Below are 57,671 nucleotides of genomic sequence, written 5' to 3' on the forward strand. Positions count from 1 at the left end.
CGGCGCCGAGGGGGTGCGCCGCCGAGCACGGGTCGTGCCGGAAGCCGGGCAGGGTCAGCTCCTCGGTGCGGGCCCCGCCGCCCGGCGCCTCGCGGGCCTCGAACACCTCCACCGCGAGGCCGCGACGGGCCAGCTCAACGGCGGCGGTCAGGCCGTTCGGCCCGGCCCCCACCACCACCGCGTCGAGCATCGACGGCACATCGGCCTCCTCGCCTGTGAGGTCGCCCGCGGTGGTGGCTACGGCGCGCGCGGCTCGTGCGCTGACCTAGCCGACCGCGGTCAGCAGGCTCAGGATATGCGCCGCGGTCTCCGCGTCCCGCGCCGCGGTGAAGGGCAGCGCGTTGCCGCCCGCGAGGCGGAAGGGCTCGCCGGCCACGGTGCCGGAGGCGCCGCCCGCCTCGGCCACCAGGAGCAGCCCGGCGGCGTGGTCCCAGGGGTTCTCCCAGGAGAAGGCCACGGCGTCCAGCAGGCCACGGGCCACGTCCAGGTACTCCAGGCCGGCCGAACCGCAGGGCCGCGGGGCGACGCCCTCGGTCATGAGCCCGGACAGGGCCGCCTTCTCCACGTCGGTGGTGAAGTCGTAGTGCGAGATGGCCACGTCGATGACCTTGCCGGCCGGGCGCGGGCCGCAGCGCAGCGGCCGGCCGCCCAGCTCGGCGCCGCCGCCCCTGCGGGCCACGGCCATCAGGTCGAGGGCGGGCGCGTACGTCCAGGAGGCGAGCAGTTCGCCGCGGTGCGCCAGCGCGACCAGGGTGGCGAAGCCGGGGTCGCCGTGGACGAACTGGCGGGTGCCGTCCACCGGGTCCACGATCCACACCGGCACCTCGCCCTCAAGGGCGGCCAGGACGCCGGCGTCGGCGTGCACGGCCTCCTCGCCGACCACCACGGAGTCGGGCAGCAGCGCGGTCAGCGCGGTGGTGAGCTGTTCCTCGGCGAGCCGGTCGGCGACCGTGACGAGGTCGTGTGGGCCGTTCTTCTGCACGATCTCGTGCTGGGCCAGTTGCCGGAACCGCGGCATGATCTCCGTGGCCGCCGCCTTGCGGACGGCCTCGTCCACCGCCGCCTCAAGGCGTGCCCATTCCCCCGGGTCCATTGCTTCGATCATGTGTCCATCGAACCACGCCCCACCAGCAGGATTGACATCGCGTGGCTGGCCGCAGGGTGAACTCCGGGAAAACCGACACGGCGGCCGGGCTCAGCGGCCGACCGCGTACCCCTGGGCCCCGCGCGGATTGGCCGCCGCCGACAGCACGCCGGTCTCCGGGTCCCGGGCGACCGCGCTCAGCCTGCCCTCCGACCAGGGCCCGCCGACGCTCACGTCGTGGCCCCTGCGGCGCAGCTCCGCGATCAGCTCCGGGTCGAACCGCTCCTCGACGGTGACGCCGCCGGGGCGCATGCCGCGCGGGTAGAACGACTCGGGGAAGCCCTCCTGGTGCCAGTTGGGTGCGTCGATGGCGCCCTGCAGGTCGAGCCCGCCGCGCACGGGCGGGCGCAGCGCCACCGCGAGGAAGAAGTGCGTCTGCCACTGGTCCTGCTGGTCGCCGCCGGGGGTGCCGAAGGCGAGGACGGGCTCGCCGTCGCGCAGCGCGAGGGAGGGCGAGAGCGTGGTGCGCGGGCGGCGCCCCGGGGTGAGCGTGTTCGGCAGGTCCGGGTCGAGCCAGGCCATCTGGAGCCGGGTGCCGAGGGGGAAGCCGAGTTCGGGGACGACGGGGCTGGACTGGAGCCAGCCGCCGCTGGGCGTCGCCGAGACCATGTTGCCCCAGCGGTCCACGACGTCCAGGTGGCAGGTGTCGCCCCGGGTGCCGCCGTCGGCCGTCACGGTCGGCTCGCCGACCCCCGCCGCTGCGCTGGTCAGCACGCCGGTCGCGGCCCGCTCGCCACGGGCCACGGCGTGGGTGTGCGCGGCCAGGCGCGGCACCCGGCCCTCGGGGTGCCCCGGGCGCAGCTCGTACGAGGCGCCTGGGCCGATCAGCGCGCGGCGGGCGGCGTTGTAGTCCGCGTCGAGGAGGGCGGCCAGCGGCACGGTGCCCGGCCCGCGCGCGTCGCCGTACCACGCCTCCCGGTCGGCGAAGGCGAGCTTGCCGCCCTCGACGAGGGTGTGCACGTACGCGGCCGTGCCGTGGTCGGCGGCGGTCAGGCCGTCCGGGAGCAGGGCGAGTTGTTGGAGCAGGACCGGGCCCTGCGACCAGGGGCCCGGCTTGCACACGGTCCAGCCCTGCCAGTCGTAGCGGGCCGGCTCCTCGTACGTGGCCTCGAAGGCGGCCAGGTCGTCGCCGCTGAGCGGGCCCGCGTGCCGCTCACCCGAGGTGTCGAGCGCCGGGCGGGCGGCGGAGGCGACCAGTGCCTCGGCTATGAAGCCGGTCCGCCACACCCGGCGCGCGGCGTCGATGCGCGCCTCGCGGTCGCCGCCGGCCGCGTCCGCCTCGGCCAGCAGGCGCCGCCAGGTGGCGGCCAGCGGCCGGTTGGTGAACAGGGTGCCGGGGGCGGGCGCCTTCCCGCCGGGCAGGTAGACCTCAGCCGAGGTGGTCCACTCGCTCTCGAACAGGGCCCGCACCCGCTCCACGGTCTCCGTCAGCCGCTCGACGGGCGGGTGGCCCGCCTCCGCGTAGCCGATGGCGTACCGGAGCACGGACGCGAGCGACTTGGTGCCGTGGTCGCGCAGGAGAAGCAGCCACGCGTCGAAGGCGCCGGGGACGGCGGCGGCCAGCGGCCCGGTGCCGGGGACCAGCTCCAGGCCGAGGTCGCGGTAGGCGGCGGCGCTGGCGCCGGCCGGCGCGGGGCCCTGCCCGCACAGCACGCGCACCGCGCCGCCGGCCGGGGCGATGATGATCGGGACCTCGCCGGCCGGGCCGTTCAGGTGCGGCTCGACCACGTGCAGCACGAACGCGGCGGCCACGGCCGCGTCGTAGGCGTTCCCGCCGTCCTCCAGGACCGCCATCGCCGACTGGGAGGCGAGCCAGTGCGTCGACGAGGCCATGCCGAAGGTGCCGTGCAGGGTGGGCCGGGTGGTGAACACGAGAGCGGGCTCCTCGGGCCGGGGGCGGGTGCGCTGGCGCGAGCGTACGCAGCGCGCGCACGGTCGCGGCAGTACGCCCGCCCCCGGCCTCGGGGCGAGGAGTGGGTGACCGGCTCAGACGACCGTGACCGGGAGGCGGACCACCGCGTCGAAGAAGTAGCCCTGGGTGTTGGGCGGGGTGTGGTCGGGCTGGGTGTTGCCCGCCGCGTCGGTGGCCCGGGCCAGCAGCGTGGTCGGGCCGGTGGCGTGTGGGTGCCAAGGCACGGACCAGCGGACCCAGCCGTACCGGCGCGGCGGGTCCTGGAGCTGGGCCCGGCGCCAGTGCGCCCCGCCGTCGGTGCTCACCCGCACCTCGACCACGGGCGCGTGCCCGGACCAGGAGCGGCCGGTCAGCCGGTGGGTGTGGCGGGCGTCGAGGGTGGCGCCGTGGTCCAGTTCGAAGGTGGATCTGACGGGCTGTCGGGTCAGCGGCGCGCTGCCCTGCGGCGGGTGGCCTGGCCCGAACAGCCGGTAGTAGTCGGTGTCCCAGGGCGAGTGCAGGGCCTCGGCGCTGACCTCGATGTCGCCGAGCCACTTGATGGAGGCGATGCCGACCCAGGACGGCACCACCACGCGGAGCGGGAAGCCGTGGTCGGGCGGCAGCGGCGCGCCGTTCATCTCGTACGCGAGGAGCACGTCGGCCAGCGCCTTGGCGACCGGCAGCGGGCGGCGCACCCGGCCCTGGTTCACGCCGGCCGTGACGTACTCCGCGTCGAGCCCGCGCGGCATGACGGCCACGGCGTGGTCGCCGATCCCCGCCCGGTGCAGCACGTCGGCCAGGCGCACCCCGCGCCAGCGGGCCACGCCGACGGCGCCGAGCGTCCAGGGCGTGCCGGTGACGGTGTCGTGCTGCTGGGAGGCGAAGTAGCCGCGCGCGTTGCCGGCGCACTCGATGGCCACATCGCGGCTGACGGCGGGCAGGGCGCGCAGGTCGGCCAGGGTGAACCGGACGGGCCCGCCGCGCAGCCCGCTGCCCCACACGGTCAGCCGCCAGGTGTCCGCGTCGAGGGCGGGGGTCGCGGTGTGGTTGCGGACGAAGAAGCGGTCGTTGGGCGTGTGGAAGCCGGTGCCACGCAGGGCCGACGGGCGGGTTTCGGCGTTGGTGCCGTGGCGGGTGAACACGTCGGCCGGCAGCGGTTTGACGATGCCGCCGGGCGCCTCGGCCGCCACGGCGGGCGTAGCGGCGCGGGCGGCCTGGGCGGCGACGGGGACGGTGGCGAGCAGCTTGAGGACGGTACGTCGGGCAGAAGTCATCGCGGAACACCTCGGGAGGAGAGCGCTGGCGGGCGCGGACGCCCGGGAGCGCGGGAGGGGCGAGGGAGCGGGCGCGCGGGGCGCGCGGGGGCGAGGCAGGCGTCAGCGACAACAACGACAGGGGCGCGGCACAGAGCGCGCGGTGACAGCCATGCGGGCATCTTAGACACGCGCCCGGGCCGGGTCAGCGCCTCCCGCACGACGGCTGCGGCGCACCGCTCGAACGGCGGCCGGCCACCCGGCGGTACGGGGCGGGGCGTGCCCAACACGGCTCAACGCGGCCCAACACGGCCCGGGCGACGGGGCGGCGGGGCGACGGGGCGACGGGGCGACGGGGCGGCGGGGCGACGGGGCGGGGATGACGGCGGGCGGTGGCGGGGGCCGGCCGGGTAGCGGCGGGGCGGGGCCGGCCGGTGGTGCGGCCGGTCCCGCGCTGCCGGGCTACAGGGCCTCGAAGCCCGGGATGACCTCCTGGCCGTAGCCGTCGATGACGTGCTCGCGCGCGTCGTGCATCGCGTACACGGCGAACTGGTCGACGCCCAGGTCGCGCAGGGCGGCCAGGCGGGCGATGTGGGCACGCGGCGGGCCGATGAGGCAGAAGCGGTCGACGATCTCGTCGGGGACGAACTCGGTGTCGGGGTTGTCGGCGCGGCCGTGGTGGGCGTAGTCGTAACCCGTGCGCCGCTCGATGTAGCCGGTGAGTTCGGCGGGGACCAGGTCGGAGTCCTGGCCGTAGCGGCTGACGAGGTCGGCGACGTGGTTGCCGACCATGCCGCCGAACCACCGGCACTGCTGCCTGGCGTGCGCCAGCGCCTCGGGCGTGTCGTCGCACAGGTAGGCGGGCGCGGCGACACAGATCCTCACCTCGCGCGGGTCGCGGCCGGCGTCGGCCGCCGCGTCGCGCACCGCCGTGACCATCCACTCCGTCAGCAACGGGTCGGCCAGTTGCAGGATGAACCCGTCGGCCTTCTGCCCGGCCAGCGCCAGCGCCTTGGGCCCGTACGCCGCCATCCACACCGGCAGCCGGCCCCCGCGCACCCACGGCAGCCGCACCGTGGCGCCGTCCACCACCGCCTCGCGCCCCTCGGCGAGGTCGCGCAGGGCGTCGATGCAGGTGCCGAGGGTGGCCAGGCTGCACGGGCGGCGGCCGGCGACGCGTAGCGCCGAGTCGCCGCGGCCGATGCCGCACACGGTGCGGTTGCCGTACATCTCGTTGAGCGTGGCGAAGGTGGAGGCCGTCACCTCCCAGGTGCGGGTGCCCGGGTTGGTGACCATGGGGCCGACGATGAGGCGCTCGGTGTGTTCGAGCACCCGGCTGTGGATGACGAACGGCTCCTGCCACAGCACGGCGGAGTCGAACGTCCAGCCGTAGCGGAAGCCGTTGCGTTCGGCGCGCCGCATCAGGCCGACGGTCTGCGCGGCGGGTGGGTCGAGCTGCAAGACGAGGCCGAAGTCCACGGTGGCCCTCCTGACGTGACGGGGTGGGGGTGGCCCGGCGGCCGGGGCCCGGAGGTGGCCGGGGCAGCCGGGCTAGTGCAGGTACGCGCAGGTGTCGCGCGGCACGTACCGGCCGTGGCCCGCGCGGCCGGTGAAGGTGCGCCGGTCGATGACGACCTCGCCGCGCGAGAGCACCGTCTCGCACCGGCCGGTGACCTCGCGGCCCTCGTACGCCGAGTAGTCCACGCTCATGTGGTGGGTGCGCGCGGAGATCACCTGGCTGGCCCGCGGGTCGTAGATGACCAGGTCGGCGTCGGAGCCGGGGGCGATGGTGCCCTTGCGCGGGTAGAGGCCGAACATCCGGGCCGGGGCCGCGCAGGCGATGTCGATCCAGCGGCGCCGCGAGATGTGGCCGTCGACCACCCCCTGGTGCAGCAGGTCCATCCGGTGCTCCACGCCGGGCAGCCCGTTGGGGATCTTCGAGAAGTCGCCGCGGCCCAGCTCCTTCTGGCCCGCGAAGCAGAACGGGCAGTGGTCGGTCGAGACCACCTGGAGGTCGTCGGTACGCAGGCCGCGCCAGAGCGCGGCCTGGTGCTCGCGGGGCCGCAGCGGCGTGCTGCACACGTACTTGGCGCCCTCGAAGTCCGGCTCGGCCAGGTTGTCGACGGACAGGAACAGGTACTGCGGGCAGGTCTCGCCGAAGACCGGCAGCCCCGCGTCCCTGGCCCGCGCCAGCTCCGCGAGCGCCTCGGCGGCGGAGACGTGCACCACGTACAGCGGGCAGTCGGCGACCCGGGCCAGCGCGATGGCCCGGTGCGTGGCCTCCGCCTCCAACAGGGTCCTGCGGACCTCGCCGTGGTGGCGCGGGTCGGTGCGGCCCTCGGCGACGGCCTGCTCGACCAGGACGTCGATGGCCGGGCCGTTCTCGGCGTGCATCATGACCAGCCCGCCGTTGCGGGCGCCGTGCTGCATGGCGCGCAGTATCTGACCGTCGTCGCTGTAGAACACGCCGGGATAGGCCATGAACAGCTTGAACGAGGTGACGCCCTCGGCGACGAGCAGGTCCATCTCGCGCAGGGAGCGCTCGTTGACGTCGGAGACGATCATGTGGAAGGCGTAGTCGATGGCGCAGTTGCCCTGCGCCTTGGCGTGCCAGCCGTCCAGGCCGTCGCGCAGCGTGTAGCCCCGGGACTGCACGGCGAAGTCGACGAGGGTGGTGGTGCCGCCCCAGGCGGCGGCGGTGGTGCCCGAGGCGAAGGTGTCGCTGGAGAACGTGCCGCCGAACGGGAACTCCAGGTGGGTGTGGGCGTCCACACCGCCCGGGATGACGTACCTGCCGCGCGCGTCGATCTGCCGCGCCGCGCTCCACCCGGCCGCGAACTCGGTCTCCGGCGCGGCCACGGCCACCACCCGGCCGTCCTCGATCAGCACGTCGGCGTGGACCTCGTCGGCCGCCGTGACGACGAGCCCGCCACGGACGACGGTACGGCTGGCTTCGCTCATGAGGCGTGGTTCCCTTCCGCGTCGGTCCGGATGGACGGGTCGGCGGCCGTGGCCCGCAGCGCGGCCTCAAGGATGGCCGCGCCCTCGTCGGCCTCGGCGACGGTGAGGGTCAGCGGCGGGGCGACGCGCAGCACGCTGCCGTGGTGGCCGCCGCCCTTACCGATCAGCAGCCCGCCCTCGCGCGCCGCTTCGAGGACCGCCGACGCGGCCCGTGGGTGCGGCTCCTGGCTGCCGGGCCGCACCAGTTCGACGCCGATCATCAGGCCGCGCCCGCGCACCTCGCGCACCAGGTCGAGCCCGGCCGTGGCCGCCCGCAGCCGCTCGATGAGCAGCCCACCGACCCGGCGGGCGTTGCGCTGCAGGTCGTGGTCGATGAGGTAGCCGAGGTTGGCGAGCGCCGCGGCCATGGTGACCGGGCTGCCGCCGAAGGTGGAGATGGAGTTCGCGTTTAGGCAGTCCATGATCTCGGCGCGGCCCACCACGCCGCCGACGGACATGCCGTTGCCGATGCCCTTGGCGAAGGTCAACAGGTCGGGCGGGCCGCTGCCGGCGTGCGCCTGCCAGCCCCAGAAGTGGTCCCCGGTGCGGCCCCAGCCGGTCTGCACCTCGTCGCTGATCCACAGGATGCCGTGCCGGTCGAGGACCTCGCGGAAGGCCGCGTACAGCCCGTCCGGCGGCGAGGTGAAGCCGCCCACGCCCTGGATCGGCTCGGCGATCAGCGCCGCGACCCGGCCGTGCGCCTGCCCGAGCAGGTCCGTGAGGTCGGCCACGCACGCCTCGACGAACCGCTCGTCGGTGAGGCGGGCGAACGGGCCACGGGAGCGCACCCCGCCGTGCGCGAACAGCGTGTGCAGCGGGGAGGCGCCGGTGGGCGACCAGTCGCGGTTGCCGGTGACGCCGACGGTGGAGAACGACCGGCCGTGGTAGCTGTTGCGCATCGCCAGCACCTGCTGGGAGCCGCGGGCCGCGGTGGCGAGCAGCAGGGCGGAGTCGTTGGCCTCGGTGCCCGACGTGGTGAAGAAGACCCGGGCGTCGGGGATGCCGGAGAGCTGCGCGATCCGCTCGGCCAGCTCCACCATGGGCCGGCTCAGGTAGAGCGTCGAGGTGTGCGCGATGCGTCCGACCTGTTCGCTGACGGCCCGGGTGACCTCGGGCAGCGCGTGCGCGGTCATGGTCGTGAGGATGCCGCCGAAGAAGTCCAGGTAGCGCCGCCCCTCGGCGTCCCAGACGTGCCGGCCCCGGCCGTGCGTCAGCTCGATGGGCTGGTCGTAGTTGAGGGCGAGCCACGCGGGCAGCACGGCCCGGTGCCGCCGCAGCAGGTCCGCGTGGGCGCCGGGTGGCCGGGGCGGTGGGTCTTCGGGGCGCGCGGTCACGGCCGCACCAGCCCGGTGTACGCGTCCGGGCGGCGGTCGCGGTAGAACGCCCACTGCTGGCGCACCTCGTCGATGAGGCCGAAGTCCAGGTCCCGTACGAGCAGTTCCTCGGCCGTGTCGCTGGCGGGCGCGCCGACCAACTGGCCGCGCGGGTCCGCGAAGTAGGAGGTGCCGTAGAAGTCGTTGTCGCCGTACCTCTCCATGCCGACGCGGTTGATGGCGGCGACGAAGTACGCGTTGGCGACGGCCGCGGCGGGCTGTTCCAGGCGCCACAGGTGCGCGGAGAGGCCGCGGGCGGTGGCGGAGGGGTTGTAGACGAGTTGCGCGCCGCCGAGCCCGAGTTCCCGCCAGCCCTCGGGGAAGTGCCGGTCGTAGCAGATGGTGACGCCGACCTTGCCGACGGCGGTGTCGAAGACGGGCCAGCCCAGGTTGCCCGGCCGGAAGTAGAACTTCTCCCAGAACCCCCTGAGCTGCGGGATGTGGTGCTTGCGGTACTTGCCGAGGAAGCTGCCGTCGGCGTCGATGACGGCGGCGGTGTTGTAGTACACGCCGGGCTGCTCGATCTCGAAGACGGGGGCGACGATCACCATGCCGGTCTCGCGGGCGAGTTCCCGCATTCGGGTGACGGTCGGCCCGTCCGGTACGGGCTCCGCCCAGCGGTAGTGCTCGGGCTCCTGCACCTGGCAGAAGTACGGGGCGTTGAAGACCTCCTGGAAGCCGATCACCTGGGCGCCCCGCTCGGCGGCCCGGCGGGCGTGCTCCTCGTGCCCCGCGATCATCGTCTCCGTGTCGCCCGTCCAACTCGCCTGCACCAGCGCGGCACGCACAACAGTGGCCATGAGCTGCTCCTTCGTCGGGCCGTCAGCCAGAGGTGGACCAGTGCTCCACACGCGTAGATCACGTGAGGATGCGACCGTAAGGCCCGTCACGGACGGTGGCAAGACCATCGGCGGTGAGCGACGAAGTCGATCACATTCCGGGCCTGTCAGGTGATATCGGGGAGGCCGTGCGCGCCCGTCATGCGCAGGGCGTGCACCGTGTCGCGGTAGTGGCGCGCCGAGACCGTGCCGGCGGCTTCGAGCAGCGGGGCCAGCAGCGCGGCGCGCCCGTCAGCCACCACCCGGGCCGCCTCCGCGCCGCCACGCGTCCGGACCAGCGCGGCGAGCAGCGCGACCACCAGTGGCCGGCACCCGGACGCGCCGAGCGCGCCGGCCACCTGTGCCACCTCGGCGACGGGCCGCGCGGCGCCCTGACGCAGCAGCAGCCGGCAGTCCCGCTCGCGGCCGGCCGCGTCGAGCGCGGCGAGGGCGGCGGCCAGGCGGGGCGGCGGCAGGAAGGCGACCTCCCACAGCAGCGTCGCCACGTCGGCGTCGAGCCCCTCCGCCGCCAACGCCCACGCCAGCAACGGAAGTCGCGTCGCGGGCCACCCGGCGCTCTCGCACAGCACGGCGTGCGCCTCGCCGCTGCTGCCGGCCCTCCGAAGCCGCGCCACGCGCGCCGCGACCCCGGCCACCACGCGCCGCTCGGCGAGCGAGCCGACCACGGACGGATCGGCGGCGGGTGACTGCGTGGCGGGTGACTGCGTGGCGGGTGACTGCGTGGCGGGTGACTGCGTGGCGGGTGACTGCGTGGCGGGTGACTGCGTGGCGGGTGACTGCGTGGCGGGCGGGCCGGCGGCGGACGGATCGGCGGCGGGGTCGGCGGCGCGGGCGTCGTCCGCGAGGCCGGGGACGTCCCCCACGGGGGCGTTCGGGCCCCCGGGCGCGCGTCCCGCGTCCGGTGGCGGTGCGCCGGCCGGGCCAGTCGCGGGAGCCTCGGCCAGGCTCGGGGTCAGAGTCGGAGCCGGGGCCAGAGTCGGGCCGAACGCGGGCTCGGGGGCCGGAGACGAGGCCGGGGCCGGTCTCTGGGCGGGGATCGGGGCCGGGGCGGGGGTCTGGCCCCGGCTCTGGGCGGGGTCCGCCGCGCTCGGGGCCGGGCCCTCTGCCGCGTCCGAGGCGGGGGTCTGGCCCCGGCTCTGGGCGGGGTCCGCCGTGCTCGGGGCCGGGCCCTCTTCCGGGCCCGGGGCGGGGGCGAGACGGGCCCGGAGTTCGGCGCAGCGCGCGCTCGCGCGGTGCCAGTCGTCCCAGGCCCAGGCGATGTCCGCGGCGTACCGCTCGGCCGCCTCGTCGCCTCGCTGGCGCCGCGCGGCGTGCGCGGCGGCGACCAGTTGGCGCTGGCGGCGGCGCGCGCGGTCGCCCTCGGCCGCCATGGCGGCGAACCGCTCGCGCAGTACGGCCCGGCTGCCGGGCCTGGCGTCGAAGGCGGCGGTCGCGGCCCGGTACAGCCACCGGGCCCGCTCGGTGGCGCTGTGCGCGGTGGCCGGGCCGCGCAGTGCGGCCAGGTCGTGCAGGAGCGCCTCGACCACGTCCCAGGGCGGGATTTCCCGACCGTCGAGACAGTCGGCCAGCCCCCGCGGGTCGCGCTCGGCGAAGACCTCGTACCAGCCGGCGTGCGCGTCGAGGACCCGGGTCAGCGCGCGCAGGAACCGTGCCAGGGCGGCCACTTCGGTCAGCCCCGCCGGATCGACGGGCCCGGCCGGATCGGCCGCGGCGGCCGGTTCGCGGTCGTTGGGGCGCCTCATCCCTCCCCCTCCGTCGTGCCACCGGCGCGCCGTGGGGCACGGGCCGCGGCACGAGGCCGCGAGGGCGACGGTGGCAGGAACAGCGAGCGCGCGCCGGGTCGCGCCGGGCGGGGTGCCCCCCACTCCCCCGTCCGGCGTGGCCCGACACGCCGTGGCCCCTGGCGCGGGGCGACTACCGGCCCCGGTGCGGGGCGGCTACGTCGTACGGCGGTCGCGGGGCGGTGCCGGGGCGGCCGGCCGGCGCCCGGCGCGTACGGAGCACGCGCGCGGGGCCGGGCCGGTCGGGCGTCACGGGCGGACGGCGCCGGCCGGGGGTCGTCGGCCGGCGCCGCCGCCGGTGGCGTCAGCGCCCGGTGGGCGCCGTCCCGTGCGGGAAGACCACCTGGGCCGAGCCGCCGCCGCGCCGGTTCGTCTCGGCCGCGGCCAACCAGCGCCCGTCGGGCAGGCGTTGGACGGCGGTGGCGGCGCCGATCTCCCGGTTCTTGGTGAACCGGTGCCCGAGCGCTTCGAGTTCGGCCCGCAGCGGGCTGTTCCACAGGCCGGGTTCCAGCTCCGTGGTGGCGGTGTTGCGCTGGCTGGCGCGCGGCGCGGCGATGGCGTCCACCAGCGGCAGGCCACGGTCGAAGTGGTTCAGCAGGGTCTGCAGCACCGTGGTGATGATGGTGGCCCCGCCGGGCGAGCCGAGCGCGACCACCGGGCGCCCGTCCTCGAACACGATCGTCGGCGACATCGACGAGCGGGGCCGCTTGCCGGGCCCGGGCAGGTTCGGGTCGTGCACGCCCGGCGTGATGGGCGCGAAGGAGAAGTCGGTCAGCTCGTTGTTGAGCAGGAAGCCGCGCCCGGGCACCGTGATGCCGCTGCCGCCGGTCTGCTCGATCGTCAGGGTGTAGGCGACGACGTTGCCCCACTTGTCGGCGACCGTCAGGTGCGTGGTGTCCCGGCCCTCGTACGGGGTGGGGCTCGCGGTGCCGGACGCGTCGCAGCGCTTCGGGTGGCGCGGGTCGCCGGCCGGAAGCGGGCTGGTCAGCGCCTTGTCGTCGCTGATCAGGCAGGCCCGCGCGTCGGCGAACCGCTGCCCGAGCAACTGCCGGGTCGGCACGTCCTCGAACGCCGGGTCGCCCACCCAGCGGCCCCGGTCGGCGAAGGCGATCCGGCTGGCCTCGATGTAGCGGTGCAGGAACCGCTTCTCGCTCAGCCGCGCGTCGCCGCCGCTCCGCGCGGTCCCGTGGTCGCCGTCGGTGGCCGCGCTCCTGTCGGCGTGCGCGCCCTTGCCCGCCCGGCCGAGTTCGGCGCTCTCCAGGATGTTCAGCGCCTCGCCGACCGTGGTGCCGCCCGAGGAGGACGGGGCCATGCCGTACAGGTCCAGGCCCTTGTAGTGGGAGCGGCTCGGGGCCTGCGAGCGGGGGGCGTACGCACCCAGGTCGGCGCGCGTCAGGTCGCCGGGCCGCACCGTGCGGTCGGCGTCCTTCGCGACCGGGGGCGTGCGCACCGTACGGACGATGTCGCGGCCGATCTCGCCACGGTAGAGGGCGTCGACGCCCTGCCGGGCCAGCAGGTCGTAGGTGCGGGCCAGGTCCGGGTTGGTCAGCGTGCTGCCGACCACGGGCAGCTTGCCGCCGGGCAGGAACAGCTTCGCGCTGGCCGGGAAGTCGGCGAAGCGCTCCTGGTTGTCGGCGGTCTGCGAGCGGAACGTCTCGTCCACCGTGAAGCCGTCGCGGGCCAGCCGCTGCGCGGGGCGCAGCACCTGGCCGAGGGACTTGGTGCCCCAGCGGTCGAGCGCGGAGTCCCAGGTGGCCGGGGTGCCGGGGGTGCCGACGCCGAGCCCGCTGGTGACGGCCTGGTCGAACGGGATCGGCTTGCCGTTCTCCAGGAACAGGTCGCTGCCGGCGCTGCGCGGCGCGGTCTCGCGGCCGTCGATGGTGGAGACCCGCTTGCGCTTGGCGTCGTAGTACACGAAGTACCCGCCGCCGCCGACACCCGCCGAGTACGGCTCGGTGACGCCCAGCGCCGCCGCGGTGGCGACCGCGGCGTCCACGGCGTTGCCGCCGCGCCGCAGCACCTCGATGCCGGCGGCGGAGGCGTCCTGGTCGACGCTGGAGACCGCGCCGCCGTAGCCGACGGCCACCGGCGTCTTCTCGGGCGTGCCCGGCGGGGTGTGGGCGGGGCTCGCGGGCCGCGCGCCGTCCGCCGCCCGGTCCGGCGTCGCCGGGCCCTCGGCGACGGCCGGCACGGAGCCGAGCGTGGTCAGCAGCGCCGCGGTCGCGGCCACCGCCGCCCAGCGGCGGGCGCGGGTGCCGCCGCTCCGGGACCGGCCGGCGGCGGGCGGTGGGAGTCCCGGCGCGGTGGCGGTCGAGCGAAGCGACACAGCAGGGCGGACCATCCTGACCTCCAAGCAGAAAGCGGGCGGCAGCGGCCGGAGCCTACTCGCGCGCGGGAGCGGACGACAGTACGTGCGGGGTACGCGTGTCCCCACGAGCGCCGGCGTACGCCACTCGTACGGGGACGTTTGAGCACCCCCGAACCCACGGAACCCCGCCCGACGGCGACCACCTGACGCGTGATCAGCGTGGCCCCACCACCGGGCACGAACCGCCCGCCGGCCACGGCCCGGCACAAGCCGCCCACCGACACACACCCTCGGCTCCGCTCGGCCCGCGCCCACCGCAGGGCTCGAACACGTACCCGAACGGCGGCTACCATGCGCGGCCATGACTGACACCCCACTGGCATGGCAGTCCGTCGGCCTGGCCCTCGGCCCCGGCGGCGCGGAGTCCGATCTCATCGCCTCGGGCGCCGCCCTGGTCGTGGGCCTGACGCTGGGTTGGCTGGCGCACGCGGCGGCCGGCCGGCGCCGACTCGGCCGCGAGCGCGCCTTCTACGGGCTGCCCGAGGGGTCGGAGTGCGTGCTCGTCACGCACCGGGACACCACGGCCGCCAGCCAGTGGAGCATCCCCCGGCACGACGCGCTCGCGCTGCTCGGGCTGTCGTCCGTGCTGGAGAACTGCGGGGCGCACGCGGAGATCGCGCCGCACGACACCGGGCTGCAGGGGTTCGGCGCGCGCACCGAGTTCTGCGTGGGCGACCCGATCGCGCACCGCCGGCTGGCCGCCCACCTGGCCAACCTGCTCCCCGGGGTCACGGTGCGGATGGGCGACGAGAACGGCGTGGACCGGGGGACGTTCGTCATCGGCGGCACGGCCTACCGGATGGAGCCGGGGGCGGTGGAGTACGTGCTGCTCGCCCGGCTCACGGCGGGCGGCGGCGACCGGCCGGTGTTCCTCGCGGCGGGCCAGCGCCCGGTGACGCACCGGGCCGCCGTGCGGCACCTGGTGCGCGACCGCGCCCGGCTCGCGCGCGGGCGCGGGCGGGACGGCTCGTTCTGCGTGCTGCTCAAGGTGGTCAACTCGCAGGCGTACGGGCCTGACGTGGTGGAGTTCGTGGCCGACGTGACGAAGGCGGCCGTCGCGCCCGGCGAGGCGAAGGGGCACCGCGCGGCCAAGAGCGCCGAGTAGGCGCCGCCGGCCGCCCCTCTCCCCGGCTCCCCCGTCCCCCGTGTCCCCTGTCCCTCCGGCGCTCAGGGCCGACCGGCCCCCGGGCCGCCGCCTCCTGGCCGGGGGCCGCCGGGCCGAGGACTCCCCGGCCCCGGGCTCCCGGGCCGGGACCCGCCAGGTCGGGAGCCGCCGCTGGCGCCGCCGGGGCCGCCGGGGGCCGGGCCGCCGCCCACGCCCGGCAACAGCGTGCCCGGCTGTGCCTCGGCGACCTCCGCCGCGCCCACCTTCGGGTTGCGGCGCTGGCGCTTGGCCACCCAGTTGGCGAACCAGGACAGCAGCATGCACATGCCGATGTAGATCGGCGAGATGATCAACACCACCGGGATGAACGGCAGGTCGTAGTCGAGGTTGCCGGCGATGAGCTTGCCCGCGTGCAGGAACTCCTCGTAGGTGATGAGGAAGCCGAGCGAGGTGTCCTTGAGCGCCACCACGAGCTGACTGATGATCGCCGGCAGCATGGCCCGCACGCCCTGCGGCACCAGGACGTAGCTCATGACGTGCGTCTTGCGCATGCCCAGCGAGTACGCGGCCTCGCGCTGGCCTCGGTCCACCGAGTTCACGCCGGTGCGGAAGACCTCGGCGAGCACCGAGCCGTTGTACAGCGTCAGCCCGGTGACCAGCGCGGGCAGCGGCTGCACCTTGAGCGCCACGAAGACGAAGAAGATCATCACCAGGACGGGCATGGCCCGGAAGAACTCCACCAGGAGCGTGGCGAGCCAGCGCACCGGGCGGTGGTCGGACAGCCGCCCGGCGGCGAGCAGCGCGCCGAGCGCGAGCGCGAGGACGGCGGCGTACGCGAACGCCTTGAGCGTGTTGCCGAGCCCGCGCAGCAGCAGTTCCTGGATGCCCTCGTACTGGAACGGGCGCCACTTCTGGGCCTCGAACTGGCCGGTGTCGTAGAGGAGGTAGCCGAACCAGGCAAGGAGCGCCAGGATCACGAGGGTGGAGACCACCCCGTAGAGCCGGTGCCGGCGGCGGGTCCGTGGGCCCGGGATGTCGTAGAGGGCGGTGTGGGTCATCGCGGCACTCCCCAGCGTGCTTCCAGCACGTTGAAGACCGCGCTGATGGTCAGGGTCACGATCAGGTAGCCGACGGCGATCCAGACGAAGGTCCAGACGATGCTGTAGCCGAGTTCGTTCAGGGTCTTGTAGGTGCCGAGCAGTTCGGTGACGCTGAACGACCCGGCGATGGCCGAGTTCTTGGCGAGTGCGATCAGCGTGGAGCCGATCGGCGGGATCACCGAGCGGAACGCCTGCGGCATCACCACCGAGCCCAGCGTCTGGTCGAAGGTCAGGCCCAGGCTCCGCGCCGCCTCGCCCTGGCCGACCGGCACGGTGTTGATGCCCGAGCGCACCGCCTCGCAGATGAAGGCCGAGGTGTAGCAGCCGAGCGCGAGCACGGCGAAGGTGGTGAACGGCAGCACCAGGCCGAAGCGCGGCAGGCCGAGCAGCACGGCGAAGAACAGCAGGGTGAGCGGGGTGTTGCGGAGCACCGTCACCCACACGGTGCCGAAGACCCGCAGCGAGCCGACCGGCGCGACCCGGAAGGCGGCCATCACGATGCCGAGGCCCAGGGCGAGCAGCGAGGCGTATCCGGTCAGCTCGACCGTGCCGAGCAGGCCCTTGCCGTACAGCGAGAAGTTCTCGGTCAACACGTCCATGGCGCTGCCTTCCTCAACCCGCCGCGTAGCGGTCGACGGCGGGCGGCTTCGGGGCGGGCACGCCGGAGCGGCCGAGCGTCGCGTCGTACGCCTTCTTCCAGTCGCCGTTCTTCTGGTGTGCCTCGATGGCGTCGTCGAGCGCGAGGCGCAGCGCGTTGTCGCTCCTGGGTACGCCGATGCCGTACGGCTCCTTGGAGAACGGCCGCCCCGCCAGCTTGAGTTCGTCGGGCACCTTGGCGGCGTAGCCCATCAGGATCGTGTCGTCGGTGGTCACCGCGTCCACCTGGTAGGTGAGGAGATTGTCGACACAGATCGAGTACGCGTCGTAGGAGACCGGGTCGGCCTTGGGGTAGTCGGCCTCGATGCGCTGGAGCGGCGTCGAGCCGGCGGCCGAGCACACCTTCCTGCCCGCCAGGTCGTCCGGCCCGTGGATGTCGTCCTCCTCGTCGCGCACCAGCAGCGACTGTCCGGCCTCGTAGTACGGGCCGGCGAAGCCGACCTGGCGCTTGCGCAGGTCGTTGATGGTGTAGGTGCCGACGTAGTAGTCGATCTGGCCGTTCTGCAACGCCGTCTCGCGGTTGGCGGAGGCGACGGTGCGGAAGCTGACACGCCGCGGGTCGAAGCCGAGCGAGGCGGCCATCATCTTGGCGATCTCGATGTCGAACCCGCTGTAGCGGCCGGTCGCCGGGTCCTTCTCGCCCACGTACGGCTGGTCCTCCTTGGCGCCGACCACCAGGTGCCCGCGGCGCTTGGCCTTGCGCCAGGTCGCGGACTTCGGGAGGTCGAAGCCCTGGACGACGCGGTAGTGCGGCAGCGCCTCGGGGCGTGGTCCCTTGGCCGGTGGGCTGCCCTCCTTGCCGCAGCCGGCCGCGGCCAGGGCCAGGGCCGCGAGCACGGCGACGGCGAGCGCGCGCCGCCGCCGGGCCGGGCGCGGGGTCGCGCGCGGGGACGGGGGCTGGTTCGGCGACGGGTCCGGGGGAAGCTCGCGCATGTCGGTGCCCGCCCGCTCAGTGCTTGAGGATCTTGGAGAGGAAGTCCTTGGCGCGCTCGCTGCGGGGCGCGCTGAAGAACTCCTCGGGCGGGCGGTCCTCCACGATCGCGCCGTCGGCCATGAACACCACCCGGTTCGCGGCCGATCGCGCGAAGCCCATCTCGTGGGTGACGACCACCATCGTCATCCCCTCCCGGGCGAGCTGCCGCATCACCTCGAGGACCTCGTTGATCATCTCCGGGTCGAGGGCGGAGGTCGGCTCGTCGAAGAGCATCACCTTGGGGTCCATCGCCAGCGCCCTGGCGATGGCGACGCGCTGCTGCTGGCCGCCGGAGATCTGGGCCGGGTACTTGTCGGCGTGCGCCGCGAGGCCCACCCGCTCCAGGAGTTCGCGCGAGCGCTGGTCGGCCTGCTCCTTCTTCCGCTTCCTGACCTTGATCTGCGCCAGCGACACGTTGGCCAGCACGGTCTTGTGCGCGAAGAGGTTGAACGACTGGAAGACCATGCCGACCTCGGCGCGGAGCTGGGCGAGTGCCCTGCCCTCGGCCGGTAGCGGCGTGCCGCTCAGCGTGATCGTGCCGGACTCGATGCTCTCCAGGCGGTTGATCGTCCGGCACAGCGTCGACTTGCCGGAGCCGGAGGGGCCGATCACGACCACGACCTCCCCGCGGCCCACGGTGAGGTCGATGTCCCGCAGTACGTGCAGCTTCCCGTAGTACTTGTTGACGTCGCGCAGTTCGATCAGAGGATCGACGGCCATATGCAGCCCTACCCACTTTCAGGCGTGTCGCAGTCAACGCAACCTATACATCCCCATAAGGGACATGGCGGATGACACGCATGGTGTGGGCCATTGATGCCATCTGACGGCTACGACGGGCGGCGTTCACCGACGACGCGGGCGGAGAGCGGCCCCGCCCGGAGGGCCGGCCGCTCCCCTGGCCAGCGGGCCCGCCCCCGTCCGTTCGGGCGGCGGACTCGGTCGTGGGTCTCGGCCGTGGGTCTCAGCCCTCGTCCACCTCGGCGTAGAGCTGCGACAGCTCGGGGGCGCCGTCCTCCGCCCAGGCCAGCCCGACCGCCGCCACGTCGATCTCCCGGCCGCTGTCGAGCACCACCAGCGGGGTGCCGTCCGCGTCCAGTCGCCACTGGGCGCCCGGCACGGTCCGTACGATCACCGTGCCCAGGTACAGGCCCGCGTCGTTGCCCAGCCACGGCGACTCCTCGGGGTCGTCCCGCCAGCGGGGCTGCAACTGGTCGAGGGCTTCGAGGGAGGCCGGGGTGTCGTCCAGCTCGACGTTCTCCGACTCGGCGCGGGCCCGCAGCAGTTCACACTCCGCGAGCAGTTCGGCCAGCCCTTCCCGCGCCGACCCGGTGGGCGGCGACTGTGCCTCGCCCGTCGCGCCGTGCCGCTTGCGCCAGGGGCCCAGGAAGGAGATGTTCATACCGTTCAGCGTCGCACCGACCGGGGGGTGCGCACCACAGGCGCGCGGCAGTGGATGGCGCTTGGCCGTCGGGACGCGCCGGCCCCTGGGCCGCCCGGAGTTCCCGGGTCCCACGGGGCGGGCGGGGCTGGTACGGCCGGCCCGCCAGCGCGGCTGTCGGCACAACCGCCGGCGCCCCACCACCCTCGGGTCGCCCGGCGATATCGAGAGGGGACGCGCGTGTTCGGCACCAGATCCCGTCGTGGCCAGCTCCCGCCCGGACCGACGCGCGGCCCGGCCGGCGGTCATCGGCGCGGCCCCTCACCGGCCGGGGCCCTCGCGGGCGGCATCGCGCTGGCCCTGGCCCTGGCCCTGACCGCCGCGCCCGCCCCCGCCCGCGAGGCCGGCCCTCGGCCCGCCGCCTCGCAGCCCGCCCGCTCCCCCGCCGTCACCCCCTCCGCCCTCCCGAGCCCCGGCCAGGCCGACCCGGTGGGCCCCACCGCCGCGCCGGCTGGCCGCGCGGAGCCCACCGCCGCTCCCGCCGTCGTTCCGCCCGCCGTCGGTGAGGGCGCCCCAGCCACGGGCCGGGCGGGCCGCCCGGTCCCCTTGGAGCGGCTCTTCGACAACGTGGGCACCAGCGACGACGCCGACCCCGGCGCCGCCGACCTGGACGGCGCGGGGAACTCCCTGTCCGCCCGGGACCTGGCGGCGGCCGGCTGGACCCCCGGGCGCGCCCTGACCCTGGACGCGACCCGGTTGGAGTGGCCGCGCTCGGCGCCGGGCCGCCCCGACAACGTACGGGCCAACGGCCAGCACGTCGCGCTCTCCGGCACCGGCGACACCCTCACCTTCCTGGTCACCGGCAGCAGCCCGGGTCGCGTCGGCCCCGGCGCCGGCGGCTCCGGAACGGTCCACTACCGGGACGGCTCGCGGAGCACGTACACGCTCACCGCGCCCGACTGGCGCGGCGGCCCGCTCGCCACCAAGGCCGTCGCCCTGCCGCACCACAACACGCCGGCCGGGCAGCGGCGCGAGGCGGTCCGGCTGTACGCGGTGAGCGTGCCCCTCGCGCGCGGCGCGGCCGTCGCCTCCCTCACGCTGCCCGCCGATCCGGGACCGGACGCCGACCTGCACGTGTTCGCCCTGGCGGTACGCCCGCCGGCCGCCGACTGGAGCGGCACCTGGGCGGCGAGCACCTCCGGCCTGCCGCCGGTGGCCGGGGGCGGCGGGGCGGGCGAGGGGTGGCGGGACCAGACGCTGCGCCTGGTCGTGCGCGCCAGCGTCGGCGGGCCGCGCGCCAGGATCAGGCTGGCGAACACGTTCGCCTCGGTCCCGGCGGACCTCGCGCACGCCAGCGTCGCGGTGCGCGGCACGGACGCCGCGGCGGCGGCCGACCCGGTGCCGCTGACCTTCGACGGCCGACCCGGGACGCGGATCTCGGCCGGCGCGCAGGCGGTCAGCGACCCGGTGGCGCTGACCGTGCCGCGCGGCGCCGACCTGCTGGTGAGCCTGCACCTGCCGGGCCCGATCGACGCCGCGCCGGTGCACGCGCACGCCGCTCAACGCTCGTACCTGAGCCCAGCCGGCAGCGGCGACCACACGGGCGACCGGGACGGCGGCGCGTTCACCGGCACGCTCACCACCTGGCCCTACCTGACCGGCGTGGACGTCGCGGGCGGGCCGGGTGCCGTGGTGGCGCTCGGCGACTCGATCACCGACGGGGAGCGGTCCACGCCGGGCGCCAACCGGCGCTGGCCCGACGTGCTGGCCCGCCGCCTGCTGAGCCGGCCGCACGGCCCGCGCTACGGCGTGCTGAACCAGGGCATCGCGGCGAACCGCGTCGTCACCGACCGCTATCCCGGCGACGGCGTGAGCGGCGACGTGGGCGGGGTCAGCGCCCAGCACCGCCTGGAGCGCGACGTGCTCGCGCAGACCGGCGTCCGCACCGTGATCGTCTTCGAGGGCGTCAACGACGTGCGCTCGGGCACCTCCGCCGACGCCGTGATCGCCGGGCTGCGCGCGATCGCGGACCGGGCCCGCGGCCGGGGGCTGCGCGTGCTCGCCGCGACCATCGCCCCCTGCGCGGGGTTCCCCGGCTGCACGCCCGAGGTGGACGCGCGGCGCGCCGCCGTCAACGCCTTCCTCCGCGACCACCGCGGGACCTTCGACGCCGTGGTGGACTTCGACGCCGTACTGCGCGACCCGGACCGACCGGAGCGTCTGCTGCCCGCCTACGACAGCGGCGACCACCTGCACCCGGGCGACGCGGGCCTGCGCGCCCTCGGCGACTCCGTCGACCTGCGGCTGCTGACCCCCTGACCCCCCTGATGGGCCCCGGGCAGCGCCCCGCGCGGCTTCGTCCGGTCACCGACGCCGCCGCCCGGGCTCAGACGTCCAGGTCCACCACGACGGGGGCGTGGTCGGACGCGCCCTTGCCCTTGCGCTCCTCACGGTCCACGTACGCGTCGGTGACCGCCTTCGCGAACGGCGCGTTGCCGTAGACCAGGTCGATGCGCATGCCCTTGTTCTTCGGGAAGCTGAGCTGGCGGTAGTCCCAGTACGTGTACGGGCGGTCGTACTTCAGCGGGCGGGGCACCACGTCGGTCAGGCCCGCCTCGCGCAGCGCGGCCAGCGCGGCGCGCTCGGCCGGGGTGACGTGCGTGGCGCCCTCGAAGGGCGCGGTGTCCCAGACGTCCTCGTCGGTGGGGGCCACGTTGAAGTCCCCGAGCACGGCGAACGGCCGCGGGCCCACCGTGTCCTCGGCGACCGCCGCGCCCAGCGCCTCGAACCAGCGCAGCTTGTACGCGTAGTGGTCGTGGTCGATCTCGCGCCCGTTGGGCACGTACACCGACCAGAGGCGCACCGGACCGCAGGTCGCCGAGACCGCGCGGGGCTCCTGCGCGCCCTCGTAGTCCGGGCCGCCGGGCAGGCCGACGACCACGTCGCTCATGCCGACGCGGGAGGCCAGCGCCACCCCGTTCCACCGGCCCGTGGCGTTGACCGCCACCTCGTACCCAAGATCCCGCAGCTCGTCGTAGGGGAACTGCTCGGCGGAGCACTTGGTCTCCTGTATGCACAGCACATCCGTGCCGGTGCTCTCCAGCCAGGCCAACAGCCGAGGGAGCCGGGCGGTGATCGAGTTGACGTTCCAGGTCGCGATGCGCATGTACGTAAACCTACCGCCCGGCACTGACAACCGGCCGCGAGCCGGTCGCGGCCGGGGTCCGGTGCCGGTGACCGCGCGCCGTGCGCGCCGCGCGGGCCCGGCTCACAGCTCCAGGCTCTGCCCCGGTGCGAGCCGGCCGTGGTCGGCGTCGGCGACGCCCGGCCCGTCCGGGCCCAGCATCCGGTCGTAGACGGGGCGGGCCAGGTCGGTGAGGAGTGCGTCGTGCACGTCGATGGCGCGGGTCGGGCGCACGGCGCGCACGTAGTCGATGATCTCGCCGACCTTGTTCCACGGCGCGTGCACGGGCAGCAGCAGGGTCTCCACCGGGCGGTCCGGCACCGTCAGCGCGTCGCCCGGGTGGAAGACCGCGCCGTCCAGGACGTACCCGACGTTGGTGATGCGCGGAATGTCCGGGTGGATCACGGCGTGCAGTTGGCCGTGCACCTCGACGTCGAAGCCGGCCGCGCGGAAGGCGTCGCCCTCGCCGACGGTGTGCACCCGGCCCGGGAAGGCGGCCGAGAGCCGCTCCGCGACGCTGCGCAGGGTCCACACCTCGGCGGCGGGGTCGGCGTCGAGCGCGGCCCGCAGCCGCTCCTCGTCGAAGTGGTCCGGGTGCTCGTGGGTGACCAGGATCGCCTCGGCGCCGAGCGCCGCGTCCCGCTCGCTGAACGCCCCGGGGTCGATCACCAGCGTCCGGCCGTCCTTCTCCAGCCGGACGCAGGAGTGCCCCTGCTTGGTGAGCCGCATGACCTACCGCTCCTCCTCGCGCTGCTTCGCGCGTGTCGCGCCGTGCCGCCGCCTGTCCGCGTCCCGCGCGCCGCCCGGGTGTCGTCGCCGAGCGCCGCACGTCGTGGTTCGCGCGCCAGGTTACGCGCGCGCCCGGCGCGTCCACGGCACGGCGCCCCGCGCTCCGGCCGCGCCGCCCGTGCCAGCCGATGTCATCGGTCCGCCGGCGGGCGGAACGGCGCCGGCCCGGCCGCCGGCCGCTACTCGACCACCCCGCTGCTCCCGCTATCCCTCGGGTCGGGTCTCCTCCTGGATGACCCGCTGCGCCACGGCGAACGCGGCGTTCGCCGCGGGCACCCCGCAGTAGACCGCGGTGTGCATCAGCACCTCCCTGATCTCGGCGGGCGTCAGGCCGTTGCGCAGCGCGGCCCGGGTGTGCAGGGCGAGGTCGTCGAGGTGGCCGCCCGCGGTGAGCGCGGTGAGGGTGACGACGCTACGGGCGTGCCGGTCGAGTGCGGGGCGGGCCCACACCTCGCCCCAGGCGTAGCGGGTGACGAAGTCCTGGAAGTCCGCGCTGAACTCGTCCGCGACGGCCTCGGCCGCGTCCACGTAGGCGTCGCCGAGCACCTCGCGGCGCACCTTCGTGCCCCGTGTCCGGTGGTCCGGCTCCCCCGTGGGCACCTGGGCGGGCTGCCCGGCGGGGGCTATCTCGGCGATCGGCGCCACGGGGGCGGATACGGGCGCGGGCGGGGGCGCGAGCACCGGCTTGGGCGCCGCCGCGGCGATCGCGGTCATGCCCGTGGTGTGGGTGGAGTGGCTGGAGCTGGCGAAGTGCCGTACGAGCAGGTCGGTGACGGCGGACGGCTGCTCGACGGGGGCCAGGTGGGCGGTCCCGGGCACCAGGGCGAGCCGCGCGTCGGGGATGCCCGCGACCAGTACCCGGGCATCGGCGGGCGGCGCCACCTGGTCGTCGGCGCCGACGAGGACCAGGGTGGGCACGCCGATGTGGCCGAGCTGGGAGCGGATGTCGAACGCGGCGAGCGCCTCGCAGGCGGCGATGTAGCAGCCCGGATCGGTGGTGCGCACCATCTGTACGGACCACTCGACGATGGCGGGCTGCGCGGTGGCGAACCCGGCGGTGAACCAGCGCTCGGGCGCCGTACGGGCGATGGGGTCGAGCCCGTTGGTGCGGATGACGACGCCGCGTTGGCGCCAGGCGTCGGCGGTGCCGAACCTCGGCGACGAGGAGACCAGCGCGAGCGAGGCGACGCGGTGCGGATGTCTGAGCGCCAGGTCGGCCCCGATGGCGCCGCCGATGGCACAGCCCGCGTAGCTGAACTGGTCGATGCCCAACTGGTCGAGCGTGGCGATGAGCCGGTCCGCGAGGTCGCCGATGGCCGAAGCCGGGTGGGCGGGGGCCCCGCCGTGCCCCGGCAGGTCGAACCGCAGCACTCGCCAGCGGCGGCTCAACTCGGGGACCTGGCGGTCCCACATGTGCCATGTGGTACCCAGTGAGGCACCCAGTATCAGGACCGGGGCGTCTTCTGGCCCGTCAAACCGGTATTGCAAGGTGCTCTTCGGTGTCTCACTCACCTGCCTGACCCTCTCATCTGTCACGAGATGTCACATCGCCGGGGTGGACCTGGCAGGGCTGCTGACGGGTCTCCGCGGCGTCGCGACGCCCGGCACGCTCCCCCGACTCTTCGAGCAGGGGACGCCCCCACTCGCCACGCCGGGCACAGACCCAAGTATTTCCAGTACGCGGGACCACGCCGGGCGCTCCCCCAACCTCCGCCGGGGGACCCAGAGCACGCGCCGAAGGCCGCTCCTTCCCCACGCAGATCCATCAGAAACGTTCCCAGCCGTCCCCGCCTCACTCCGGCACCGCCCACTCGCCTCCTACGCCGGGCTCGCCCCGCACCACCGGACAGTCCGGCGCCTCGGGTCACGGTGGTCACAGCCCTCGGGTGGTTCGGGTCGCAGCATCGAGTGTGGTGCCACGGACGAGGCTGAGCGTGCATCACCTGGAAACCTTCCGAGATCCCGCCCAACAGCGGCTTTACCACCACACGGTGCACAAGATCTGTCCTCTGCTGGCTCGGCTGGTAGTCCGCGTGGCTCGTACTCGCCCATCCGCCGCGATGGTCACCCGCCGAGCCTGCGGCTATCTCCCTCACCCCGGCCGCCCACTTCGCCCGCGCGGGGCCCACGCCCCCGCGGCATCGGCACGCGGCTCCGCCGCGTGGTCCGCCGGACGCCCCGTAACACGCTCACGTCCCCCGGGGAGGTTCGAATTCGACAGAAGTGGGGGGTTCCCTAAACCCGGTTCCATTCCGGGAGACCGCTCACGAGCGGGGGTTAGGGTCAACGCGTCGACGCGACAGCGTGTTCGGTCCGGACGAAAGAGCGTGTGAATATGACGGCATCCGCCACCGAGAGCCGCGCCAAGCGAACGTTCACCGTACGTGCTGGAGAGGCGAGCGGTGACCGCATACGGCTGAGCATTTACGACATGCTCATCGGCACGATCTACACGCCCCGTGTCTTCTTCTACCGGGAGACACTCGACGGCGAGGCGCTCCGCGCCTCCCTCGGCAGGACATTGCGTGACTTCCCGATCCTCGCCGGCCGCATGAAGCGGGATTCCGACGGCGGTCTCAGCGTGCTCTGCGACGACGCCGGTGTGCGCTTCGTCGAGGCACACGCGTCCGTGCCCATGCCGGACTACGGGCCCCGCCACACGGCGAAAAAGGGGCTGGAGCGCCATCTCAGTCACGCCATGCCGTTCTGGGTGGTTGACCGCGATACGCCGCTTTTCACGGTGAAGCTCACCCATATGAGAGGCGGGGGCAGCATTCTGGGCCTCACGATGAACCACGCGGTGGCCGACGGGTCCAGCTTCATGAGCTTCCTGGAGAGCTGGGCGCGGGAGCACCGGGGCCTCGGGTACCCCAGGCCCAGCCACGACCGTGGAGTCATCGACGCGCTCGCCGCGTCGGCCACGGGCGACACCCGTACGGGCGGCGCCCATCTCACGGTCATGGAGCGAGGCCGGAAGGCCGCCTTCATGGGCCGCATCCTGCGGGGCAGCCTCGGCAGCGTGACGACGGTGACCACCCGTTTCACAGCGGACGAACTGGCCACCATCAAGGCCACCGCGATGGCCGACCTCGCGGGCACGGAGCAGTGGGTGTCGACCAACGACGCGCTGACCGCCCACCTGTGGAAGGTCCTCGGCGCGCTGCGCGACCGCCCCGACACGAGCGAGGAAAGGCTCGGCCTCATCGCCGACTTCCGTTCGTTCGCCGGTGGAGCCGTACCGGATGACTACTGGGGCAACGCCGTCACCAACACCCGGCCCGGGATGACCGCGGCCGAACTGCGCTCCCGCTCCCTCGGCGAGGTCGCCGCGACGGTCCGCGCGTCCCATGCCGAGAACACGGAGCAGAGAATCCGCGAGGAAGTGGCGTTTCTCCTCGCCGAACGCGACGCGGGGCGCATCAAGCGCGTCATGACCACGATGGCCCTGGACTCGTTCGACAGCACGATCGCGATCAACAACTGGTCGAAGCTGCCCTTCTACAGCATCGACTTCGGGCAGGGCACCCCTTTCTGGTACGACTTCACCTCCATGGTGGTTCCCTGGACCGTGCACATCGCGCCGACCCCGGCCGCCGAGGGCGGCGCCCGCGACGTACACATGGCGCTGCCCCGTGCCCAGGTCCGCGCCCTCCAGGTGCCGTCCTGGGTCCACCGGTTCCACCGTTACGCGGATTCCGGCGAGGTATTCCCGCTGACTTTCATGGACGCCACTCCGCCCGCGCGCACGACTGATATGGCAACTCCTCACTGATTTGCCCGCGGCCTCTCGGCTGTTATCCCGAGCGGGTACGCGTAGCGCTGACACGCCGCCAGATGACCGTTCCCGCCCGTGGGGCGGGAAGGTTACGTCGGCACTCGTGAGTCCCGGGGCCGGTGGGGGCGGGGGCGCCGCTGGCGTGGAATGGTTGCCTGGCTGGCCGAATATCGCCCTGTATTCGGTTCTGCATCGGGGCGTTGTGGCGCGCTGCGCACATGTGGAGCGGCTGGCCCGCCTCGGCAAGCGACCGGATACCGCCGACGTACGCGCCCGCCAGCGAAACCGCGAAGTCTAGGGCTTTACTCAGGAGCCATTCCGCGCCCTTGGCCGGTCATTTTCGGAAGCCCATCATGGATATGACCTCCACCCGCGACGCGACCGGGCGGAATACGGCCGAGGAAAGGCTTCGAATGGGCAGCGATTGGGCAACTCTGGTGGTCGGTGATCGCGAGGCGCGGGTGAGAGTCACCGGGTCTGCGCTGGACCCGGATCGACCCCACCTGTTTCCGTCAATCGGCGAATACCCGATATACGACGCGTTCGTCTATCAGGCCATGCTCGCCGACGAGCCCCGGAACGAGGTGTTCCGGGAGGCCATCGTCCGGCAGGCGCCTGGCGCCACGGTGCTGGAGATCGGTTGCGGGCCCGATCTGTTCTGGTCGCTGTGTGCCGCGGACGCCGGTGCGGACCGCGTCGTCGCCATCGAGAGCCTGGGGGACAGCGCCCGCCGCGCGGAGAAACTGGCCCGGGTCCGGGCGCCGGGCCGAATCAGCGTCGTGCCGGGGTTATCAACCGAGGTGACGCTCGCGGAGCGGGCGGATCTGTGCGTCGCCGAGGTGGTGGGCTGTATCGGCGGTTCCGAGGGCATGGCCCGGGTGATCGAGGATGCCCGGGAGCGGCTTCTGTCACCGGGCGCCCAGGTGGTGCCGCACCGGGTCCGTACGCTGGCCGCGACGGTCTGCCTCGCCGACCTGATGCCCGACGGCCCCGGCGTGGCGGAGAGCGTGGTGCCGTACGTGCGGTCGGTCTTCCGCGCGGCCGACAGCTTCTTCGACCTGCGGATGTGCGTCGGCGGGATCGGGTACGACGCGATCCGCTCGACCACCGGGGATGTCGAGGATCTGCGGTTCAACGACGGCGACCACCGGCAGAGCGGCGAGCTGCGGCTGACCGCGACCCGGCCGGGCGGGGTCGACGGGCTGCTGCTCTGGCTGGACCTGCAGGGCCGGCACGGTGGCGAGCACCTCGACACGCTGGCGACCCAGACCAACTGGCTGCCGGTGTACGTACCGCTGCTGGCTGGTGAGCCGATCTCCCTCGTCCCGGGCGATGTCATCGACCTGGACGTCTCGTGCGAGCTGAGTGCCGACGGGGTCCACCCGGAGTACCGGTTCGCCGGAACGGTACGGCACGCCGACGGACGGCGCGTCCCGGTCACGGCCGAGTCGCTCTACGGCGGATCGGCGTTCCGCCAGTCGCCCCTGCACGCGGCCCTGTTCGGCGCCGCGGAACCGGCCGGGCCCGCCCGTGACGGCCGGGCCGGGCAGCCGTCGGAAGCGGCGGCGGTACGGCCGTAGGCCCGTCGGGTGCGCGGAGGTCAGCGGTCGGTGGCGTACGGCTGGGAGCTACCGACCGTGGACCGGGTCGCGGTGGTCACCCGGGCCTGACTGGCCCGGTGCCCGCCCTTCACGACACGGAAGCGGTCCCGTGTGCCGGTGCGCACGGGACCGCTTCTCCATGTTCTTCGTGTTCTCCGTGGTGCCCCGGGGTCAGAGCTCGTCCAGTTCGAGGGGCGCGAGTGCGTCGAAGGCGTCCCCCGGCCCGGGGTTGGCCGGGTGGCAGCCGCCGCCGAGATGGCGTACGACACCCCACACGGCGTTCAACGCCGTGGTGACCGCTCCCTCCGCGAAGCCGCCGGTCCAGGAGACGTCGTCGCCGGCCAGGAAGAAGCCCCGCTGGTGCTCGGGCAGCTCACCCTGCATGAAGTGGGTGAACAGGCGGCGCTGGTAGCGGTAGTGGCCCGGCAGGTTGGCCTTGAAGGCTCCGGTGAACCAGGGTTCGTTCTCCCAACTGACGGCCACCGGCGGCGCGATGATGTGCGACCGGATGTCCACGCCCGGATAGATCTCGTCGAGCGAGCGCAGGACGACGTCCAGCCGCTCCTCGGCGGACAGCGCGGCAACCCGCTGCGAGTCGTCGTTCCAGGTGTAGGACAGACACATCACTCCGGGTCGGTCGGGACCCCGGCCGAAGAGGTACACCGAACGCGGCAGCCTGTCGGTGAGCGTCATGCCCATCACGTCCCGCCCGGTAGCGGCGTCGACGTCCAGCCAGAACGGCCGGTCGGTGAGCGCGAACAGCTTGGAGGAACTCATGTAGTGGGTGCGCTCGATCGCCGACCGGACCGGCCCGGGCAGCAGCGCGTCGTCACAGGCGACCCGGCTGTTCAGCAGCCGGTGCTGCCCGGTGAAGACCACCGCCCGGTAGCCGCGCGTCCGGCCGTCGGCGTCGGTGACCTCGATACGGTCCCCCGCGCGGCGCAGCGCGGTGACGGCGGGCCGGGGCCGGTCTTCGTGGAGCGCGGCCAGCGACGTACCGGCGGGCCAGTGCGCGAGGCCCTCGGGAGCGTGCCGCCACAGGCCCAGCGGCACCTGTTCGCAGCCGCCCTCGATGATCTGCTGGTCGACGTCGGCCTCGGTGTAGATGACGCGGAGGATCTCCAGCATCGAGTTGGGGAAGTCGGTGTCCCAGCCGCCGGTGCCGAAGCCGACCTGCCCGAAGAGCTCGCGGAGCCGGAAGGAGGCGAAGGCGGGCGTGGAGCTGAGGAAGCCGTAGAAGGACTGGTCGTCCAGCAGCGGCACGAGGCGGTTCCACATCGCCTTGATCGTGGCCGTGTCCCGGGTACGTATCGCCTCCTGCATGACCCAGATGTCGGCCCGCTCGCGCAGCGTCTTGTCCCAGGCGTCAGCGACCTCCTGGTAGACGGGCGGCAGATCCGCCTCGGTCCGGGCCCAGTGGCTGGCGCCGCCGATGTCCAACACCGTCATCGGGGTGCAGGGGCTGAGCGGGTTGGGGAACGGCGTGGTGCGCAGGCCCAGCGTGCGGACGTAGTGGAAGAGCGCGGTGGCCGAGAGCGGGAACCGCATGGCCCCCAACTCGGCCACCTCGTCCGGGAACCCGTCGAAGCCGACGGAGCGCATCCGGCCGCCCAGGCGTTCCGCCTCGTGGAGGACGGGACGCAGTCCCATCCGCATCAGTTCGTACGCGGCGACCAGCCCGGCCATCCCGCCGCCGACGATCGCGACCTCGGTTCCCTCGGCGTCGGCCGGGACGCCGCCCAGGCCCGCCGGGTGGCTCAGCCAGTCGTCGTAGGCGAAGGGGAAGTCGGGGGCGAGCATGGTGATGGGAGGGCTCGACGGGCCGTTCTCGTAGGGGGTGGTGAGGAGCATGTCGGGCCTATCCCCTCGCCACGCCGGGGCCCGCGTCGGGCCGACCGGCCCTTCCCCGTGGTAGCAGACCCGAACCTCGCGCATCACACATGGCTTCTCCCTGTGGTGGGTGTGCGATCCATAGCCCAGCACGGCGCGCGGGGCACAGACCAGCGAGGACGGAGGACTCTAGGGAATTGCTGGTCACGGCCGCCCGGCACCGACCAGCCAGGGCCAGCGCCACGGCCCGCCTGCCTGCCCTGGACGCGCGCACGTGAGGGGCACCAGGTGGGAGTCGAGTACCCCGAGGACGACGTCCAGCGGCGACGTCCGCGGCGCTCGGCGACATGGTGGGCGCTGCCCGGGGGCAGCGCCCACGATCACCGCCGCACCCGGCGGGCGCTCCGCTGCCGGACCCGCGGGCGCATCGCCTTGCGGGCGTCGATGGCCACGACCTCGAAGTTGTCCACCGTGCGGTTCACCCGGCCGAAGAGGTTGTCCGGACCCGCGACGCAGACCCTGGTGATGCCGTGCTCCCGCATCGTCTCCACCATGTCCGGCCAGCGGATCGGGTGGTCGAAGGTGTCGAGCAGCATGGCGCGCACGCCGTCCGCGCCGGTCAGCAGCTCGCCGTTCTGGTCGGCGACGATCGGCAGCTTGGGGTCGGCCACCTCGAAGGTGGCCAGAACCTCCTCCTCCGCCTTGCGACGTAGCGCGCCGAACGCCGGGGCGTGCACGGGCGGCCACATGGTGTACATGTTGTATCCGCCCAGCTCGCCGATCCGCTTCTTGAACCGGTCGAGCACGGGCTCGCGGAGGGACACGAGGTAGAAGCCCTGGTCGATGTAGCCGGAGACGTCGTGCCACTCCCCCTCGGCGTTCAGTTCGGCCAGCGCCTCCTGGAGCCGCTCCTCGGGGGTGTGGATCACGCAGTGCGTGACCGCGTCACGGTGCTCCTGCCGGAAGTACTCCTCCTCGCAGCGCGCCAGCTCGGCGGTGAGTCGCACGGTCTCCTCGAACGGCAGGGACCCCGCGTAGGTCACCGCGGCCCGCTGGCCGAAGCTCGGTCCGGCACACAGCTCGGGCCGCTCTCCCAGCGTCTCCTCCGCCCAGTCGGCGAGGGCGAGACAGACCGTCAGGAAGGCGATCTGGGTGTGCGCGCTGTACTGCTCCTCCTCGTCGGCGTCCGACTGGCGGTACCGGTCGAACACGGAGTACCCCACCACCTCGTCGGCGATCGCGAGCCGGCGCCGGGCGTGGGGGTTGGTCAGCAGGAACTCGCCCACGTCGGTGAAGCGGAAGGGCCCCATCCCGGGGAAGACCATCGCCGTACGGCTGGTCTCCTGGTCGGATGTCCGCGCCTCTGCGGCCTGCGGCTCGGTGGCCTGCGCCTTCATGGTCTGTGCCGCTGTGGCCTGCGGCTCTGCGGCCTGCTGCTCGGTCATGCCTTCGCTCGCGGCGCCAGGTCGAGAGCGAGCTGCTCAAGCTGTCGTTTGTCGGGCTTGCCGTTGCGGTTCAGGGGGAATCGCTCCAGGACGTGTATGCGGTTGGGGTGCTCGACGTCGGGCAGCACGGAGGTGATCGGCTCCCGCCAGTGCCTCGGCTCGCGCTGCTGCTCGTCCTCCACGAAGAAGAAGAGCTGACAGCCGCGCTGTTCGTCGGGGATCGGGACGACCTTGACCAGGCAGCCGGCCGCGGCCAGCTTGTGCTCGATGATGTCGGGGTAGAGCGTGTGGCCGTTGCGGTGCGCCGCGGACTTCCGGCCGAGGACGAAGAGGTTGTCCCCGCCGTCCAGATAGCCGAAGTCGCCGGTGGGGTACCAGTCGGTCCTGGCGGGGTCGACGGGGGTGACCGTGCCGTCCTCCGCCAGGTAGCCCTCCATCAGGTCGGGCGAGTGGACCTGGATCTCCCCGACCTCGCCGGAGGCCAGGACGGCGCCCTCGTCGTCGACGATCCGCAGCTCCAAGCCCTCGACGGCCCGCCCGCAGGCGACCGCGTTGTCCTCGGTCGCGAAGGCCACGTTCCCGGCCTCGGTGCTGCCGTAGCTGTCCAGCAGGGGCAGTCCGAACCGGCTGACGTAGTCGGCGACCAGGCCGGGGTCCAGCGGGGCCGCCCCGCTGCAGAACATCCGGACACCGGACAGCTCGTCCGCCAGGGCGGGCTTGCGGCCGATCATGTTGAGCATGCTGCGGTAGCTGGCCGGGGTGGCGTCGACCACCGTGGCCCCGCAGGTGCCCGCCATGATCATCGCCCGGTCCAGCCGCCGGTAGGGCGCGATGACCAGCGAGCACTTGACCAGCCAGGCGATGAGCACCATGGACAGCCCGTACTGGTGGGAGAAGGGCAGCAGCGGCAGCAGGACGTCATCGGGGCGGTGGCCCACCTGCTGGGCGTTGCGCTCCAGGTTCTTCAGGAACTTCGCCCCGGTCTTGACGACGCCCTTGGGCTCCCCGGTGGATCCGGAGGACCACATGATCAGGCCGTCGGGCAGCTCGCACCAGGTGTCGAGGGACAGCCGAGGCTCGGCGGGGGTGTAGTCCATGGACGCCGCGAGCAGTTCGTAGACGGTGACCCGGGCCGGGCTGTTCGCGGGCATCGGCGTGTCGTCGTCGACCACGCAGACCTTGACCCCGGCCAGGTCGCAGATGCGCTGGGTGGCATCCGGCCGTTCCTGGTGGTCGACCATGACGATCGACGCGCCGGTGTGCATCAGAGCGAGGAGGACCCCGACGAAGCCGGCGGAGTTGCCGGCCTTCAGCATGACCCGGGTGCCGTCACCGACCCCGCGCTCGCGGAGCGCTTCGGCGATGGTCAGGGCCCTCTGCTCGAACTCGGGAAGCGAATGCACCGCTTCCGTCGCAAAGACCTTTGCGGTCATCGGGTTTCACTGAGCCTTTCTTCTTGAAGTCCTGGGGTGGGCCCCACGACGGCGACCTCCGCGAGCCGTGGGCCGGTACCGCGAGTCCCCCCGGAGGTCTCCGGGGGGACTCGCGGGTCGTCAGCTGTCGAGGTCGCCGAGCATCATGTCGATCAGGTCGTCGTCGTCCATCGCGTCGATGGAGTTCGTCTCCTTCTCCTCGGTGTCCTTCTCGACCTGGTCCTTGCCGCTCGCCAGTTCGGTGAGCGTGTCGAGCAGACCCGCGCGGCGCAGCCGCTCCAGCGGGATCGACGTCAGAAGGGCGCGGATCCTGGCCTCTTCCGGGTCGACGTCCGGCTCGGCCGCGCCGTCCGTCGCCACCCGGCCGCGCAGGTACTCGGCGAGCGCCGCGGGCGTGGGGTTGTCGAAGATCAGCGTGGAGGGGAGGCGGAGCCCGGTGGCCGAGTTCAGTCGGTTACGGAACTCCACGCCCGCCAGCGAGTCGAAGCCGAGGTTCTGGAAGGAGCGGTCGGGCTCGATGGACTGGGCGCCGCTGTGCCCCAGCACCATCGCCGCGCTGCCGCGCACCAGGTCGAGCAGCGCCCGCTCGAGTTCGGCTCCGCTCAGGCCGGCCAGCCGTACCTTGGCCGATTCGGGAGCGGTCGCCTTCCCGCCGGCCGCCGCCTTGCTCCGCGCCCGGACCACACCACGCAGCAGCGTGGGGATGTCGGCCTGGCCGCCGCTGAGCGCGGAGGTCTCCAGCCGCATCGGCACGAGCAGGGCGTCCTCGCTCCTGGCGCCGGCGTCCAGCAGACGCAGACCGCCCGCCATGGACAGGGGCGCCATGCCCTCGCGCGCCATGCGCACCATGTCCGCCTGGCTGAGGGTGCCGGTCATGCCGCCGGCCTGCTCCCACGGGCCCCAGGCCAGTGAGACCGCCGGGAGGCCGAGGCCGCGCCGGTGTGCGGCGAGCGCGTCCAGGAACGAGTTGGCGGCGGCGTAGTTGCCCTGTCCCGGGCTGCCGAACACACCGGCGACAGAGGAGAACATCACGAACTCCGCCAGGTCCGTCTCCCGGGTCAGCTCGTGCAGGTTCCACGCCGCGTCGACCTTCGGCTCGAAGACCGCGTCGATCCGCTTCGGCGACAGGGTGTCGATGACACCGTCGTCGAGTACGCCCGCCGCGTGCACGACCGCGGTCAGCGGATGGTCGGCGGGGATGCCGGACAGCACCCGCTCAAGCGAGGCACGGTCGGCCACGTCACAGGCCGCCAGTGTCACCGCCGCGCCCGCCCCGGTCAGTTCGGCCGCGAGGTCGGCGGCGCCCTCCGCGTCCGGCCCGCGCCGGGAGACCAGCACGAGGTTGCGCACCCCGCGCTCGGCCACCAGGTGGCGTGCCACCTCGCGGCCCAGGCCGCCGGTGCCGCCGGTCACCAGTACCGTGCCCTCGGGGTCGAGGGTCCGGGGCATGGTGAACACGTTCTTGCCGATGTGCCGGGCCTGGCTGATGTACCGCACCGCGTCCGGGGCCCGCCGCACGTCCCACGCCGTCACCGGGATGGGGTGCAGCGCGCCGCTGTCGAAGAGCTCGACCAGCTCGACCAGCATCCGCTGGACCCAGTCGTAGTCGGCCGCGACCAGGTCGTATGCCGTGTACTCCACCCCGGGGTGGTCCTGCGCGACGACCTCGGGGTCGCGCACATCGATCTTGCCCATCTCCAGGAACCGCCCGCCCCTGGGCATCAGCCGCAGGGAGGCGTCGACGAACTCGCGGGCGAGCGAGTCCAGCACCATGTCCATGCCCCGGCCGCCGGTCGCCGCCATGAAGCGCGACTCGAAGTCCAGGTCACGGGAGGAGGAAATGTGCTCCTCGTCGAATCCCATCGCCCGCAGGGTGTCCCACTTGCCGGGGCTGGCCGTGGCGTACACCTCGGCGCCGAGGTGGCGTGCGAGCTGCACGGCCGCCATGCCCACACCGCCGGTGGCGGTGTGCACCAGGATGGACTCGCCCGCCCGCAGCTTGCCGAGTTCCACCAGGCCGATGTAGGCGGTCAGGAAGACCACCGGCACGGAGGCGCCCTGCGCGAACGTCCAGCCGCGCGGCATGCGGACGAGCTGCCGCCGGTCGGCGATCGCGACGGGCCCGAACGAGGCGTTGATCATGCCCATGACCCGGTCGCCGGGGGCCAGGTCGGTCACGCCCGGGCCGACCTCCAGGACCACACCGGCGCCCTCGCCGCCCATGGTGGCGTCGTCCTCGGGGTACATGCCGATGGCGATCAGCGCGTCACGGAAATTCAGACCGGCGGCGCGCACCGCGATCCGGACGTAGCCGGGGGCCAGCGGCGCCTCGGCCGCGGGGTCGGGCAGCAGCGAGAGGTTGTCCAGGGTGCCGCCGCCCGTGGTGCCGAGCTTCCACGCCGAGGTGCCGGCGGGGGCTTCGAGCACCCGCCCGGAGGCGTTCCTGGCGAGCCGGGGGACCAGCCCCTGGCCGGTGCGGACCGCCACCTCGTGCTCGCCCGCCGCCAGCGCGGTCGCCACCACACCGGCGGTCGCGGTGACCGACTCGGCGTGGCGGTCGAGGTCCACCAGCAGGAACCGGCCCGGGTTCTCCGTGGCCGCCGAGCGCACCAGTCCCCACACGGCGGCGTTGGACAGTCCGGCGACGCCGTCGCCGGGTCCCGCGGCGACCGCGTCGCGGGTCACCACGACCAGCCGGGCACCGTCGAACCGGTCCTCGGCGAGCCAGGACTGCACCAGGGCCAGCGCCCGGTGGGTGGCCTTCCGGGTGGCGTCGGCGAGATCGTCGCCGTCCGGGTCCGCGCCGCACCAGGCCCAGACCACGTCGGGCATCTCGGCGCCCTCGTCGAGGGCGGTGACGAGCGCGTCCACTCCGGTGTACTCGGCGTGCTCGACACCGGAGGCGGCGAGCAGTTCGCCCACCCGTGCCCGGTCGGCGCCGACCACTGCCGTGGACACACCGGCCTCGGTCCGGTCGCCACCACGGGCGGCGGCGAGCACGTCCCAGTTGGCCCGGAAGAGCGTTCCGTCGCCGCCGGTGGAGCGCGGCCCGGACGCGAACCGCTCGGCCGCCACCTCCCGCACCACCAGCGACTCCACCGAGGCGACGAGCGCGCCCGTGGCGTCGGTCACCAGCAGCGCGACCGTGTCCTTGCCCTGGGGGCGCAGCCGCACCCGCACCCGTCCGGCGCCCACCGCGTGCAGGGTCACCCCGGTGAAGGAGAACGGCAGGGTCACGCGTCCGCTCTCGCCGCCGAAGTCGCCCATCTCCATGGCGTGCAGAGCGGCGTCGAGCAGGGCGGGGTGCAGGCCGAACCGTCCGGCTTCCTGGGCGGCCGAGTCCGGCAGCGCCACCTCGGCGTAGACGTCGCCGTCCAGCCGCCAGACCGCCTCCAGGCCCTGGAAGACCGGTCCGTATCCGTAGCCGGCCTGGGCCAGGCCCTCGTAGAAGCCCTCCATCGGCACCTGCTCGGCGCCCGGGACGGGCCACTGCAGCAGGCTGTCGGTGACCGCGGCGCCGCTGTCCGTCTCCAGGACGCCCTGGGCGTGCCGCACCCACTCCTCCCCCGGCTCGTCGCTGTCGGAGCGCGAGTACACGCCCAGCGGCCGTGCGCCGGACTCGTCGGCGGGGCCGACCACGAGCTGGACGCGGACGCCGCCCTGCTCCGGCAGGAGGAGCGGGGTCTCCAGGGTGAGTTCGCCGAGCCGTCCCGCCCCGGTCTCGACGCCCGCGAGCAGGCCAAGCTCCACGAATCCGGTGCCGGGGAAGAGCACTCCGCCGGCCACGGCGTGGTCGGCGAGCCACGGGTGGGTCTGCAACGACAGGCGTCCGGTCAGCACCGTACGGTCGCCCTCGGCCAGTTCGGTGAGGCCGCCGAGCAGCGGGTGGTCCACCCTGCCGAGGCCGACGCTCCGGGCGTCGCCGGTCACGGCGCCGCCCGCCTCAAGCCAGTACCGCTTGTGCTGGAAGGCGTAGGTCGGCAGGGCGACACGGCGTGCGCCGCGCCCGGAGTACACCGCGTCCCAGTCCACGCCGACGCCGTTCGCGTACAGGGTGGCGACCGCCTCCGCCAGCGTCCGCGCCTCGGCGCGCCCGGAGCGGGCCAGGGGCACGAAGGCCACGTCGGCGCCGACGGCGTCCAGGCAGTCCTGGCCCATCGCGGTCAGCACGGCGTCGGGGCCCAGCTCCACGCACGTCGTCACGCCCAGGTCGGCGAGGCGGCGCATACCGTCGTCGAAGCGGACCGCTTCCCGCACATGGCGGACCCAGTACTCCGAGGTGGCCAGTTCGGCGCCCGCGACATCGCCGGTGACGTTGGAGATGACCGGGATGTCCGGGGTCGAGTACGGCAGGCAGGCGGCGATCTGGCCGAACTCCGCCAGCATGGCGTCCATCCGGGGAGAGTGGAACGCGTGGCTGACCCGCAGCCGCTTGGTCTTGCGGCCCTGGGCCTCCCAGTGGCCGGCGACGTCGAGCACCGCGTCCTCGTCGCCGGAGAGCACCACCGAGGTGGGGCCGTTGAGTGCCGCCAGCGACACCTGGTCCTCGCGGCCCTGCAGGCTCTCGGCCACCTCCTGCTCCGACGCCTGGACGGCCACCATGGCGCCGCCCTCGGGCAGTTCCTGCATCAGCCGTCCACGGGCCGCCACCAGGGCGCACGCGTCCTCCAGGGACAGCACCCCGGCGACGTGGGCCGCAGCGATCTCGCCCACCGAGTGCCCCATCAGGAAGTCGGGGCGCACGCCCCAGGACTCCAGCAGGCGGAACAGGGCCACCTCGAAGGCGAACAGCCCGGCCTGGGTGAACATCGTCTGGTTGAGCTCGTCAGCGGTCGCGGCGGCGTCGTCCTCGGGGCCGAAGACCACGTCGAGCACGGAGGCCCCGAGGCGCACGTCCAGGTAGTCGCACGCCTCGTCGAACACGTCGGCGAAGAGCGGGTAGGTCTCGTAGAGTTCACGGCCCATGCCCAGCCGCTGGGCGCCCTGGCCGGTGAACAGGAACGCCACCCGCTGCGCCGTGGACCTGCCCCGCACCAGGCCCGGCGCGTCGGTCTCCTCGGCGAGTGCCGCGAGGCCGCGCAGCAGCCCCTCACGGTCGGGCGCCACCACCACGCCGCGGTGTTCGAGCGCGGCTCGTGTCACGGCGGACGACCATCCGACGTCGACCGGCCGCGCGTCGGGGTGGCGCACCACGTGCTCCCGCAGCCGCGCGGCCTGCGCCCGCAGCGCCTCCTCGCTCCTGGCGGACACCAGCCAGGACACGGGCTGGGAGGCCGTGTCCGCGTCGGTGTCGGCGGCGGCGTCCGTGGCGGGGGCCGGCTCCGGCGGCGGGGCCTGTTCGATGATGGCGTGCGCGTTGGTGCCGCTCATGCCGAACGAGGAGATACCGGCCCGGAACGGCCGCCCGGTCTCCGGCCAGGCGCGCTGCTCGGCGAGCAGCGCCACGCCGCCCGACGACCAGTCCACGTGCGGCGTCGGCACCTCCACGTGCAGCGTCTTGGGCAGGACGCCGTGGCGCATGGCCATCACCATCTTGATGACGGCACCCACACCGGCCGCCGCCTGGGTGTGGCCGATGTTCGACTTGAGGGAGCCCAGCCACACCGGCTGCCCCTCCGGGCGGCTCGCGCCGTAGGTGGCGATCAGCGCCTGGGCCTCGATGGGGTCACCGAGCGAGGTGCCGGTGCCGTGCGCCTCGATCACGTCGATCTGGTCCGCGGTCAGCTCGGCGTTGGCCAGCGCCTGCCGGATGACGCGCTGCTGGGAGCGCCCGTTGGGGGCCGTCAGACCGTTGCTGGCGCCGTCCTGGTTGACGGCGGAGCCACGCACGATCGCCAGCACCTCGTGGCCGTTGCGCCGAGCGTCCGAGAGCCGCTCCACCAGGAGGACGCCGACGCCCTCGGCCCAGGACGTGCCGTCGGCCTCGGCGCCGAACGCCTTGCAGCGCCCGTTGGAGGAGAGCCCGCGCTGGCGGCTGAAGAGGATGAAGTCACCCGGGGTCGGCATGGTGGCGACGCCGGTGGCGAGCGCCAGATCGCACTCGCCCTGGCGCAGCGACTGCGCCGCCTGGTGCAGGGAGACCAGCGACGAGGAGCATGCGGTGTCCACGGTCCACGCCGGGCCCTCGAAGCCGAAGGTGTAGGAGATGCGCCCGGAGGCGACGCTGCCCGCGATGCCGGTCAGCGCGTACCCCTCGAGGCCGCTCTTGGTGCTCTGGAGGTGGGGCCCGTAGTCGTGGTGCTCCGCGCCGGTGAAGACCGCGGTGCGGCTCCCCCGCAGCGTGGTCACGTCGATTCCGGCCCGCTCGAAGACCTCCCAGCTCGTCTCGAGGAGCAGCCGCTGCTGCGGGTCCATGGCCAGCGCCTCACGCGGCGATATGCCGAAGAACTCCGCGTCGAACTCGGCCGCGTCGTGGATGAACCCACCCTCGGTCGCGTAGCTGGTGCCGGGGCGGTCCGGGTCCGGGCTGTAGAGCGCCTCCAGGTCCCAGCCACGGTCGGTGGGGAACGGCGTGATGGCGTCCACGCCCTCGGAGACGACCTTCCACAGGTCCTCGGGGCTGTTGACACCGCCGGGGAAACGGCAGCTCATCCCGACGATCGCGATCGGGTCGTCCGATCCCACGACGGCACGCGCGGGAGCGGCGTCGTCCGTGGCCACGGGGAAGAGCTTCCGGTGGAGGTGGTCCACGAGCTGACTGGGCGTCGGGTACTCGAAGGCGAGTGACACCTCGAGGGCGAGTCCGGTGGCGGCGACCAGTCCTCGGTGCAGGTTGACCGCCGCGAGCGAGTCCAGCCCCAGGTCGAGGAACGAGCTCTCCGCGTCGAGCGTACGCGGTGAGTCGGACCGCAGCGCCGCGGCGACGTGTGCGCGTACCAGGTCGAACAGGACCCTGCGCTGTTCGTGGTCCGGCAGTTCGTGGAAGTCCGGACCGAGCGAGGGCTGTTCAGGGCTCTCGTCGCGGCCCGGTCCAGCCTGCGCGATGGAATCTCCCGAGTCACTGGACCCGTTCAACATGGTGCTCACCTAACTCCTGCCTTGGGTAAAACCCTGCGTCAAAGCTGTGGGCCGCGCCGGCCTCGGCCGCGGCGTGGGGCGCCCGCCCGCGGGCCGTCGGCGCGGGCGGGCGCGTGATGCGCTAGAGGTTGGCCACCCAGTCCTCGATGGCCTGTGCGGTGGTTCCCGCCTGCTTCTCCATCATCGTGAAGTGGGTTCCGGGTACGTCGACCACGGAGTCGGCCGGCCAGTCCGACTGCCAGCCCGCCGCGTCCGCGTCCACCTCGCCCATCGGTTCCGCCGCACGGACGAGGAGGCTGGGAACCGCGCTCTCCGGCGGCTTCCACCCCTCGAACAGATGCAGGTACCACCCCATGGCGGACATCCGGACGCCTTCCATGGAGACGAGGGCGTCCCGCTCGTACATCTCGTCGAGCATGGCGTTCTCGAACTGGCCGATGCTCGCGCTGTCCGGAAGGTAGGTGTCCAGCAGGACGACTCCCGCGGGCGGTGTGCCCTGGCTCTCCAGAGCGGCGGCCACCGAGTGGGCGACCATGCCGCCGGCCGACGATCCGACCAGGACGACCGGGTCGCCGTCGGCGTACTCCGAGACGATCCGCGCCTGGAGGCGGAACAGCGCCTCCGGGGTGGCCGGAAGGCTCTCGCCCTGGACGAACCCCACGGCGGGCAGGGCCGCGACGTCCCGGCTGCCCCGGAACGGGGCGGCGAGCTGCGCGTACTGGTGGACGCCGCCCAGCGCCATGTAGGAGGAGCAGCACATCAGCCGGGGGCGCTCGGCCCCCCGGGAGAGCCGTACGGGCCTGAGGGTCCCCTCGAAGTCGGCCGGGTCCTCGAAGGTGGGACGCAGCCGCGCGGCGTTCACCAGCAGATCCATGCCGACCTTGGTCTTGCCCTGCGCCGCCGCCGCCCGGAACAGGGAGCCGAGGGTGTCGGGCGCGTCCGCCTGCGACGCCACGGGCGCGATCGCGGGCGTTGGCGTGTCGGCCTGGGCAGCCGATGACGGCTGGGTCTGGCGGTCGGCGGGAGCGGACGCGATCCCGGCCGCGAGCCGGGGCCGCAGGTAGGACACCAGCTCCAGGGGGCGCGGATGGTCGAAGACCACCGTGGTGTCCAACCGGAGGCCGGTGACCGCGGCGAGCTGGTTCCGGAACTCCACCGCCGTGAGGGAGTTGAAGCCCATCTCCATGAACTCGTGGCTGGTGTCGACCTCGTCGGGTGACGTGTACCCGAGCACCGCGGCGGCGAGCGTACGCACCAGTTCGAGCAGCGCCTCCTCGGTCTCGCTCTCCGACAGCCCGGCCAGTCGCTGGCGCAACTGGGTGGACTGGTCGCCGGCCTCGGACTCGACCGCGCGGGCCGTACGCCGGATCGTGGGCTCCGGGACGATGGCACGGAACACGGCGGGCATCGCGGCGCCCTGGGCGCGCAGCGCGCCCAGGTCCAGCCGGGTGGGGATCACCACGGCCTGGCCGGAGGTGACGCCCTCGTCGAACAGCTCCAAGCCCTCCTTGGAGGAGAGCGGCACCAGACCCGAACGCGACACCCGGCGCAGGTCGCCCTGTCCGAGGTGACCGGTCATGCCGCTGGCCTGCTCCCACAGGCCCCACGCCAGGGAGACACCCGGCAGCCCCTGAGCCCGCCGCCATGACGCGAGGCCGTCCAGGAACACGTTGGCCGCGGCGTAGTTGCTCTGTCCGGCGGAGCCGAACACACCGGCGGCCGACGAGAAGAGCACGAAGGCCGACAGGTCCATGCCCGAGGTCAGCTCGTGCAGGTTCCACGCGGCGTCCACCTTCGCCCGCAGCACCGGCTCGACCCGCTCGCGCGTCATGGACGCGAACAGCCCGTCGTCCAGCACCCCGGTCGCGTGCACCACGGCGCTCAGCGCGAACTCCTCGGGCAGCCCCTTCAACACCGCGGCGAGCGCCGCGCGGTCCGAGACGTCACACGCCGCGATCATCACCTCGGCGCCCTCGGCCTCCAGTTCGGCCCGCAACTCGGCCGCGCCGTCCGCGTCCCCGCCACGGCGGGACAGCAGCACCAGCCTTCCGACGCCGTGCCGGGTCACCAGATGCCGGGCCACCAGGCCGCCCAGCACACCCGTGCCGCCGGTCACCAGCACCGCGCCGGAGCCGAAGGTCGCCGACTCGGGAGCGTCGCCCGAGGGCAGCGACCGGGCCAGGCGCGGCACGCGGACCTCACCGGAGCGCACCACCACCTGCTCCTCACCGGAGGCCGCCACACCCGCGAGAAGCCCCGCCGACTTCTCGACGTCATCGGTGTCGACCAGCACCACCCGGCCCGGGTTCTCCGACTGCGCCGAGCGCACCAGCCCCCATACGGCCGCGCCCGCCAGATCCGTCACACCGTCACCGGTGTCCACGGCGCCGCGCGTCACCAGCACCAGCCGGGTCGCCGCGAACCGCTCGTCCGCCAGCCACGACTGGACGGTCTCCAGCGCCTCGGCGACCCGCGTGTGCACCTCGTCCACCACGGCCGCGCCGCCCGGGACCACCGGCAGCACCACCATGCCGGGCATGAGCGTGCCCGAGGACACGGCGTCGCCGAGCGCCACCGGGTCCGTGTACACGTCGACGGTGACGCCCGACATCTCCAGCGCGGCGCCCACGCCGAGGAGGTCGTCGCCCAGCACCGCCGCCCAGCCCGGCGCCACGCTCTCGGTGGGCTTGACCGCGTCCGCCGTCCACTCCACGCGGAACAGCGCGTCACCGTCCCTCCGGCCCGCGTTCCGCAACGCCTGGGCCTGGATCGGCCGCAGGACGAGGGAGTCGACCAAGGCCACCGGGCGGCCCGACGTGTCGGCTATCGCCAGGGACACCGCCTTCCGCCCGTCCGGGACCATCCGGACCCGGAGGGCTCCCGCGCCGACGGCTTCGAGGGAGAAGCCCCGCCAGGAGAACGGCAGCAGAGTGCCCGCGCTCGGCGCGTCGTCGCCTCCGCGCATCGCCTTGCTCACGCCGATCGCGTGGAGGGCCGCGTCGAACAGGGCCGGGTGCAGACCGAAGTACTTCGCGGTGCCGAGCTGCTCCTCGGGCAGTTCCACGTCGGCGAACACCGCGTCGCCGCGCCGCCAGGCGCGCCGCAGCCCCTGGAACGCGGGGCCGTAGCGCAGCCCGTGCTCGGCGGCGTGCTCGTACCCGCCGGAGATGTCGACGGGCTTGGCCCCGGAGGGCGGCCACTTCGCGAAGTCGAAGGAGGCCGCCGGGCCGGGCGGGGTGAGCACACCGCGTGCGTGCCGTACCCATGGATTCCCGAGGTCGGCCCGGTCCTCGTCGGACTCGATCCGCGAGTAGACGCTCACCTCGCGGTGGCCCGCGGCGTCGACGTCCCCCACCTCGACCTGGATCTGCACCCCGCCGCGCTCGGGCATCACCAGGGGCGCCTCGATCACCAGTTCCTCGACCCGGGCGCACCCCACCTGGTCCCCCGCCTGTACGGCCATCTCCATGAAGGCCGTACCGGGCACCAGCGCCACGCCTTCCACCGAGTGGTCGGCGAGCCAGGCGTGCGTGGCGATCGACAGCCGCCCGCTGAGCAGCACTCCGCCGCCACCGGCCAGCGAGACCACGGCACCCAGCAGGGGGTGCCACACCGATCCGAGGCCCACCGAGCCCGCGTCGCCGACGGCCGCCGTCGCGTCGAGCCAGTAGCGCTGGCGCTGGAAGGCGTAGGTCGGCAGCTCCACCCGGCGGGCGCCACGCCCCTGGAAGACCTTCCCCCAGTCGACGACGACCCCGCTGGCGTGCAGCTCGGCGGCCGAGGTCAGGAACCGCTCGGCCCCGCCCTCGTCGCGTCGCAGCGTGCCCACGACCACCGCCCGCGCCTCGGCGGCCTCCACCGTCTGCTGCACGGGAAGCGTGAGCACCGGGTGCGGGCTCACCTCGACGAGCACCGTGAGGCCGTCCTTCAGCAGGGTGCGGGTGGTGGCCTCCAGCTCCACGGTCTGGCGCAGGTTGCGGTACCAGTACTCGGCGTCCAGACCGACGGTGTCCACCACTTCACCGGAGACCGTCGAGTAGAACGGCACCTGCGAGGAACGCGGCTCGATGTCGACCAGGGCCTTCAGCAGCTCCTCGCGGATCGACTCCACGTGGGCGGAGTGCGAGGCGTAGTCCACCGGCACCCGGCGAACCCGCACCTTCTCGCCCTCAAGCTGGGCCACCATCTCATCCAGCGCAGCCGGATCACCGGAGACGACAACCGAGCCGGGACCGTTGACCGCAGCGACCGAAACGGCGCCGTCCCATGCGGCGATGCGCTCCTTGACCTGGTCGACCGGAAGCCCGACCGACACCATGCCACCACGGCCCGCCAGACCGGCGGCGATGGCCTGCGACCGCAGCGCCACCACCTTCGCGGCATCCTCCAGCGACAGGGCACCGGCCACGCAGGCCGCCGCGATCTCACCCTGACTGTGACCCATCACCGCGTCCGGCTCCACACCCACCGAACGCCACAGCTTCGCCAACGACACCATCACCGCGAACAACACCGGCTGAACGACATCCACCCGGTCATAGCCGGGAGCACCCTCGGCACCACGCAGCACATCCGTCAACGACCAGTCCACATACGCCGACAAAGCCGCCTCACACTCGGCCACCGCCTGGGCGAACACCGGCGAGGAGTCCAACAACCCCACCGCCATCCCCACCCACTGGGCGCCCTGTCCTGGGAACACGAAGGCGGTCCTGCGTCCCTTCGCCGCCTGCCCCCTGACCACGCCCGGGGTCGCCTCGCCCTGAGCGACGGCCAGCAGGCCCCGCAGGAGGCTCTCGCGGTCGTCGCCGATGACCGCCGCGCGGTGCTCGAACGCCGAGCGGGACACGGCCAGGGAGTAGCCGATGTCCGCCACCGACGCCACCGCGAGTTCGTCGTCCTGGGCGGAGTCCTCGGCCGTCAGACGGGCGTGCAGCCGCTCGGCCTGTGCCCGCAGCGCGGCCTCGCCCTTGCCGGAGACGAGCCACGGCACGACGGGGGTGGCGACCGTTACGGGTGCCTTGGTTTCCGGGGCACCCTGCGGATCGGCCGGCCCCGGTTCCTCGGTTTCGGGGGCCTGCTCGATGACGGTGTGCGCGTTGGTGCCGCTGATCGCGAAGGAGGAGATCGCCGCCCGGCGGGGCCGGCCCGTCTCCGGCCAGGGCCGTGCCTCGGTCAGCAGTTCCACGGCCCCCGCCGACCAGTCCACGTGCGGGGTCGGCTCGTCCACGTGCAGCGTCTTCGGCAGGACGCCGTGCCGCATCGCCATCACCATCTTGATGATCCCCGCGACACCCGCCGCCGCCTGCGCGTGACCGATGTTCGACTTGATGGACCCCAGCCACAGCGGCCGGTCCGCCGGCCGGTCCTGGCCGTAGGACGCGATCAGCGCCTGCGCCTCGATCGGGTCACCCAGCGTCGTACCCGTACCGTGCGCCTCCACCACGTCGACGTCGTTCGGGGTGAGTCCCGCGCTGTCGAGCGCCTGCCGGATCACCCTGCGCTGCGACGGGCCGTTGGGGGCCGTCAGGCCGTTGCTGGCGCCGTCCTGGTTCACCGCGGAGCCGCGCACCACCGCCAGCACGGGGTGGCCGAGGCGGCGGGCGTCGGACAGCCGTTCCACGAGCAGTACGCCGACGCCCTCGGACCAGTTGGTGCCGTCCGCCGCGGCCGCGAAGGGCTTGCAGCGGCCGTCGGAGGCGAGCCCCCGCTGACGGCTGAACTCGGTGAACGTCCCGGGGCCGGCCATCACGGTGATGCCGCCGGCCAGCGCGAAGTCGCACTCGCCCTGGCGCAGCGCCTGCGCGGCCAGGTGCAGCGTCACCAGGGACGACGAACACGCCGTGTCCACCGTCACCGCCGGCCCTTCGAGGCCGAGGACGTAGGAGACCCGGCCGGAGGTGACGGCGGGCGTCTGCCCCGTCATCAGGTGGCCCTCGACCTCTTCGGCCTCGATCGGGCCGGCCGCGCCGTACCCCTGGAAGGCGGCGCCCATGAACACGCCACCGGTGGTGCCCTTGACGGACAGCGGGTCGATGCCGGCCCGCTCCAGGACCTCCCAGGACGCCTCAAGCAGCAGCCGCTGCTGGGGGTCCATGGCCAGCGCCTCACGCGGGGAGATGCCGAAGAACACGGGGTCGAACTGCGCGGCGTCGTGCAGGAACCCGCCCTCGTTCACGTAGCTCGTGCCCTGGCTGTCGGGGTCCGGGTTGTACACCTCCTCGTGCCAGCCACGGTCCGTCGGGAACGGTGAGAGTCCGTCGGCACCGTCCGCGACCATCTTCCACAGCTCCTCGGGAGAGCTGATCCCGCCGGGGAAGCGGCAGCTCATCGCGACGATCGCGATGGGCTCACGCTGCTTCGCCTCCACCTCCTGAAGGCGCTGCCGGGTGCGGTGCAGGTCGGTCGTCACCCTGTTGAGGTAGTCGCGGAGCTTCGTCTCGCTCACTGTGTGCCGTCGCTTTCTTTGAACTGTGAAGTCAAGGGGTCAGAGGGCGCTGGACGCCGGTTCAGGACAGCCCGAGCTCGTTGTCGATGAAGGCGAACAGTTCGTCGTTGGACGACGATCCGATCCGTTCGACCACCTCGGCGGAGCCGGAGTCGTCGGAAGCCTCGACCAGCTTCTCCAGGAGCTCCCGCAGCCGTCCGGCCACCTTCGTGCGCGCCTCGCCGTCGTCCAGCACGTGGGAGAGCAAGGGCTCCAGCCGGTCGAGCTCGGCGAGGACCAGGGGCTCGCCCGTGCCGCCGTCCGGCAGGAGTTCCTCCCGCAGGTGGTCCACCAGCGCCGTGGGCGTCGGGTGGTCGAAGACCAGCACCGCCGACAGCCGAAGACCGGTCTCCGCGTTGAGCCGGTTGCGCAGTTCCACCGTGGTCAGCGAGTCGAACCCCATCTCCTTGAAGGCCATGTCGGGCTCCACCGCCTCCGGCGAGCCATGGCCGAGGACGGTGGCCACCTGCACCCGCACCAGGTCCAGCAGCGTCCGGTGTTGGTCGGCCGCGGAGAGACCAGCCAGGCGGTCCCGCAGCGACCCGGTACCGGTCTGCGTGGCCTCCGCCGCCGCGGCCCGGCGCCGGGGGACCCGCACCAGGCCGCGCAGCAGCGCGGGGACGTCGCCGGTGTGGGCCTGGACGCGCAGGGCGGCGAGGTCCACGTGGGTCGGCACGAGCACGGTCTCGTCGGTCCTGAGCGCGTCGTCGAACAGGGCGAGGCCCTCTCGCGAGCTGAGCGCGTTCAGTCCGGCTCGCGCGATGCGCTGGAGGTCGGCCTCGCCGAGGTCCCCGGTCATCTCACTGCGCTGCTCCCACATGCCCCAGGCCAGGGAGACCGCGGGGAGGCCGAGGCCGCGCCGCTGGTGTGCCAGGGCGTCCAGGAAGGCGTTGGCCGCCGCGTAGTTGGCCTGGCCGCCGCCTCCGAAGTTGGAGGAGGCCGAGGAGAACACCACGAACGCGGAGAGGTCGAGGTCGCGGGTCAGCTCGTGCAGGTGCAACGCCGCGTCCACCTTCGGACGCAACACCCGATCCACCCGCTCCGGCGTCAACGACTCCACCACACCGTCATCCAGCACACCCGCCGCATGCACCACAGCCGACAACGGATACTCAGACCCGATCCCCGCCAACACACCCTCCACCGCGACGCGATCAGCCACATCACACGCCACCACCCGCGCCTGCGCCCCCAACCCCACCAACTCCGCCACCAACTCCACCGCACCCGGCGCCTCCACGCCACGACGACTCGTCAACACCAGAGAACGCACACCGTGCTCGACCACAAGGTGACGAGCCAACAACGCACCCAGACCACCCGTACCACCCGTGATCAACACCGTGCCACGGCCGTCGAACGGCGGGGTGCCGGGTTCGGGCAGGTCCTCGGCCGGGACCACCCGGGCGAGTCGCGCCGCGAGCACCCGTCCGTCCCGCACGGCCACCTGCGGCTCCTCGGCGGTCAGCGCCGCCCGTAGCGCCGGGGTCACGTCGCCGTGGTCCTCCGGGTCCAGGTCCACCAGCAGGAACTTCCCGGGGTGCTCGGTCTGCGCGGAGCGCAGCAGGCCCCACACGGCGGCCTCGGCCGGGGTGCGCACCTCACCGGAGGACCGGGCGCCCATCGCGCCACGGGTCACGAACACCAGGTAGGAGTCGCCGAACCGCTCGTCGGTGACCCACGACCGCACCAGCTCCAGCGCGCGGTAGGTGGCACCACGTACCCGTCCCGCCAGATCCGTCCCGTCGTCGATGCCGGCCGCCGCCGCGGCGCCCGCCACCATGACGACGTCCGGCGGCGTGGCCCCGGAGTCGACCGCCTCGCGCAGCGCGGCCAGATCCGCGTACGACACCACCTCGGCGCCCGCGCCCTCAAGACCGGAGCGCACCCCCAGGTCGTCCGTGCCCAGCACGGCCCACGTCCCCTCGGAGGCCGGAGCCGGCGCGCCGACGGGAACGGGGGTCCAGTCCAGCCGGAAGAGCGAGTCGTGCCCGGCCGGCGCGGAGCCGGCCGACTGGATCTGGCCCTCCGCCACCAGCCGCAGCACCAGGGAGTCGACGGTGGCCACGGGCCGACCGCTGGTGTCGGCCACCGCGAGGGCGATCGAGTCGGGCCCGAGCGGGTTGAGGCGCACCCTCAGTTCCGAGGCGCCCATGGCCCGCAGCGACACGCCGGTCCAGGAGAACGGGAGCCTGGCCAGCCCCGCCTCCTCCTGCGGCACGAACATGACGGCCTGGACCGCCGCGTCGAGCAGGGCCGGGTGCAGTCCGAACCGCTCCGCGTCCGACGCGTTCTCCTCGGGCAGACGCACCTCGGCGAAGACCTCGTCACCACGGACCCACACCGATCGCAGCCCCTGGAAGACCGGGCCGTAGGCGAAGCCGCCCGCGGCCATGCGGGCGTAGACGTCCTCGATGTCGATCCGTTCGGCACCCTCCGGGGGCCATACGGCGAGGTCGACCCGGCCGGTGTCGTCCTGCGCCCCGCTCCGCGCGAGCAGACCCGAGGCGTGCTGTGTCCACGGCTGCTCCATGGTGGAGTCCTCCGGCCGGGAGTACACGTTCAGCGAGCGCGTGCCGTTCTCGTCCGGTCCGCCCACCGCCAGTTGGAGGTGGACCGCGCCCCGCTCGGGCAGCGGCAGCGGCGCCGTGAGGGTCAGCTCCTCGACCCGGTCGCATCCCACCTGGTCGGCGACGTGCAGGGCCAGTTCGAGGAAGGCGGTGCCGGGCAGCAGGATCGTGTCCTGCACCATGTGGTCGACGAGCCACTGGTCGGTCTGCGGCGAGAGGCGGCTGGTGAACAGGAAGCCGTCCGCGTCGGGCAGTTCGACGGCGGCGCCCAGCAGCGGATGCGTCGGCGGGACGAGCCCCACGGCGGTCACATCGCTGGCGAACGACGACAGGGCCTCCAGCCAGTAGCGCTCCCGCTGGAAGGCGTAGGTGGGCAGCTCGACCCTGCGGGCGTCGCGCCCGGCGAAGACCCGCTCCCAGTCCACCGCGACGCCGCCCACGTGGAGCTCGGCCAGCGCCGCCGTCAGCGCCCGCGCCTCGGGGCGCTCCTTGCGCAGCACCGGCACCAGGACCGGCTCGGTGGCGCCATCGGGGCGGTCCGTCACGCAGTCCCGTGCCATCGCGGTGAGCACGCCGTCGGGGCCGACCTCGACGAACCGGGTCACGCCGAGCTTCTCCAGCGCCCGCACCCCGTCCGCGAACCGTACGGCCTCGCGCACGTGGCGCACCCAGTACTCCGGCGCACCCACCTCGTCCGCACCGGCCGGCTGACCCGTCACGTTGGAGACCAGCGCGAGGGCCGGCGAGGCGAAGGCCAGCTCTTCGACGACCTCGCGGAAGTCGCCGAGCATCGCGTCCATGCGCGGGGAGTGGAAGGCGTGGCTGACCCGCAGGCGGCGGGTCTTGCGGCCCCGCTCCGACCACTGGCCGGCGATCTCCAGCACGGCGGCCTCGTCACCCGCGATGACCACGGCCGTCGGGCCGTTGACCGCCGCGATGCTCACCTCGGTCTCACGACCGGTCAGCGAGCCGGCAACCTCCTCGTCGGACGCCTCGATGGCGACCATGGCGCCGCCCTCCGGCAGGGCCTGCATCAGCCGGCCACGCGCGGCCACCAGGGTGCACGCGTCCTCCAGGGAGAACACCCCGGCCACGTGAGCGGCGGCGATCTCACCGATGGAATGCCCGATCACCACGTCCGGCCGGACACCCCAGTGTTCAAGGAGCCGGAACAGCGCAATCTCGACGGCGAACAGCGCGGGCTGGGTGAACGCCGTCCGGTCCAGCAGTGCGGCCTCCGCGCTGCCCTCCGCCGCGAACACCACGTCCCGCAGCGGACGTTCGAGCAGCACGTCCAGGTGCGCGCACACCTCGTCCCACGCGTCGGCGAACACCGGGAACGCCTCGTACAACTCCCTTCCCATGCCGAGCCGTTGCGCACCCTGGCCCGAGAACAGGAACGCCGTCTTGCCGGCCGCCCCCGCCGTGCCCCGCACGACGCCGGGCGCGGTCTCGCCCTTCGCGAGGGCGTCGAGGCCACGCAGCAGGTCCGCGCGGTCCTCGCCCACCAGGACGGCTCGCTGGTCGAAGAGCGACCGGGTCGTGGCCAGGGAATAGCCGACGTCCACCGTGGGCATGAGCTCTTCGGTGAGCGTCGCGAGGTGGTCCCGCAGCCGCTCGGCCTGGCCCCGCAGGGCGGCGTCGGTCCTGCCGGAGAGGACCCACGGCACCGGGAGTCCGGTGACATCCGGGGCGGCCGTGGCTCGCGGCGCCTCCGGCTCGTCGGCGACCGGTGCCTGCTCGATGATCGTGTGCGCGTTGGTGCCGCTCACACCGAAGGCGGACACCGCCGCCCGGCGCGGGTGGTCCGTCTCCGGCCAGGGCACCGTCTCGGTCAGCAGCTCGACGTCGCCCGCCGACCAGTCCACGTGCGGTGTCGCCTCGTCCACGTGCAAGGTCCTGGGCAGGACGCCCTCGCGCATGGCCATCACCATCTTGATGACACCCGCGACACCGGCGGCGGCCTGCGTATGACCGATGTTCGACTTGATGGCGCCCAGCAGCAACGGCCGGCCATCGGGGCGGCCCTGGCCGTAGGTGGCCAGCAGCGCCTGCGCCTCGATCGGGTCGCCGAGGGGCGTGCCGGTGCCGTGGGCCTCGACCACGTCCACATCGGCGGAGGCCAGCCGGGCGCCGGCCAGCGTCTGCTCGATCAGTCGCTGCTGCGACGGGCCGTTGGGTGCCGTGAGGCCGTTGGACGCGCCGTCCTGGTTGATGGCGGAGCCCCGGACGACGGCCAGCACCTGGTGGCCGTTGCGCTGCGCGTCGGACAGCCGCTCCACGAGGAGCATGCCCACGCCCTCGGACCAGCCGGTGCCGTCGGCCGATGCCGCGAACGCCTTGCAGCGGCCGTCGAACGACAGCACACGCTGGGCGCTGAACTCGACGAACGTGCCCGGCGTGGCCATGATCGTCACGCCGCCGGCCAGCGCCACCGAGGACTCCCCCTGGCGCAGCGACTGGCAGGCCAGGTGCAGGGCGACCAGCGACGAGGAACACGCGGTGTCCACCGTGACGGCCGGGCCCTCGAAGCCGAAGGTGTAGGAGATACGGCCGGAGGAGACGCTGGGGGCGCTGCCGAGGCCGAGGTACCCCTCCACTCCTTCGCCGTCCCTCAGGATGCGCGAACCGTAGTCGTGGTAGTTGGAGCCGACGAAGACTCCGGTCTGGCTGCCGCGCAGCGCCACGGGGTCGATGCCGGCGCGCTCGAACGCCTCCCAGGACGTCTCGAGCAGCAGCCGCTGCTGCGGGTCGATCGCCATCGCCTCGCGCGGCGAGATCCCGAAGAACGCCGGGTCGAAGTGGCCGACCTCGTCGAGGAAGCCGCCCGCCCGGACGTAGCTGGTACCGGACTTCTCGGGGTCCGGGTCGTAGAGGCTGTCGATGTCCCAGTCGCGGTCCTCGGGGAACCCGGAGATCACATCGCCCTCGGACATCAGCAGGTCCCACAGCGCCTCGGGGGTGCGTATCCCGCCGGGGAACCGGCAGCTCATGCCGATGATGGCGATCGGCTCGTCGGTGGCGACGGGCTTGTCGAGCGCCCCCGGCCGCTCGGGCACGGCCGCGGCGGCGCCCCCGGCGACCGGCTGCTCGCCGAACATCTCGGTGTGGAGGTACCGGGCCAGGACGGTGGCGGTCGGGTAGTCGAAGACACAGGTGACCGGCAGTCGGAGGCCGGTGACCACGCCGAGGCGGTTGCGCAGTTCGACGGCGGTCAGCGAGTCGAACCCGAGGTCGCGGAAGGCGCGGTCGGCCTCCACCGCGTCGGCGTTGTCGTAGCCGAGGACGTCGGCGGCCTGGTTGCGCACCAGCTCCTGGAGGAGCTTGGGCTGCTCGGCGGGGGGCAGCTCCGCCATCTCCCGGCGCAGCGCGGAGATCGCGTCGTCGCCGTCGCCCGCGTCCGCGCCGGCGGTGGCAGCGGCGGGGCGGTTCAGCTCGGGCACCTCGCGGAACAGCGCGTTCGGACGTGAGCCGACGAACTCCGGCTGGAAGCGGTCCCAGTCGATCTCGGCGATGACCAGGAACGTCTCGTCCAGCTCAAGCGCCTGCTGCATTCCGGAGATCGCCAGCTCGGGCGCCATCCCGACCACGCCGGAACGGTCCATCCGCTCGCCGACCTCGCCGGAGCCGAGGCCACCGCCGGCCCAGGCGCCCCAGGCGATGGACGTCGCGGGGAGACCGTCCGCGCGCCGCTGCAACGCCAGCGCGTCGAGGTAGGAGTTGCCCGCCGCGTAGCTGCCCTGCCCCGGGCCGCCCAGTGTGGCGGCGCCGGAGGAGAAGAGCACGAAGGCCGACAGGTCCATCCCGGCGGTCAGTTCGTGCAGGTTCCGGGTGGCGTCCACCTTCGGACGCAACACCCCGGCCGCCCGCTCCACCGTCAGGGCGTCCACCACACCGTCGTCCAGCACACCCGCCGTATGCACCACCCCGGTCAGCGGGAACTCGCGCGGAATCGCGTCCAGCACCGCCGCCAGAGCCTCACGGTCGGCCGCGTCACACGCCGCCACCGTCACCCGGGCGCCCAGGCCCTCAAGCTCCGCCTTCAGCTCGACGGCCCCCTCGGCCTCCAACCCGCGACGGCTGGTCAACACCAGGTGCTCAGCGCCCGTACGCGCCAGCCACCGGGCCACATGGCCACCCAGCGCGCCCGTACCACCCGTCACCAACACCGTGCCCCGGCTCTGCCAGGTCCCTCGGCCCTCCACGTCCTCGGCGGCCGTGGCCCGCACCATGCGCTTGGCGTACACGCCGGAGCCGCGCACCGCGACCTGGTCATCGCCCTCCGCGCCCGCCAGCACCCCGACCAGACGGGCCGCCGCACGGCTGTCCACGGTCTCGGGCAGATCGACCGCACCACCCCAGCGCTGGGGGTACTCCACCCCCACGATCCGGCCCAGGCCCCACGCCAGCGACTGCAGCGGGCTCACCAGCCGGTCGGAACGGCCCACCGACACCGCGCCCCGGGTACCGCACCACAGCGGAGCCGTGACCCCCGCGTCGCCGAGCCCCTGGACCAGCCCCACCGACGCGGCGAACCCAGCGGGAACACCCGCGAAGGCCCCGTGCCCCGACTCGTCCAACGCCAGCAGCGAGAACACACCCGCCACGCCCGACGGCTCCACCGCCGCACCGACGAGCGCCCCACGCAGCCGCTCCGCGACCACCTCGCGGTCGTCGCCCGACGCGTCCAGCACCACGCGGACGACAGCGGCCCCGTTCGCCTCCAGCCCGTTCACCGTGGCGGACACGAGGGCGTCATCGGCGTGCGACGCGGGAAGGACGACGAGCCAGGTGCCCGAGAGGGTCGCGCCCGTGGCGGACCCCAGGGGCTTCCAGACCACCTTGTAGCGCCAACTGTCCACCGTGTTCTGCTCACGCCGCTGACGGCGCCAGGACGACAGCGCGGGAAGCAGCGCCGTCAACGACGACTGCGCCTCCTCGCCCTCCACCTCCAACGTGCGGACCAGCGCCTCCAGGTCCTCGCGCTCGACGGCCTCCCAGAAACGGGCGTCCACAGCGTCCGCGCCCAGGGCGTCGGCGGTGGCCGACACCTCCCAGGCCGACACGTCCAGCCAGTACCGCTGACGCTGGAAGGCGTAGGTCGGCAGCTCCACCCGGCGGGCGCTCCGGTCCCCGAGCAGGGCGGTCCAGTCGACCGTGACTCCGCGTACGAACACCTCGGCGGCGGAGGTCAGGAACCGCTCCACGCCGCCCTCGTCGCGGCGCAAGGTCCCCACAACCACGGCCTGGGCGTCAGCGGCCTCCACCGTCTGCTGGACCGGCAGGGTCAGCACCGGATGCGGGCTCACCTCGACGAACACGGTGTGACCGTCGCCGAGCAGGAGGCGGGTCGTGGCCTCCAGCTCGACCGTCTGACGCAGGTTGCGGTACCAGTACTCGGCGTCCAGAGCGGCCGAGTCCACCAACTCACCCGACACCGTCGAGTAGAACGGCACCTGCGACGAACGCGGCGCGATGTCCGCCAGGACCCTCAACAACTCGTCGCGGATCGACTCCACATGCGCGGAGTGCGAGGCGTAGTCCACCGGAACCCGGCGAACCCGCACCTCCTCCCCCTCCAGCTCGGCCACCAGCTCATCCAGCGCACCCGGATCACCCGAGACCACGACCGAGCCCGGGCCGTTGACCGCGGCGACCGATATCGCACCGCCCCAACCCGCGATGCGCTCCCGCGCCTGGTCGACCGACAGCCCGACCGACACCATGCCACCGCGACCCGCCAGACCACCCGCGATGGCCCGCGACCGCAGCGCCACCACCTTGGCCGCGTCCTCCAGCGAGAGCGCACCGGCCACACAGGCCGCCGCGATCTCACCCTGGCTGTGACCCATCACCGCGTCCGGCTCGACACCCACCGAACGCCACAACCGCGCCAGCGACACCATCACCGCGAACAACACCGGCTGAACGACATCCACCCGGTCATAGCCGGGAGCGCCCTCGGCGCCACGCAGCACGTCCGTCAACGACCAGTCCACATGAGCCGACAGGGCCGCCTCACACTCACCCACCGCCTGGGCGAACACCGGCGAGGAGTCCAACAACCCCACCGCCATCCCCACCCACTGCGCCCCCTGACCCGGGAACACGAACACCGAACGACCGGCGTCGCCGGTCCTCCCGCGGACCACTCCGTTCGACGTGCCGGTGTCCTCGGCGATCGCCTCAAGGCCCCGGAGGAGCGTCTCGCGGTCGGCTCCGGTCACCACGGCCCGGTGCTCGAAGGCGGACCGGGTCGTGGCCAGCGAGAGAGCCACCTCCGCCGCGTTCAACTCCGGGCGCCCTACGAGGAATTCTCGCAGCCGCCCGGCCTGCGCCCGCAGCGCCTCCGCACTGCGGCCCGACACGGGCCACGCCACCGGGCCGTCGACGGTCCCGGCACCGGTCTCGTCGGTTTCCGCCGCCTCGGCCTCGGGAGCCTGTTCCAGGATGGTGTGCACGTTGGTGCCGCTCATGCCGAACGAGGACACCGCGGCGCGCCGCGGGTGCTCCCGGTCCGGCCACGGGGTCGAGTCGTTCAGCAGGGAGACGGCGCCGCCGGTCCAGTCGATGTGCGGGGAGGGCTCGTCCGCGTGGAGCGTCTTGGGCAGGACGCCCTCGCGCATGGCCATCACCATCTTGATGACACCCGCGACGCCGGCGGCGGCCTGTGTGTGCCCGATGTTGGACTTGATGCTTCCCAGCCACAGCGGCTGGTCCACGGGGCGGTCCTGCCCGTACGTGGCCATCAGCGCCTGGGCCTCGATCGGGTCGCCCAGCGACGTGCCCGTACCGTGCGCCTCGACCGCGTCCACCTCGGCGGCCGACAGCCGGGCGCTGGTCAGCGCCTGCCGGATGACCCGCTGCTGCGAGATGCCGTTGGGAGCCGTGAGGCCGTTGGACGCGCCGTCCTGGTTGATGGCCGAGCCCCGGACGACGGCCAGCACCTGGTGGCCGTTGCGCTGGGCGTCGGACAGCCGCTCCACGAGCAGCATGCCGACGCCCTCGCCCCAGCCCGTGCCGTCGGCCGCGGCGCCGAACGGCTTGCACCGGCCGTCCGCGGCGAGGCCGCGCTGCCGGCTGAACTGGACGAACGCCGACGGGGTGGACATCACCGTGACACCACCGGCCAGCGCGAGTGCGCACTCGCGCTGGCGCAGCGCCTGAACGGCGAGGTGCAGGGCCACCAGGGACGACGAACAGGCCGTGTCCACGGAGAGCGCGGGGCCCTCCAGGCCCATGGTGTAGGAGATCCGGCCGGAGACGATGCTCGCCGCGTTGCCGGTGCCCGAGTGGCCCTCGACATCCTCCAGGCTCTCGGCCGCGCCGAGCGTGAGCATGGAGTAGTCCTGGCCGTTGGTGCCGACGAACACACCGGTACGGCTGCCCCGCAGGGACAGCGGGTCGATGCCCGCGCGCTCGCACGCCTCCCAGGACGTCTCAAGCAGCAGCCGCTGCTGGGGGTCCATCGACAGCGCCTCACGCGGGGAGATCCCGAAGAACGCCGGGTCGAACCGGTCGGCGTTCTCCAGGAAACCACCCTCGGTCGTATAGCTGGTGCCGGGACGGTCCGGGTCCTCGTCGTAGAGGGCATCGATGTCCCAGCCCCGGTCCATGGGGAATTCCGCGATCGCGTCGGTACCGTCCGCCACCACACGCCACAGGTCTTCGGGAGAGCTCACCCCGCCGGGGAACCGGCAGCTCATGGCGACGATCGCGATCGGTTCCTGGTCCGCCGACTCGGCCTCCAGCAGGCGCTGGCGAGTCTGCTGGAGATCCGCCGTCACCCGCTTGAGATAGTCGAGAAGCTTCTCTTCGTTCATTGTTATGTCACCCATGGAAGTAGTAAGGAACGACCCTCTGGAACCGACCGCGCCAGCTCAGGAGAGCCCGAGCTCCTTGTCGATGAAGTCGAAGATCTCGTCCGACGTCGCCGACTGGATCTTGTCCGGCACCGCCTTCTTGCCCGAGGTGGGCGACTCCTGTTCCGCCTCGCCCCACTTCAGGAGGAGCGTCTGCAGACGCGTGGTGATCCTTGGCCGGTCCACGTCGTCGGCGGAGATCGTGGCCATCGCCGCTTCGATCCGGTCCAGCTCGTCGAGGATCGGGGTGGCCGCCGAGACCCCGTCCTCGACGACGTCGGTGCGCAGTCGCCGGGCGAGCGCCACGGGCGTCGGGTGGTCGAAGACGATCGTCGCGGGCAGGCGCAGGCCCGTCGCCGCGTCGAGCCGGTTCCGCAGTTCGACGGCGGTCAGCGAGTCGAAGCCGAGTTCCCGGAAGGCCCGCTGGGACTCGACCGACTCCACCGAAGGGAAGCCGAGTACGACGGCCACCTGGGTGGTGACCAGGTCGAGCAGTACCCGTTCCTGCTCCGCCTCCGACAGTCCGGCGAGCCGCTCGCGCAGTTCCGAACCACCGCTCTCGAATCCCGCGGTGGTACCGCCCGCGGTCGCGGCCTCCAGGACCCGCCGCGCCTCGGGCATCTCGTCCAGCAGCCTGCTGGCCCGTACGGCGGTGTAGGACGGGACGAATCGCTCCCAGTCGAGGTCGGCGACGGCCAGGTGCGTCTCCTGGAGGTCGAGGGCCTGCTGGAGTGCCTTGACCGCCAGCTCCGGCGTCATCGCGGCCATGCCGCCGCGCCGCAGCCGGTCCTCCAGCGCCCCGTCGACCGCCAT

Annotated in this window: 30 protein-coding genes (2 of these 30 only partly in view); 4 read left to right on the forward strand and 26 right to left on the reverse strand. The window is 73.5% G+C overall.

The genetic code is table 11. The features are described 5' to 3' along the window. The 10 genes from H7H31_RS05530 to H7H31_RS05575 all read right to left on the reverse strand — a co-directional run. On the reverse strand, positions 1 to 190 hold the beginning of the coding sequence (locus tag H7H31_RS05530; protein WP_187060653.1) for a phytoene desaturase family protein. The gene continues 1,217 nt to the left of window position 1, outside the view; the window shows 190 of its 1,407 coding nt (coding positions 1–190); it begins with the start codon at positions 188 to 190; the stop codon falls past the left edge of the window. A 75-nt stretch (positions 191 to 265) separates the two neighbouring features. After that, positions 266 to 1,105 (reverse strand): inositol monophosphatase family protein, encoded by an 840-nt coding sequence (locus H7H31_RS05535; RefSeq protein WP_232109699.1) that lies wholly within the window; start codon positions 1,103 to 1,105, stop codon positions 266 to 268. 90 nt (positions 1,106 to 1,195) lie between these two features. Next, on the reverse strand, positions 1,196 to 3,016 hold the full coding sequence (locus H7H31_RS05540; protein WP_187060651.1) for a gamma-glutamyltransferase family protein: 1,821 nt from the start codon (positions 3,014 to 3,016) through the stop codon (positions 1,196 to 1,198). 114 nt (positions 3,017 to 3,130) lie between these two features. Beyond that, on the reverse strand, positions 3,131 to 4,309 hold the full coding sequence (locus tag H7H31_RS05545; protein WP_187060652.1) for a sulfite oxidase: 1,179 nt from the start codon (positions 4,307 to 4,309) through the stop codon (positions 3,131 to 3,133). Between the two features lie 441 nt (positions 4,310 to 4,750). Continuing rightward, the gene (locus H7H31_RS05550) at positions 4,751 to 5,767 is read right to left on the reverse strand and encodes a TIGR03842 family LLM class F420-dependent oxidoreductase (RefSeq protein WP_187060482.1); all 1,017 of its coding nucleotides are present in this window, start codon (positions 5,765 to 5,767) and stop codon (positions 4,751 to 4,753) included. Positions 5,768 to 5,839: 72 nt separating this feature from the next. Further along, positions 5,840 to 7,249 (reverse strand): dihydropyrimidinase, encoded by a 1,410-nt coding sequence (hydA, locus tag H7H31_RS05555; protein WP_187060483.1) that lies wholly within the window; start codon positions 7,247 to 7,249, stop codon positions 5,840 to 5,842. Then, the gene (locus H7H31_RS05560) at positions 7,246 to 8,622 is read right to left on the reverse strand and encodes an aspartate aminotransferase family protein (RefSeq protein WP_187060484.1); all 1,377 of its coding nucleotides are present in this window, start codon (positions 8,620 to 8,622) and stop codon (positions 7,246 to 7,248) included. The genes hydA and H7H31_RS05560 overlap by 4 nt, the downstream gene beginning before the upstream one ends. Continuing rightward, a complete protein-coding gene (locus tag H7H31_RS05565) occupies positions 8,619 to 9,461 on the reverse strand; it encodes a nitrilase-related carbon-nitrogen hydrolase (RefSeq protein WP_187060485.1) in 843 nt (280 codons plus the stop codon). The genes H7H31_RS05560 and H7H31_RS05565 overlap by 4 nt, the downstream gene beginning before the upstream one ends. A 146-nt stretch (positions 9,462 to 9,607) precedes the next feature. Then, the gene (locus tag H7H31_RS34540) at positions 9,608 to 11,242 is read right to left on the reverse strand and encodes a hypothetical protein (protein WP_187117796.1); all 1,635 of its coding nucleotides are present in this window, start codon (positions 11,240 to 11,242) and stop codon (positions 9,608 to 9,610) included. A 343-nt stretch (positions 11,243 to 11,585) separates the two neighbouring features. Continuing rightward, on the reverse strand, positions 11,586 to 13,622 hold the full coding sequence (locus H7H31_RS05575) for a gamma-glutamyltransferase family protein (protein WP_187061174.1): 2,037 nt from the start codon (positions 13,620 to 13,622) through the stop codon (positions 11,586 to 11,588). 328 nt (positions 13,623 to 13,950) lie between these two features. Between H7H31_RS05575 and H7H31_RS05580 the strand changes: the two genes are divergently transcribed. Beyond that, a complete protein-coding gene (locus tag H7H31_RS05580) occupies positions 13,951 to 14,754 on the forward strand; it encodes a hypothetical protein (protein ID WP_232109700.1) in 804 nt (267 codons plus the stop codon). A 62-nt stretch (positions 14,755 to 14,816) separates the two neighbouring features. Here H7H31_RS05580 and H7H31_RS05585 read toward each other — a convergent pair whose 3' ends face one another. The 5 genes from H7H31_RS05585 to H7H31_RS05605 form a co-directional block, all read right to left on the reverse strand. Then, positions 14,817 to 15,812, reverse strand: a complete 996-nt coding sequence (locus tag H7H31_RS05585) for an amino acid ABC transporter permease (protein WP_187061175.1) — start codon at positions 15,810 to 15,812, stop codon at positions 14,817 to 14,819. After that, the gene (locus H7H31_RS05590) at positions 15,809 to 16,453 is read right to left on the reverse strand and encodes an amino acid ABC transporter permease (RefSeq protein ID WP_187061176.1); all 645 of its coding nucleotides are present in this window, start codon (positions 16,451 to 16,453) and stop codon (positions 15,809 to 15,811) included. Before H7H31_RS05590 ends, H7H31_RS05585 begins: the two co-directional genes overlap by 4 nt. 13 nt (positions 16,454 to 16,466) lie before the next feature. Beyond that, positions 16,467 to 17,444 carry a glutamate ABC transporter substrate-binding protein gene (locus H7H31_RS05595; RefSeq protein WP_187061177.1) on the reverse strand — a complete coding sequence of 326 codons (978 nt, stop codon included), beginning with the start codon at positions 17,442 to 17,444 and terminating at the stop codon, positions 16,467 to 16,469. 16 nt (positions 17,445 to 17,460) lie between these two features. Then, on the reverse strand, positions 17,461 to 18,204 hold the full coding sequence (locus H7H31_RS05600; protein ID WP_187061178.1) for an amino acid ABC transporter ATP-binding protein: 744 nt from the start codon (positions 18,202 to 18,204) through the stop codon (positions 17,461 to 17,463). Between the two features lie 244 nt (positions 18,205 to 18,448). Further along, positions 18,449 to 18,886 carry a DUF6278 family protein gene (locus tag H7H31_RS05605; protein ID WP_187061179.1) on the reverse strand — a complete coding sequence of 146 codons (438 nt, stop codon included), beginning with the start codon at positions 18,884 to 18,886 and terminating at the stop codon, positions 18,449 to 18,451. 468 nt (positions 18,887 to 19,354) lie between these two features. Between H7H31_RS05605 and H7H31_RS05610 the strand changes: the two genes are divergently transcribed. Further along, positions 19,355 to 21,184 carry an SGNH/GDSL hydrolase family protein gene (locus H7H31_RS05610; RefSeq protein ID WP_372456046.1) on the forward strand — a complete coding sequence of 610 codons (1,830 nt, stop codon included), beginning with the start codon at positions 19,355 to 19,357 and terminating at the stop codon, positions 21,182 to 21,184. A 67-nt stretch (positions 21,185 to 21,251) separates the two neighbouring features. Here the strand turns inward: H7H31_RS05610 and H7H31_RS05615 are convergent, their stop codons facing one another. The 3 genes from H7H31_RS05615 to pcaDC all read right to left on the reverse strand — a co-directional run bounded on the left by H7H31_RS05615 (position 21,252) and on the right by pcaDC (position 24,350). Then, positions 21,252 to 22,031 (reverse strand): exodeoxyribonuclease III, encoded by a 780-nt coding sequence (locus tag H7H31_RS05615; RefSeq protein WP_187117797.1) that lies wholly within the window; start codon positions 22,029 to 22,031, stop codon positions 21,252 to 21,254. A 102-nt stretch (positions 22,032 to 22,133) separates the two neighbouring features. After that, entirely contained in the window at positions 22,134 to 22,778 is a 645-nt protein-coding gene (locus tag H7H31_RS05620; protein WP_187117798.1) for an MBL fold metallo-hydrolase, read from the reverse strand. A 264-nt stretch (positions 22,779 to 23,042) separates the two neighbouring features. Continuing rightward, positions 23,043 to 24,350 carry a bifunctional 3-oxoadipate enol-lactonase/4-carboxymuconolactone decarboxylase PcaDC gene (pcaDC, locus tag H7H31_RS05625; protein WP_187117799.1) on the reverse strand — a complete coding sequence of 436 codons (1,308 nt, stop codon included), beginning with the start codon at positions 24,348 to 24,350 and terminating at the stop codon, positions 23,043 to 23,045. A gap of 823 nt (positions 24,351 to 25,173) precedes the next feature. Here pcaDC and H7H31_RS05630 point away from each other — a divergent pair. Beyond that, positions 25,174 to 26,610, forward strand: a complete 1,437-nt coding sequence (locus H7H31_RS05630) for an acyltransferase (RefSeq protein WP_187117800.1) — start codon at positions 25,174 to 25,176, stop codon at positions 26,608 to 26,610. 416 nt (positions 26,611 to 27,026) lie between these two features. Then, positions 27,027 to 28,193 (forward strand): SAM-dependent methyltransferase, encoded by a 1,167-nt coding sequence (locus tag H7H31_RS05635; protein ID WP_187117801.1) that lies wholly within the window; start codon positions 27,027 to 27,029, stop codon positions 28,191 to 28,193. A gap of 20 nt (positions 28,194 to 28,213) precedes the next feature. On the opposite strand, the gene H7H31_RS34545 is transcribed toward H7H31_RS05635, so the two are convergent. The 8 genes from H7H31_RS34545 to H7H31_RS05670 all read right to left on the reverse strand — a co-directional run. Next, the gene (locus tag H7H31_RS34545; protein WP_269475438.1) at positions 28,214 to 28,339 is read right to left on the reverse strand and encodes a hypothetical protein; all 126 of its coding nucleotides are present in this window, start codon (positions 28,337 to 28,339) and stop codon (positions 28,214 to 28,216) included. A 46-nt stretch (positions 28,340 to 28,385) separates the two neighbouring features. Next, the gene (locus H7H31_RS05640) at positions 28,386 to 30,065 is read right to left on the reverse strand and encodes a flavin monoamine oxidase family protein (RefSeq protein WP_187117802.1); all 1,680 of its coding nucleotides are present in this window, start codon (positions 30,063 to 30,065) and stop codon (positions 28,386 to 28,388) included. A gap of 359 nt (positions 30,066 to 30,424) precedes the next feature. Continuing rightward, positions 30,425 to 31,489: an ACP S-malonyltransferase gene (locus H7H31_RS05645; RefSeq protein WP_232109701.1), complete on the reverse strand. Its 1,065-nt coding sequence runs from the start codon at positions 31,487 to 31,489 to the stop codon at positions 30,425 to 30,427. Continuing rightward, on the reverse strand, positions 31,486 to 32,922 hold the full coding sequence (locus H7H31_RS05650) for a class I adenylate-forming enzyme family protein (protein WP_187117803.1): 1,437 nt from the start codon (positions 32,920 to 32,922) through the stop codon (positions 31,486 to 31,488). The genes H7H31_RS05645 and H7H31_RS05650 overlap by 4 nt, the downstream gene beginning before the upstream one ends. 120 nt (positions 32,923 to 33,042) lie before the next feature. Next, positions 33,043 to 39,948 (reverse strand): SDR family NAD(P)-dependent oxidoreductase, encoded by a 6,906-nt coding sequence (locus tag H7H31_RS05655; RefSeq protein ID WP_372456043.1) that lies wholly within the window; start codon positions 39,946 to 39,948, stop codon positions 33,043 to 33,045. Between the two features lie 112 nt (positions 39,949 to 40,060). Further along, a complete protein-coding gene (locus tag H7H31_RS05660; RefSeq protein WP_187117804.1) occupies positions 40,061 to 46,387 on the reverse strand; it encodes a type I polyketide synthase in 6,327 nt (2,108 codons plus the stop codon). Positions 46,388 to 46,448: 61 nt separating this feature from the next. Next, the gene (locus H7H31_RS05665) at positions 46,449 to 56,834 is read right to left on the reverse strand and encodes a type I polyketide synthase (protein ID WP_408647970.1); all 10,386 of its coding nucleotides are present in this window, start codon (positions 56,832 to 56,834) and stop codon (positions 46,449 to 46,451) included. Positions 56,835 to 56,876: 42 nt separating this feature from the next. Next, positions 56,877 to 57,671, reverse strand: partial view of a type I polyketide synthase gene (locus H7H31_RS05670; protein ID WP_187117805.1) — the final stretch only. Its footprint extends 8,835 nt past the window's final position; the window shows 795 of its 9,630 coding nt (coding positions 8,836–9,630); the start codon falls outside the window, past its right edge; the stop codon is at positions 56,877 to 56,879.

Origin of the sequence: Streptomyces buecherae, from assembly GCF_014295035.1 — a bacterium.
Classification (GTDB): domain Bacteria; phylum Actinomycetota; class Actinomycetes; order Streptomycetales; family Streptomycetaceae; genus Streptomyces; species Streptomyces youssoufiensis.

Bases quoted from the DNA above. Each gene is read 5' to 3' on its own strand.
- H7H31_RS05535 (WP_232109699.1), bottom strand. From the start codon at position 1,105: ATGATCGAAGCAATGGACCCGGGGGAATGGGCACGCCTTGAGGCGGCG.
- H7H31_RS05545 (WP_187060652.1), bottom strand. From the start codon at position 4,309: ATGACTTCTGCCCGACGTACCGTCCTCAAGCTGCTCGCCACCGTCCCC.
- hydA (WP_187060483.1), bottom strand. From the start codon at position 7,249: ATGAGCGAAGCCAGCCGTACCGTCGTCCGTGGCGGGCTCGTCGTCACG.
- H7H31_RS05565 (WP_187060485.1), bottom strand. From the start codon at position 9,461: ATGGCCACTGTTGTGCGTGCCGCGCTGGTGCAGGCGAGTTGGACGGGC.
- H7H31_RS34540 (WP_187117796.1), bottom strand. From the start codon at position 11,242: ATGAGGCGCCCCAACGACCGCGAACCGGCCGCCGCGGCCGATCCGGCC.
- H7H31_RS05575 (WP_187061174.1), bottom strand. From the start codon at position 13,622: ATGGTCCGCCCTGCTGTGTCGCTTCGCTCGACCGCCACCGCGCCGGGA.
- H7H31_RS05580 (WP_232109700.1), top strand. From the start codon at position 13,951: ATGACTGACACCCCACTGGCATGGCAGTCCGTCGGCCTGGCCCTCGGC.
- H7H31_RS05585 (WP_187061175.1), bottom strand. From the start codon at position 15,812: ATGACCCACACCGCCCTCTACGACATCCCGGGCCCACGGACCCGCCGC.
- H7H31_RS05590 (WP_187061176.1), bottom strand. From the start codon at position 16,453: ATGGACGTGTTGACCGAGAACTTCTCGCTGTACGGCAAGGGCCTGCTC.
- H7H31_RS05595 (WP_187061177.1), bottom strand. From the start codon at position 17,444: ATGCGCGAGCTTCCCCCGGACCCGTCGCCGAACCAGCCCCCGTCCCCG.
- H7H31_RS05600 (WP_187061178.1), bottom strand. From the start codon at position 18,204: ATGGCCGTCGATCCTCTGATCGAACTGCGCGACGTCAACAAGTACTAC.
- H7H31_RS05605 (WP_187061179.1), bottom strand. From the start codon at position 18,886: ATGAACATCTCCTTCCTGGGCCCCTGGCGCAAGCGGCACGGCGCGACG.
- H7H31_RS05615 (WP_187117797.1), bottom strand. From the start codon at position 22,031: ATGCGCATCGCGACCTGGAACGTCAACTCGATCACCGCCCGGCTCCCT.
- H7H31_RS05620 (WP_187117798.1), bottom strand. From the start codon at position 22,778: ATGCGGCTCACCAAGCAGGGGCACTCCTGCGTCCGGCTGGAGAAGGAC.
- H7H31_RS05630 (WP_187117800.1), top strand. From the start codon at position 25,174: ATGACGGCATCCGCCACCGAGAGCCGCGCCAAGCGAACGTTCACCGTA.
- H7H31_RS05635 (WP_187117801.1), top strand. From the start codon at position 27,027: ATGGGCAGCGATTGGGCAACTCTGGTGGTCGGTGATCGCGAGGCGCGG.
- H7H31_RS05640 (WP_187117802.1), bottom strand. From the start codon at position 30,065: ATGCTCCTCACCACCCCCTACGAGAACGGCCCGTCGAGCCCTCCCATC.
- H7H31_RS05645 (WP_232109701.1), bottom strand. From the start codon at position 31,489: ATGACCGAGCAGCAGGCCGCAGAGCCGCAGGCCACAGCGGCACAGACC.
- H7H31_RS05650 (WP_187117803.1), bottom strand. From the start codon at position 32,922: ATGACCGCAAAGGTCTTTGCGACGGAAGCGGTGCATTCGCTTCCCGAG.
- H7H31_RS05665 (WP_408647970.1), bottom strand. From the start codon at position 56,834: ATGGGTGACATAACAATGAACGAAGAGAAGCTTCTCGACTATCTCAAG.